The organism is Haliea sp. E17, from assembly GCF_048323675.1.
GTDB lineage: Bacteria > Pseudomonadota > Gammaproteobacteria > Pseudomonadales > Halieaceae > Mangrovimicrobium.
Window position 1 is genome coordinate 517370 of sequence record NZ_JBLWFK010000005.1, and the last position, 56639, is coordinate 574008.

53 protein-coding genes (2 of these 53 running past the window's edge) are annotated in these 56639 nt (G+C 63.2%); 29 read left to right on the plus strand and 24 right to left on the minus strand.

Features of this window, described 5'->3' with window-relative positions:
- The 3 genes in view from ACNKU3_RS15785 to ACNKU3_RS15795 are tightly spaced (at most 1 nt apart) and all read right to left on the minus strand, a layout consistent with a single transcriptional unit that may run on beyond the window.
- A protein-coding gene (locus ACNKU3_RS15785) for an ABC transporter permease (protein ID WP_418260473.1) crosses the window boundary here: on the minus strand, window positions 1–411 show its 5' portion. It extends 759 nt beyond the left edge of the window; only the first 411 of its 1170 coding nucleotides appear in the window; the start codon lies at window positions 409–411; its stop codon lies off the left edge, out of view.
- Complete coding sequence (locus ACNKU3_RS15790) at window positions 408–1151, minus strand: ATP-binding cassette domain-containing protein (protein ID WP_418260474.1); 744 nt, start codon at window positions 1149–1151, stop codon at window positions 408–410. Before ACNKU3_RS15790 ends, ACNKU3_RS15785 begins: the two co-directional genes overlap by 4 nt.
- Before the next feature lies 1 nt (window position 1152).
- Window positions 1153–2679, minus strand: a complete 1527-nt coding sequence (locus tag ACNKU3_RS15795; RefSeq protein WP_418260475.1) for an alpha/beta hydrolase — start codon at window positions 2677–2679, stop codon at window positions 1153–1155.
- A gap of 252 nt (window positions 2680–2931) precedes the next feature.
- Between ACNKU3_RS15795 and dnaB the strand changes: the two genes are divergently transcribed.
- Complete coding sequence (gene dnaB, locus ACNKU3_RS15800) at window positions 2932–4323, plus strand: replicative DNA helicase (RefSeq protein WP_418260564.1); 1392 nt, start codon at window positions 2932–2934, stop codon at window positions 4321–4323.
- 47 nt (window positions 4324–4370) lie between these two features.
- Here dnaB and ACNKU3_RS15805 read toward each other — a convergent pair whose 3' ends face one another.
- Together ACNKU3_RS15805 and ACNKU3_RS15810 are read right to left on the minus strand one after the other, a co-directional pair.
- Complete coding sequence (locus tag ACNKU3_RS15805) at window positions 4371–5039, minus strand: replication protein P (RefSeq protein ID WP_418260476.1); 669 nt, start codon at window positions 5037–5039, stop codon at window positions 4371–4373.
- On the minus strand, window positions 4951–6075 hold the full coding sequence (locus tag ACNKU3_RS15810) for a DnaT-like ssDNA-binding domain-containing protein (protein WP_418260477.1): 1125 nt from the start codon (window positions 6073–6075) through the stop codon (window positions 4951–4953). Before ACNKU3_RS15810 ends, ACNKU3_RS15805 begins: the two co-directional genes overlap by 89 nt.
- A 571-nt stretch (window positions 6076–6646) precedes the next feature.
- Between ACNKU3_RS15810 and radA the strand changes: the two genes are divergently transcribed.
- Together radA and ACNKU3_RS15820 are read left to right on the plus strand one after the other, a co-directional pair.
- Window positions 6647–8017: a DNA repair protein RadA gene (radA, locus tag ACNKU3_RS15815; protein WP_418260478.1), complete on the plus strand. Its 1371-nt coding sequence runs from the start codon at window positions 6647–6649 to the stop codon at window positions 8015–8017.
- A gap of 194 nt (window positions 8018–8211) precedes the next feature.
- The gene (locus ACNKU3_RS15820) at window positions 8212–9267 is read left to right on the plus strand and encodes a PP2C family protein-serine/threonine phosphatase (protein WP_418260479.1); all 1056 of its coding nucleotides are present in this window, start codon (window positions 8212–8214) and stop codon (window positions 9265–9267) included.
- A gap of 70 nt (window positions 9268–9337) precedes the next feature.
- Here ACNKU3_RS15820 and ACNKU3_RS15825 read toward each other — a convergent pair whose 3' ends face one another.
- Entirely contained in the window at window positions 9338–9703 is a 366-nt protein-coding gene (locus ACNKU3_RS15825; protein ID WP_418260480.1) for a PilZ domain-containing protein, read from the minus strand.
- Between the two features lie 188 nt (window positions 9704–9891).
- Between ACNKU3_RS15825 and ACNKU3_RS15830 the strand changes: the two genes are divergently transcribed.
- Window positions 9892–10485, plus strand: a complete 594-nt coding sequence (locus ACNKU3_RS15830; protein ID WP_418260481.1) for a hypothetical protein — start codon at window positions 9892–9894, stop codon at window positions 10483–10485.
- A gap of 123 nt (window positions 10486–10608) precedes the next feature.
- On the opposite strand, the gene ettA is transcribed toward ACNKU3_RS15830, so the two are convergent.
- The 5 genes from ettA to ACNKU3_RS15855 form a co-directional block, all read right to left on the minus strand.
- Complete coding sequence (gene ettA, locus ACNKU3_RS15835; protein ID WP_418260482.1) at window positions 10609–12276, minus strand: energy-dependent translational throttle protein EttA; 1668 nt, start codon at window positions 12274–12276, stop codon at window positions 10609–10611.
- 328 nt (window positions 12277–12604) lie between these two features.
- Window positions 12605–15403, minus strand: coding sequence for a xanthine dehydrogenase family protein molybdopterin-binding subunit (locus tag ACNKU3_RS15840; protein WP_418260483.1), 2799 nt, complete (start codon window positions 15401–15403; stop codon window positions 12605–12607).
- Window positions 15400–15885, minus strand: coding sequence for a (2Fe-2S)-binding protein (locus ACNKU3_RS15845; protein WP_418260484.1), 486 nt, complete (start codon window positions 15883–15885; stop codon window positions 15400–15402). Before ACNKU3_RS15845 ends, ACNKU3_RS15840 begins: the two co-directional genes overlap by 4 nt.
- Entirely contained in the window at window positions 15882–16751 is an 870-nt protein-coding gene (locus ACNKU3_RS15850; RefSeq protein ID WP_418260485.1) for an FAD binding domain-containing protein, read from the minus strand. The genes ACNKU3_RS15845 and ACNKU3_RS15850 overlap by 4 nt, the downstream gene beginning before the upstream one ends.
- A gap of 2 nt (window positions 16752–16753) precedes the next feature.
- Complete coding sequence (locus tag ACNKU3_RS15855; RefSeq protein ID WP_418260486.1) at window positions 16754–17491, minus strand: CoxG family protein; 738 nt, start codon at window positions 17489–17491, stop codon at window positions 16754–16756.
- Window positions 17492–17795: 304 nt separating this feature from the next.
- On the opposite strand from ACNKU3_RS15855, the gene ACNKU3_RS15860 reads away from it, so the two are divergent.
- Complete coding sequence (locus ACNKU3_RS15860) at window positions 17796–18551, plus strand: peptidase (RefSeq protein WP_418260487.1); 756 nt, start codon at window positions 17796–17798, stop codon at window positions 18549–18551.
- A gap of 70 nt (window positions 18552–18621) precedes the next feature.
- Here the strand turns inward: ACNKU3_RS15860 and ACNKU3_RS15865 are convergent, their stop codons facing one another.
- Both ACNKU3_RS15865 and ACNKU3_RS15870 read right to left on the minus strand, forming a co-directional pair.
- A complete protein-coding gene (locus tag ACNKU3_RS15865) occupies window positions 18622–18939 on the minus strand; it encodes a 2Fe-2S iron-sulfur cluster-binding protein (protein WP_418260488.1) in 318 nt (105 codons plus the stop codon).
- A gap of 21 nt (window positions 18940–18960) precedes the next feature.
- Window positions 18961–20235 (minus strand): cytochrome P450, encoded by a 1275-nt coding sequence (locus ACNKU3_RS15870; protein WP_418260489.1) that lies wholly within the window; start codon window positions 20233–20235, stop codon window positions 18961–18963.
- 322 nt (window positions 20236–20557) lie between these two features.
- On the opposite strand from ACNKU3_RS15870, the gene ACNKU3_RS15875 reads away from it, so the two are divergent.
- Entirely contained in the window at window positions 20558–21130 is a 573-nt protein-coding gene (locus ACNKU3_RS15875) for a TetR/AcrR family transcriptional regulator (RefSeq protein ID WP_418260490.1), read from the plus strand.
- Between the two features lie 3 nt (window positions 21131–21133).
- On the opposite strand, the gene ACNKU3_RS15880 is transcribed toward ACNKU3_RS15875, so the two are convergent.
- From ACNKU3_RS15880 to ACNKU3_RS15900, 5 genes are all read right to left on the minus strand, one after another.
- A complete protein-coding gene (locus ACNKU3_RS15880) occupies window positions 21134–22018 on the minus strand; it encodes a transglutaminase family protein (protein WP_418260491.1) in 885 nt (294 codons plus the stop codon).
- Complete coding sequence (locus ACNKU3_RS15885) at window positions 22015–24567, minus strand: circularly permuted type 2 ATP-grasp protein (protein WP_418260492.1); 2553 nt, start codon at window positions 24565–24567, stop codon at window positions 22015–22017. Before ACNKU3_RS15885 ends, ACNKU3_RS15880 begins: the two co-directional genes overlap by 4 nt.
- Window positions 24568–24678: 111 nt before the next feature.
- Window positions 24679–28029, minus strand: coding sequence for a DUF2126 domain-containing protein (locus ACNKU3_RS15890; RefSeq protein ID WP_418260493.1), 3351 nt, complete (start codon window positions 28027–28029; stop codon window positions 24679–24681).
- Between the two features lie 6 nt (window positions 28030–28035).
- Window positions 28036–28974, minus strand: a complete 939-nt coding sequence (locus ACNKU3_RS15895; protein ID WP_418260494.1) for an alpha-E domain-containing protein — start codon at window positions 28972–28974, stop codon at window positions 28036–28038.
- Complete coding sequence (locus ACNKU3_RS15900) at window positions 28971–30419, minus strand: circularly permuted type 2 ATP-grasp protein (protein ID WP_418260495.1); 1449 nt, start codon at window positions 30417–30419, stop codon at window positions 28971–28973. The genes ACNKU3_RS15895 and ACNKU3_RS15900 overlap by 4 nt, the downstream gene beginning before the upstream one ends.
- A gap of 619 nt (window positions 30420–31038) precedes the next feature.
- On the opposite strand from ACNKU3_RS15900, the gene glyA reads away from it, so the two are divergent.
- The 10 genes from glyA to ACNKU3_RS15950 all read left to right on the plus strand — a co-directional run bounded on the left by glyA (window position 31039) and on the right by ACNKU3_RS15950 (window position 39113).
- The gene (glyA, locus tag ACNKU3_RS15905; RefSeq protein ID WP_418260496.1) at window positions 31039–32301 is read left to right on the plus strand and encodes a serine hydroxymethyltransferase; all 1263 of its coding nucleotides are present in this window, start codon (window positions 31039–31041) and stop codon (window positions 32299–32301) included.
- A gap of 213 nt (window positions 32302–32514) precedes the next feature.
- Window positions 32515–32982, plus strand: a complete 468-nt coding sequence (gene nrdR, locus ACNKU3_RS15910; RefSeq protein WP_418260497.1) for a transcriptional regulator NrdR — start codon at window positions 32515–32517, stop codon at window positions 32980–32982.
- A 2-nt stretch (window positions 32983–32984) separates the two neighbouring features.
- Complete coding sequence (gene ribD, locus ACNKU3_RS15915; protein ID WP_418260498.1) at window positions 32985–34103, plus strand: bifunctional diaminohydroxyphosphoribosylaminopyrimidine deaminase/5-amino-6-(5-phosphoribosylamino)uracil reductase RibD; 1119 nt, start codon at window positions 32985–32987, stop codon at window positions 34101–34103.
- 97 nt (window positions 34104–34200) lie between these two features.
- A complete protein-coding gene (locus ACNKU3_RS15920) occupies window positions 34201–34875 on the plus strand; it encodes a riboflavin synthase (protein WP_418260499.1) in 675 nt (224 codons plus the stop codon).
- Window positions 34876–34918: 43 nt separating this feature from the next.
- Entirely contained in the window at window positions 34919–36022 is a 1104-nt protein-coding gene (gene ribB / locus ACNKU3_RS15925; RefSeq protein ID WP_418260500.1) for a 3,4-dihydroxy-2-butanone-4-phosphate synthase, read from the plus strand.
- Window positions 36023–36103: 81 nt separating this feature from the next.
- Entirely contained in the window at window positions 36104–36577 is a 474-nt protein-coding gene (gene ribE / locus ACNKU3_RS15930) for a 6,7-dimethyl-8-ribityllumazine synthase (RefSeq protein ID WP_418260501.1), read from the plus strand.
- An 11-nt stretch (window positions 36578–36588) separates the two neighbouring features.
- Complete coding sequence (nusB, locus tag ACNKU3_RS15935) at window positions 36589–37044, plus strand: transcription antitermination factor NusB (RefSeq protein WP_418260502.1); 456 nt, start codon at window positions 36589–36591, stop codon at window positions 37042–37044.
- A gap of 9 nt (window positions 37045–37053) precedes the next feature.
- On the plus strand, window positions 37054–37974 hold the full coding sequence (gene thiL, locus ACNKU3_RS15940; protein ID WP_418260503.1) for a thiamine-phosphate kinase: 921 nt from the start codon (window positions 37054–37056) through the stop codon (window positions 37972–37974).
- Window positions 37975–37983: 9 nt separating this feature from the next.
- Window positions 37984–38457 carry a phosphatidylglycerophosphatase A gene (locus tag ACNKU3_RS15945; protein ID WP_418260504.1) on the plus strand — a complete coding sequence of 158 codons (474 nt, stop codon included), beginning with the start codon at window positions 37984–37986 and terminating at the stop codon, window positions 38455–38457.
- Window positions 38457–39113: a retropepsin-like aspartic protease family protein gene (locus tag ACNKU3_RS15950; protein ID WP_418260505.1), complete on the plus strand. Its 657-nt coding sequence runs from the start codon at window positions 38457–38459 to the stop codon at window positions 39111–39113. Before ACNKU3_RS15945 ends, ACNKU3_RS15950 begins: the two co-directional genes overlap by 1 nt.
- A 69-nt stretch (window positions 39114–39182) precedes the next feature.
- Here the strand turns inward: ACNKU3_RS15950 and ACNKU3_RS15955 are convergent, their stop codons facing one another.
- On the minus strand, window positions 39183–39473 hold the full coding sequence (locus ACNKU3_RS15955; protein ID WP_418260506.1) for a hypothetical protein: 291 nt from the start codon (window positions 39471–39473) through the stop codon (window positions 39183–39185).
- Window positions 39474–39677: 204 nt separating this feature from the next.
- Between ACNKU3_RS15955 and ribA the strand changes: the two genes are divergently transcribed.
- Window positions 39678–40265 (plus strand): GTP cyclohydrolase II, encoded by a 588-nt coding sequence (gene ribA / locus ACNKU3_RS15960; protein ID WP_418260507.1) that lies wholly within the window; start codon window positions 39678–39680, stop codon window positions 40263–40265.
- 117 nt (window positions 40266–40382) lie between these two features.
- On the opposite strand, the gene ACNKU3_RS15965 is transcribed toward ribA, so the two are convergent.
- Entirely contained in the window at window positions 40383–41258 is an 876-nt protein-coding gene (locus ACNKU3_RS15965; protein WP_418260508.1) for a polyprenyl synthetase family protein, read from the minus strand.
- A gap of 2 nt (window positions 41259–41260) precedes the next feature.
- The gene (gene xseB / locus ACNKU3_RS15970; protein WP_418260509.1) at window positions 41261–41476 is read right to left on the minus strand and encodes an exodeoxyribonuclease VII small subunit; all 216 of its coding nucleotides are present in this window, start codon (window positions 41474–41476) and stop codon (window positions 41261–41263) included.
- Window positions 41477–41676: 200 nt separating this feature from the next.
- Between xseB and rfbF the strand changes: the two genes are divergently transcribed.
- The 9 genes from rfbF (at window position 41677) to ACNKU3_RS16015 (ending at window position 50469) form a co-directional block, all read left to right on the plus strand.
- Entirely contained in the window at window positions 41677–42447 is a 771-nt protein-coding gene (rfbF, locus tag ACNKU3_RS15975) for a glucose-1-phosphate cytidylyltransferase (protein ID WP_418260510.1), read from the plus strand.
- Entirely contained in the window at window positions 42444–43505 is a 1062-nt protein-coding gene (gene rfbG, locus ACNKU3_RS15980; RefSeq protein ID WP_418260511.1) for a CDP-glucose 4,6-dehydratase, read from the plus strand. The genes rfbF and rfbG overlap by 4 nt, the downstream gene beginning before the upstream one ends.
- Window positions 43502–44062, plus strand: a complete 561-nt coding sequence (locus ACNKU3_RS15985) for a dTDP-4-dehydrorhamnose 3,5-epimerase family protein (protein WP_418260512.1) — start codon at window positions 43502–43504, stop codon at window positions 44060–44062. The genes rfbG and ACNKU3_RS15985 overlap by 4 nt, the downstream gene beginning before the upstream one ends.
- Window positions 44059–45282, plus strand: coding sequence for a methyltransferase domain-containing protein (locus ACNKU3_RS15990; protein WP_418260513.1), 1224 nt, complete (start codon window positions 44059–44061; stop codon window positions 45280–45282). The genes ACNKU3_RS15985 and ACNKU3_RS15990 overlap by 4 nt, the downstream gene beginning before the upstream one ends.
- Window positions 45279–46109 carry an NAD-dependent epimerase/dehydratase family protein gene (locus ACNKU3_RS15995; RefSeq protein ID WP_418260514.1) on the plus strand — a complete coding sequence of 277 codons (831 nt, stop codon included), beginning with the start codon at window positions 45279–45281 and terminating at the stop codon, window positions 46107–46109. Before ACNKU3_RS15990 ends, ACNKU3_RS15995 begins: the two co-directional genes overlap by 4 nt.
- Window positions 46110–46119: 10 nt before the next feature.
- Window positions 46120–47184: a class I SAM-dependent methyltransferase gene (locus ACNKU3_RS16000; RefSeq protein ID WP_418260515.1), complete on the plus strand. Its 1065-nt coding sequence runs from the start codon at window positions 46120–46122 to the stop codon at window positions 47182–47184.
- 45 nt (window positions 47185–47229) lie between these two features.
- Window positions 47230–47985 carry a cephalosporin hydroxylase family protein gene (locus ACNKU3_RS16005; protein WP_418260516.1) on the plus strand — a complete coding sequence of 252 codons (756 nt, stop codon included), beginning with the start codon at window positions 47230–47232 and terminating at the stop codon, window positions 47983–47985.
- A gap of 94 nt (window positions 47986–48079) precedes the next feature.
- Window positions 48080–49573 (plus strand): lipopolysaccharide biosynthesis protein, encoded by a 1494-nt coding sequence (locus tag ACNKU3_RS16010; protein WP_418260517.1) that lies wholly within the window; start codon window positions 48080–48082, stop codon window positions 49571–49573.
- Entirely contained in the window at window positions 49570–50469 is a 900-nt protein-coding gene (locus tag ACNKU3_RS16015; RefSeq protein ID WP_418260518.1) for a glycosyltransferase family 2 protein, read from the plus strand. Before ACNKU3_RS16010 ends, ACNKU3_RS16015 begins: the two co-directional genes overlap by 4 nt.
- A 63-nt stretch (window positions 50470–50532) precedes the next feature.
- Here ACNKU3_RS16015 and ACNKU3_RS16020 read toward each other — a convergent pair whose 3' ends face one another.
- Window positions 50533–51393: a glycosyltransferase gene (locus ACNKU3_RS16020; RefSeq protein ID WP_418260519.1), complete on the minus strand. Its 861-nt coding sequence runs from the start codon at window positions 51391–51393 to the stop codon at window positions 50533–50535.
- Window positions 51394–51473: 80 nt separating this feature from the next.
- On the opposite strand from ACNKU3_RS16020, the gene ACNKU3_RS16025 reads away from it, so the two are divergent.
- The 3 genes from ACNKU3_RS16025 to ACNKU3_RS16035 all read left to right on the plus strand — a co-directional run bounded on the left by ACNKU3_RS16025 (window position 51474) and on the right by ACNKU3_RS16035 (window position 54879).
- Window positions 51474–52481: a glycosyltransferase family 2 protein gene (locus tag ACNKU3_RS16025; protein WP_418260520.1), complete on the plus strand. Its 1008-nt coding sequence runs from the start codon at window positions 51474–51476 to the stop codon at window positions 52479–52481.
- A 79-nt stretch (window positions 52482–52560) separates the two neighbouring features.
- Window positions 52561–53703, plus strand: a complete 1143-nt coding sequence (locus tag ACNKU3_RS16030; RefSeq protein WP_418260521.1) for a CDP-glycerol glycerophosphotransferase family protein — start codon at window positions 52561–52563, stop codon at window positions 53701–53703.
- A gap of 81 nt (window positions 53704–53784) precedes the next feature.
- Window positions 53785–54879 carry a glycosyltransferase gene (locus ACNKU3_RS16035; RefSeq protein WP_418260522.1) on the plus strand — a complete coding sequence of 365 codons (1095 nt, stop codon included), beginning with the start codon at window positions 53785–53787 and terminating at the stop codon, window positions 54877–54879.
- On the opposite strand, the gene ACNKU3_RS16040 is transcribed toward ACNKU3_RS16035, so the two are convergent.
- Both ACNKU3_RS16040 and ACNKU3_RS16045 read right to left on the minus strand, forming a co-directional pair.
- A complete protein-coding gene (locus ACNKU3_RS16040; protein ID WP_418260523.1) occupies window positions 54831–56039 on the minus strand; it encodes a glycosyltransferase in 1209 nt (402 codons plus the stop codon). The two genes, ACNKU3_RS16035 and ACNKU3_RS16040, sit on opposite strands and share 49 nt — an antisense overlap.
- Window positions 56040–56050: 11 nt before the next feature.
- Window positions 56051–56639 carry the 3' portion of a class I SAM-dependent methyltransferase gene (locus ACNKU3_RS16045; RefSeq protein ID WP_418260524.1) on the minus strand. It continues 149 nt past the right edge of the window, so only the last 589 of its 738 coding nucleotides appear in the window; its start codon lies off the right edge, out of view — the gene reads right to left on this strand; the stop codon is at window positions 56051–56053.

Here is a 56639-nt window from a genome sequence, read left to right on the forward strand (position 1 = left end):
GCGAACCCGCTTCAGTGGAATCTGGGCATCCTGCAGCGAACTGTCGTAGGTCAGCTCCACCGGCGCGGGCAGGCTGGCTCGCCAGCGCTCCGGGTAGCTCGGGTCGATCCGCAGGATGACCGGTGCATCCTGGTCGCGCACCGCCCGCACCGGGTCCTCGGGGGCTGCGCCGATACTGATATTGCGGCTTTCGAGAAAGGCGAGAAGATTGGGAGCCCCTGCGGCGCCGATAACCGGCAAGTCGAGGGTGGATTCGAGCTGGGTCCGGACCTTGTTCTCGACCAGTGCACCGGTGCCCAGGATGATACCGGGCATCAGCAGCGGGCCCAGCAGGAGGCCGAGCCCGACCGTCTTGCGATCGCGAAAGAGGTCGATCAGCTCCTTTCTGGCAACGGTCCAGGCAGCCCTCACGCCGCGTCTTCCTCAAGGCCGGCCAGTTGCACGAAGGCATCTTCCAGGTCCTCGCAGCCGGTCTGCGCACGCAGTTCATCGGGGGAACCGGTGGCCTGCACCTCGCCCCGGGCGATCACCACGATGCGGTCACACAGGGCTGCCACTTCCTGCATGATGTGGCTGGAAAAAACGATACAGCGTCCCTCGTCGCGCAGTCCGCGCAAAAAGCTGCGCAGCCGGCGGGTAGTCATGACGTCGAGCCCGTTGGTCGGCTCGTCCAGGATGACGTTGCGCGGATTGTGTACCAGGGCGCGGGCAATCGCGGTCTTGGTGCGCTGGCCCTGGGAGAAGCCCTCGGCCCGGCGGTCGAGGAATTCGTCCATGGCCAGGGTCTCGGACAGCACGCCGATACGGGCGTCGATGGTGGCTTCGTCCAGGCCGTGGAGGCGGCCGAAGTAGGCGATGTTTTCCCTTGCGCTCAGGCGCTTGTAGATGCCCCGGGCGTCCGGCAGCACACCGAGTTGTCGCCGCGCGCTGTCGGGGTGATGCTGCACATCCAGGCCGTCGACTTCGATGCGGCCCTGCTCGGGGGCCATCAGGGTGTACAGCATCCGCAGCGTGGTGGTCTTGCCGGCGCCGTTGGGGCCCAGCAGGCCGAGAATCTCGCCATCCTGCGCGGTAAAGCCCACGCCGCGCACTGCCTGTACGGTTCCAGTGCGGCTGCGGAACGATTTGTGCAGGTTCTCGATACGGATCATTTCAGGGCTCCCAACCGTAACGGCCTGCAAAAGGGGGTGGGGCGATGAGCTGTTCCAGGCAGCTGGCATCGAGGTCGCTGGTGCTCGCGTTTTCCAGGAACTGGGCCGCGAGGCGGGGCATGCAGCCCACCGCCAGGACGTTGTGTCCCTGGCCGGGCAGCACGAGGTGGCGCCCGTTGGGGAGTGCTTCGACCACCGCGTCGCCGTAGCGCGGCGGGGTAACCGGGTCGAACTCCCCGCTGATTGCCAGCACCGGCAGCTCGCCGTCCAGCGGCACGCGGAAGTGTTCCGGCCGCTTGCCCCGGGGCCATTCGGCGCACATGGCGCGTGTCTGGGCCACGAATCCAGGACCGAGCACCGTGCCTTCGTCATCGGGGTCTTCCCGGAGCTCGGCGGCATCCTCGCTGCAGGTCACGGAAAGACTCATCCCCATGGCGAGGCTCTCACCGAGTTCCCGCGCGAGCATGCGCGACTGGGCGAGCAGGCTCTCGTATTGCCCGGCGGCGGCCTCGTGCAGCAGCAGGGGCAGCGAGGCGGCCATGGCAGGCTGGTAGGCATAGAGGCGCAGCAACATGGCCAGGTGGTCGAATTGCGGGACCTCTTCACGCCACTCACCTGTCACCGGATCGCGAAAGCGAACCGGGGTCGGCACCCTGCTGTGCAGGTCCTCGCGCACCTGCGCCAGGTGCTGGCGCGGATCGCCCAGTGCCGCGGCGCAGGCGGGGTCCTGCCGGCAGCGTTCGAATTGCCTGTCCAGCACCCGCTCAAGATTGCCGGCGTGCTCCTGGCCCAGCACCAGCTGATTGGGCACCACGGAGTCCAGGATCAGGGCGCGGGTTTTGTCCGGGTAGGTGCCGGCGTATTGCTGGGCCACTCGTGTACCGTAGGAAACCCCCACCAGGTTGAGCTGCGCGACGCCCAGGACGGCCCGCACCCGTTCGAGGTCCCGAACGTGGTCGGTGGTCGTGTAAAAGCGCAGGTCGGCACGCTCGGACAGGGTGTCCCGGCATGCGATCGTCAGGCTGCGAATAGCCTCCAGTGTTTGCGGGCTGGACCCGGATAGCAGCATGTCGGTGTCATCGAGGTCGCAGTGCAGTGGGTTGGAAGCGCCGGTGCCGCGGGCGTCGAGCAGCAGCACATGGCGATTGCGCAGTACCTCGGCAAACGCGGCCTGCAGGTCGGGGTAGCTCTCCAGGGCAGACTGGCCCGGGCCACCGGCCAGCATGAAGACCGGGTCCGCCTCTGCCACGCCGGTGGCGGGCACCAGGGCCAGTGCCAGCTCCAGGTTGCGGGCATCGGGGGCGTCGGGGTTTTCCGCGACCTGAAGGTGGCCGCAGTGGGCCTCGACGGACTGGCCGCTGGCGCTGGTCAGGGCGCAGGGGCTGAAGGTCACCTCGCCATAGACCAGTTGGCCACTGGCATTGGCCTCCGGGCCTGGGGCGTGTTGCGCGCCCGTGTTGTCACAGCCGCTCAGTGCCAGCATAAGCGCCGGCACCAGCGCCCCCAGGCGGAATAGTACCGCTTCCAAGTCTCGTCCCCCCTGTCCTGGCATATCCTGTCAGCGGTCTGTCGTTGCCAGAAATTTCGATTGCGAATCACACTTATGCCACCATGGACACAGGCGCTTGGCAAGAGATCAAATTCAGTCGCGCCGGTTTAGCCGCGGGCAGATTCGACTTGCAATACCGCGCCGGTCCAGCAAATCACTTGGACTCGCGGGGGTAGTTCGGTACTCTGTCCTGCCCGATAAGACATCCTGTCCATGGCCGAACCCGACTACATCGACGACATCCCCGAGCAGCCTTGGCAGGGCGACAGGGACCTTGCGCGGATCAAGATGCAGCCCCACTCCGTGGAGGCCGAACAGTCCGTACTGGGCGGCCTGTTGCTGTCCTCGGACGGCTGGGATGTCGTGGCCGAGCAAGTCAGCGCCGAGGATTTCTATCGCCCCAACCACCGCCTGATCTTCCGCGAAATCGCCCGCCTCGCCAACGAGGCCGAGCCGGTGGACGTGATTACCGTCGCCGACAAACTCGAGGCCCGCGGCGAACTGGACGTGGCCGGCGGCCTGCCCTACCTGGCGGAACTGGCCCAGAACACGCCCAGCGCATCGAACATCCGCGCCTACGCCCAGGTGGTGCGCGAGCGCGCCGCGCTGCGCAAGCTGATCGAGGCGGCCCAGGAGATTGCCGAATCCGGCTTTAACCCCGACGGGCGCAACTCCACCGAGCTGATCGACGAGGCCGAGCGCCTGATCATGCAGATCTCCGAGCAGGGGCCGAAAAGCGGGGGGCCACAGGGCGTCAATCCCCTGCTGCGCAAGGCCCTGGACCGGATCGAGGAACTGTTCAATTCCGGTGGCGATATCACCGGCCTGACCACCGGCTTCGTCGACCTCGACGGGTCCACTTCCGGCCTGCAGCCCGCGGACCTGGTGATCGTCGCCGGCCGTCCCTCCATGGGCAAGACCAGTTTCGCCATGAACCTGGTGGAGAACGCCATCCTGGCCCAGGACAAGCCGGTGCTGGTGTTTTCCATGGAGATGCCCGCGGAGCAGCTGATTATCCGGATGCTGTCCTCGGTGGGCCGCATCGACCAGCGGCGTATCCGCAACGGCAAACTGGAGCAGGAGGACTGGCCCAAGCTCAGCGCGGCCATGAACAAGCTCAAGGACGCGCCGCTGTACATCGATGACACCCCGGCGCTGACCCCCACCGAACTGCGCAGCCGGGTGCGCAAGGTGGTGCGCGAGAACCGCGGCGAGATCGCCATGGTGATGATCGACTACCTGCAGCTGATGCAGGTGGCCGGCAGCTCCGAGGGCCGCACCGCGGAGATCTCCGAGATCTCCCGCAGCCTCAAGGCCATCGCCAAGGAATTCAGCGTACCGGTGGTGGCCCTGTCCCAGCTCAACCGCTCACTGGAGCAGCGCCCCAACAAGCGCCCGGTGAACTCGGACCTGCGGGAATCCGGCGCCATCGAGCAGGATGCGGACGTGATCATGTTTATCTACCGCGACGAGGTCTACCACGAGGACTCCCCGGACAAGGGCGTCGCGGAGATCATCATCGGCAAGCAGCGGAACGGCCCCATCGGCACCTGCAAACTGGCCTTCCGCGGCGAGTTCACTCGCTTCGAGAACCTGGCGCGGGGCGATTACCAGCACCAGTGACACCGGTTCCGCCAGTGCGGCGGTTTACCCGCTAAAGAAATTGCTTTTCAGAGCCCCGTATCCCTGCGCAGGGCGGCGAGGGCACTGTGCTGTTCATCCGGTGTCATCGGCGTGCCCGCCTGTTGCTCCAGTGCCTCGGGTGCCGGAACTGCCAGCTTTTCACCGCGCAGGACCGCATTGCACCAGTGCTGGTAGCGCTCGCGAAACACCGGCCAGGTGCGGTTTTCCGGTTCGCTCGACAGGAAGAACCAGTCGCTGTCCCGCCCCGCCAAATAGACCGCCGGGTGGCTCCAGGGCTGGGCGGATTTCGGCGAGGCCGCGTTGCAGGCCTCGAGGTAGGCGTCCCGCGGCGCCGGCAGGCCGAAGGCGCTGAGGCCGGCGGCGCAGCACTCGAGCATGCGGTTCAGGGTCGGCAGGTATTCGCTGTTCTCGATGGCGTGCTTGGCGCCGTGCAGGATCTGCTCCACCGGCAGGTCGGCGAGGGCGTCCAGCCACAGCTTCTTGATCTGGTTGAGCTGGGTCTGGTCCGGGTAGGCCGCATAGTACTGGTTGTGATAGTTGAGGCGAAACAGGGCGAACACCTGGTTGATCGCCTCGACGTGCCCCTCGGGCGGGGCGCTGGCCTTCTCAGTTGGCCCAGCTGGTGTCGCTGAGGTCGTCTTCGAGGCTGCGATCTCGCGTCCGACCTGTTGAATGAGATCCCTGCTGTCCGGCATTGCTATTTCCTGCTGTTTGCATCTGGTGGCGCTTGGCCCAGTGGAACTTGGCGTGCTGCAGGAACTTGCTGTTCCAGGAGGTGTGCACCTGCCCGCTGTCCTTCCAGTAGACGATGAATTCTGGCAGTAAAGACCGCGCGAAGTCGAGGTCGATGTGGGACATGTGCAGGATGTCGTAGACATCCCGGCTCGGTTGCCAGTGGTCGCTGATCGGCCGCGGCTCGCTGCCGTGCTCCACCGCCGCGGTATAGCGCGCCCACTGGATGCGGATGTGCTGGATGAATTTCGTATTCAGCTCTTTCGGCGCCGCGCCGCGCTCGCGCCAGTAGAGAATGAACTCCGGGATCGCTTCCTCGATGAATTCCCGGTCGATGCCGCCGCGCTGCATGATTTCCAGGGCGTCCGCGCTGGGACGCCACTGGTTGTCGAGCGGCGCGGGGTCGGTCACCTGGAAGCCGCCGCGCTCGTCCTGCTGCCGGCGCCGCCAGTTGTTGGTGACGTGCTGGCGAAACTTGTTCTCCCAGGCGTGGTGGCTCTCGCCGCGCTCGCGCCAGTAAAAGATGAAATCCTCCAGTTGGTCGAGGGCGAACTGCCGCGGTATGTTGTGGTTCAGGGCCAGCAGCTGCAGCAGGTCCTCGCTGGGTGCCCAGTTGGCCGGCAACAGCGCCGCACTGCGTCGCATCGGCGGCGCCTCGGGCGCCCTCTGCACCGCGCGGGCCGGCTGGCGCACCGGTTCATTGAGGGCGAACAGCAGGCGCTCGCTCGAATGCAGCGGCGGCGACTCGATCAGGATGACGCCCTGGTCGGCCAGCGAACGGCTGATCCGGTGCAGGTCCACGGCACTCCAGAAGGGCAGCGAGCCCAGCAGGTACTCCCGCGACACCGCCAGCCAGGCATGGTTGTCGCGAATCTGCGGCGGGTGGTGCTGGAACAGGCCGTGCAGGTGCTGCAGCAGGATGGCTTCCTCCAGCCCGATCGTCGCCGCCAGTCCGGGTGAAAAGACCAGTTGGCGTTCGGGGACGAGCGAGGATTCCATCGTTGCCTTTATCAGTTTTGGTGGGCGGTCTGATAGGATACCCAGCTGTGGCCAAGAACTACAGTGAATCTGGTGTTTGGTTGTTGTCTGGGTTTGCTCGGTGGACTGGGTGGCTTCGGTGGGTGGTTAGCCCGCCGAGCGCGATCCGGCACTTGCCCACTGGAACACGTCAAAAAGCGCACATCTGTGTGCAGACTCGGGTGGCGACATCCATGTCGCCACACGGTTCCAGTGGGCAAGTGCCGGCTCACACTCTACCTGCTGCGCACTGAACCGGATGAATCGCTATTCGACATTTGGATGCAGGTGAGTTTTAAAGACCTTGGCTCAGAGGTTCAGAGGCTCGAGAGTTTGAGGGTTCGTCGTGACCAGGTTGGCATTGCTACTGAGCGAGCATGTGGGGCGGATATCCCCTGCTGAAACCGTGAGGCGACAGGACGTCGCCAACCGAGCCTGCACATGGGTGTGCGCTGTTTGGCGTGTTTCAGCAGGGGATATCCGTCCCGCAGGCGTCAACCGAAGCCGCCACCCATTACAACGTGCCGCACCCTGAAGACCCAACGGATACGAAATGGCCAAACAGAAAACAGCGTACGTATGCACCGACTGCGGCTCCGACTACTCCAAGTGGCAGGGCCAGTGCGGTGACTGCGGCGCCTGGAACACCATCAGTGAGGTGCGCCTCGGCCCGGCCAGGAGCACCGGCAGGGTAGCTGGCAACCGCGCCGGATTCGCCGGCGCGCTGGCCGGCGCAAAAACCCTGGCAGAAATCGACGTCGAGGACCTGCCGCGTTTCAGCTCCGGTGCCGGGGAGTTCGACCGGGTGCTGGGCGGCGGACTGGTGCCCGGTTCCGCCGTGCTGGTGGGCGGGCATCCCGGCGCCGGCAAGAGCACGCTGCTGCTGCAGACCATGTGCCATCTCGCCGGCAGCATGGAAGCCCTGTATGTGACCGGGGAGGAATCCCTGCAGCAGGTGGCGATGCGCGCCCGGCGCCTGCAACTGCCGCTGGATCGCCTGCGGATGATGTCCGAGACCAGCGTCGAGACCATCGCCGCCGCCGCGGAGGAATTCAAGCCGCGGGTGCTGGTCGTGGACTCGATCCAGGTAGTGCACAGCGAGGACATCGCCTCGGCCCCCGGCAGCGTGTCCCAGGTGCGCGAATGCGCCGCCTACCTGACCCGCTTCGCCAAGCAAAGCGGCACCGTGCTGTTCCTGGTCGGCCACGTCACCAAGGACGGCTCGCTGGCCGGCCCCAAGGTGCTGGAGCACATGATCGACTGTTCCATCCTGCTGGAGGGCTCCCACGATTCCCGTTTCCGCACCCTGCGCGGGCAGAAGAACCGCTTCGGGGCGGTGAACGAACTGGGGGTGTTCGCCATGACCGAGCAGGGCCTGCGCGAGGTGAAGAACCCCTCGGCGATCTTCCTCGATCGCAGCCACGGCCCGGCGCCGGGAAGCGCGGTGATGGTGGTCTGGGAGGGTACCCGGCCGCTGCTGGTTGAGATCCAGGCGCTGGTGGACGACAGCCAGCTCGGCAACCCGCGCCGGGTGGCGGTGGGGCTGGAACAGAACCGGCTGGCGATGTTGCTGGCGGTCCTGCACCGCCACGGCGGCCTGCAGGTGGGCGACCAGGATGTGTTTGCCAACGTGGTCGGCGGGGTCAAGGTGCTCGAAACCAGTGCCGACCTCGCCCTGTTGCTGGCGATCGTCTCCAGCTACCGCGACCGCCTGCTGCCGCGGGATATGGTGGTGTTCGGCGAGGTGGGGCTGTCCGGCGAGATTCGCCCGGTGCCCTCGGGCCAGGAGCGTCTCTCCGAGGCCGCCAAGCACGGTTTCAAGCGGGCCATCGTGCCGAAGGCCAACGCGCCGAAAACCGCGCCGGCGGGTATGCAGGTAACGGCGGTGTCTACCCTGGCCGAGGCGCTCTCGGCGGTGGAGTGAATTCGGGCCCGGTTACACTTGCAAGTTCACCGGGCAGCGGCTTCACTGTGCTGATTGCAATAAGAACAATCCGGGCCGGTGTCCGGATTCCTGCTCTGGGCGGTGGGCGGCTGGTGGGCGAGAGCTGACCGCATGGCCCCAAACCAGAGCCGAGGTCAATTTGTCGTGGGGGCACACGAGATGCTGGATGCGCTGTGAAAGCCGGATTCAATGAGGCCGTCGGCGCGACCGACATCGGCCGTCGCAGCCACAACGAGGATTCCTGGCTGGTGCGCGCGGACCTCGGGCTGGTGCTGGTGGCGGATGGTGTCGGTGGCCACCTCGCCGGGGAGATCGCCAGCGCCATTACCTGTGAATCCATTGTCCGCGAAATCGAACTCGGCAAAAGCCTGGAAGACGCGGTACGTTGCGCCAACCGTGATGTCGTGGCGGCGGTGGCGGCGGGACGCGGCAACCACGGCATGGCATCGACCGTGGTGGCGGCGCGCTTGCAGGGTGCCGACTATGAGGTGGCCTGGGTTGGTGACAGTCGCGCCTACCTGTGGGACGGCCAGCTCAAGCTGCTGAGCCGCGACCACTCCCTGATGGCACTGATGCTGGAGCGCGGCGAGGCAACGCGGGAGGAGCTCCGCGACCACCCCCAGCGCAATGTAATCGTGCAGGCAATCGGCCTGCAGGCGGAGGACGACCTGAAAGTGGATATCAACCGCGGCAGCCTCTGTCGCGGCGAAATCCTGATGTTATGCAGTGACGGCCTGAGTGACGTCCTTGAAAACGATGACATCGCCCGGCTGCTCGGCGAAAAGGGGACCCTCCAGGAGCGCTGCCTGAAGCTTGTCAGTCGCTCCATCGAACAGGGCGGCAGTGACAATTCAACCGTGGTGCTGATGTCCGGTGTCGCCGAGGGCCCGGGGACGCTGGAGCCGACGCTGGAGTGGGTGTTTGATCCGGCGACGGGCCGCATAGAGTATCGCAACGAGGCGGCGCCGGCCGTGCCGCTGCGCGCCTCCCGGAATGCGCAGAACAAGCCCGGTACGCAACCGGGCGGCCAGGTGTCGCCCCACAGTACCCAGATGCTGTCGCGGGCCGCGCTGGAACAGGCGCTGGCAGAGGCCCAGGGTACCGGATCACGGGAGCTTGTGCGCGAAGCAGTCGCCGGCGGGAGAGGTCCGGGCCTGTGGATTGGCGGCGTGGTGGCCGTCCTGGCGCTGGCAGCCGTGCTGGCCTGGTATAGCGGCGGATTTGGCTAGTCAGCTGTCGATTGGCGGGCGCGGCCTGGCCTGGTCCCGGGCCTGCCCTTTGGCGGCGAGCGCGCCGCGATCAGGATTCGTCCAGCAGGCCCAGTTCCGCTTCCAGGGTAGCGATATCCATGTGCTGTTCCAGCAGGTTGCGCAAGGGCAGGATGTTTTCGCGGTCGACATGCTGGACGGAAAAGCCCAGGCGCTGCGCTTCCACATGCTGCAGATAGGCGTACAGCTCCAGTTCTTCCCCGCCCGGGAGCGTGATGATCAGCGTGAAGGGTTCGTTGTACTGGGCATCCCAGGTCGCCGGCTGGGTGGTGGACGCGCCACCGAGGGAGATATCGATCAGTTGCAGCTGCCAGGTGCTGCCGCCCTGGTGAACGGCGACGGGGAGTTCGAGTGCTACCCGGGTGAAATGGCGTTTCTCATTGCGGTTATCGGACATATCACTCGCCGCTGTTGCAGAAGTTTCCGTCACTATAGCGCCAGAATCGGTGCTGGCAAACACCCTGGCGCGCAGCTGCCGGCGCGGCCGCAGTTGCCGACCGGGAAATCAGCGTCTACCTTGATTGTCGACCCGACGGTTCAAGCCCGCCGCGGGACTACCCTGTCTTTGCTGCAAAGGATATTTCTATGAATAAGACCCTGACCCGCCTGCTGGGCGCCGCTGCCTGCGCGCTCGCCCTGTCCCTTGGCGTCTCGCAACCGGCCAATGCTGCGGTGACCAGCGGCCGCGCCGCCCTGGTGGAGGCGGAAGCGGTGGTCGACGCCATCGACCTCGACACTCGCCAGGTGACCCTGAAGTTCCCCGACGGGACCACCACCACGGTAACCGCGCCGGAGGTGGTGATCAAACTGGAGGATGTATCGATTGGCGACCGGCTGAAGGTGGCCTACATGACCGCGGTGGAAGGTGAGGTGCGCGAACCGACCGAAGAAGAGCTGGCCAATCCCTGGGTGGTCAGCGAGAAAGATGGCGCCGGCATGGTTGACGGCCAGCCGACCGCGGGCGTCGCCCGGGTCATCCGCGCGGTTTGCACTATCGAGGGCATGAACCGCCTGCTGCGCACCGTGACCGTGCTGGACCCCAAGGGGCGCGTGCATGTCATCGGCGATGTGGAGCCGGCCAAGATGGCAGGTGTAACCCTCGGCCAGACCGTCTTCATCGAATATCAGGAAGCGCTGGCGATGACCCTGGAGCCTGTGGGAAAGAGTAAGGCAGAATAACGCCCCGCCGGGGAGCGGGGTGGCGGGGCCGGATTGCCGGCCAGTCAGCCGCTTTCCCGGCCTCCCCGGGAGGGTTTGTCTCGCTGCGGAGCCGTTCCCGGCCCCGCCAGGGGAGCGTCGCGATCAGGTTTTCAGTTTGCGGTACTTCACCCGCTGGGGCTGGTCCGCTGCCGCGCCGAGGCGGGCCTTGCGGTCGTCCTCGTACTCCTGGAAGTTGCCCTCGTGGAATACCACGCTGCCGTCGTCCTCGTAGGCGAGGATGTGGGTGGCGATGCGGTCGAGGAACCAGCGGTCGTGCGAGATCACCAGCGCGCTGCCGGGGAAGGCCAGCAGGGCTTCTTCCAGCGCCCGCAGGGTTTCCACGTCGAGGTCGTTGGTCGGTTCGTCCAGCAGCAGCACGTTGCCGCCCTGCTTCAGCAGCTTGGCCAGGTGCAGGCGGTTGCGCTCGCCGCCGGACAGGTCCTTGACGAACTTCTGCTGGTCGCCGCCCTTGAAGTTGAAGCGGCCGCAGTAGGAGCGTGAGGGGACTTCATAGTTGCCGATGCGCATGATGTCGTGGCCGCCGGAGATTTCCTCCCACACGGTTTTCGAGCCGTCGAGGTCGTCGCGGCTCTGGTCCACGTAGGACAGCTGCACCGTCTCACCGATTTTGATCTCGCCGCCGTCGGGCTGCTCGACCCCCATCAGCAGCTTGAACAGGGTGGATTTACCCATGCCGTTGGCGCCGATGATGCCGACGATGCTGCCCTTGGGCACGGTGAAGCTGACGTTGTCGAACAGCAGCCGGTCGCCGAAGGTCTTCTTCAGGTTGCTCACTTCCACCACGTTGTCGCCGAGGCGCGGCCCCGGCGGGATGTAGATCTCGTTGGTCTCGTTGCGCTCCTGAAATTCCTGCGATTGCAGTTCCTCGAAGCGTTGCAGGCGCGCCTTGCTCTTGGCCTGGCGGCCCTTGGGGTTGGAGCGCACCCACTCCAGCTCGGCCTTGATGGCCTTCTGGTGGGAGGCCTCCTGGCGTTTCTCCTGCTCCAGGCGCTGCTCCTTGGCGTCCAGCCAGTCGGAGTAGTTGCCCTCGTAGGGGATGCCGCGGCCGCGGTCCAGCTCCAGGATCCAGCCGGCGGCGTTGTCGAGGAAGTAACGGTCGTGGGTGATGGCGACCACGGTGCCGGGGAAGTCGTGCAGGAAGCGCTCCAGCCAGCCCACCGATTCGGCGTCCAGGTGGTTGGTGGGCTCGTCCAGCAGCAGCATGTCCGGCGCCGAGAGCAGCAGGCGGCACAGCGCCACCCGGCGGCGCTCACCGCCGGAGAGCTTGGTCACATCCGCGTCCCAGGGCGGCAGGCGCAGGGCGTTGGCGGCGACTTCCAGCTTGGTCTCGATATTGTGGGCGTCGGTGGCCTGGATGATGTCCTCCAGTCGCGCCTGCTCCTTGGCCAGCGCGTCGAAGTCGGCGTCCGGCTCGGCGTAGTCGGCGTAGACCTTCTCCAGCCCCGCCAGCGCGTCGATGGCGTCCTGCAGTCCCTCTTCCACGTTGCCGCGCACGTCCTTGTCCGGGTTGAGCTGCGGCTCCTGCGGCAGGTAGCCGATCTTGATCCCGGGCTGCGGCCGTGCCTCGCCGAGGATGTCGGTATCGATGCCGGCCATGATCTTCAGCAGGGTGGATTTACCCGCGCCGTTGAGACCCAGCACGCCGATCTTGGCGCCGGGGAAGAAGGACAGGGAGATGTCCTCGAGGATCTTTTTCTTGGGCGGCACGACTTTGCCAACCCGGTTCATGGTGAAGACGTACTGGGCCATGGGGGTTCCGTGGGGGTGATTGCGATAACGCGCGAATTCTAGCAGCCGCGGGGGGTGGGCGCATCATTGGCCTCTATCACCATGCGACCCCGAAGCTCTCTCACCAGCGGGATTCGGGCTTACGGCGGAGCCACCTCCCTGAATTACGCTCAAAACGAGCACGCACCGGCGCATGTTCCGTGCGTCGAGTCAGTCGCTACCGCCATCCATGGCTCTCGCGACATACCGTACATCCTGTACATAAAACGCTTTCGAGTAAGCACGGGCCATGCGCCGGTGCGTGCGCTTACGAAGTACCACCCAATACTGCAGTAGCGAATCAAACGGATCAGCCCTGTGAACGCTGCCCGGTCACCTTCGCCTTGCCGAAGATCCCCATCTTCACCCTGCCGGAGATCGTGTCCCCCTCGACGACGAGATCGTACTTGAGGGTCAGCTTCATCGGCTTTTCCACCTTCAGGTCGAACTTCACCGAATTGCCTTCCACGGTGCCGCCGCTGAAGGGCTGCTGGCCCTCGGCGGCCTTGAGGTAGCCGCTGAGCGCGCTGCCGTCGGTTTCGAAGTGGCCGACCATCGGCTGCGGACCCACCGGGGAGGCCAGCACCATGTCCCAGTCACCGTCGACGACCACCGAGGCGCTGTCTGCGGCCTCAGGTTCCGGTTCGGGCGCGGCTGCAGGTGCGGGGTCCGCTACTACTGCGGCCGGGGCAGCAACGACCGGTGCCGGCGCCGCGTGGGCGGTGAGGTCCCGCCCCTCGATCACGCTGAGGATCTTCGGCGGGGTCAGCGGCAGGTCCACGGCGATCTCGCCGAAGGGGGAGATCGCGTCGGCAATGGCATTGACCAGGGTCGGGGTGCCGATAATCGCGCCGCCCTCGCCGACACCGCGCATGCCGCCCACCGATTGGGAGGGCGTGTTGCAGTGGACGAACTCGAACTCCGGCACGTCGGAAATCGCCGGCAGGTGGTAGTCCTTGTAGGTCGGGGTGACGATGTTGCCCTGGGTGTCGAAGTCGACTTTCTCCAGCAGCGCCATGCCGATGGCCTGGGCGAGGCCGCCGGAGACCTGGCCTTCCACCACCGCCGGGTTGATCGGGGTGCCGCAGTCCTCGGCGCTGATCCAGCGCAGGATACTGACGAAGCCGGTGTCCGGGTCCACTTCCACCACGCAGGCATTGGCGGCGCTGGCGAAGGTCATGGGCGGCGGCTGGTAGCGGTGCTGCACTTCCAGCCCGGACTCGAAGCCCGGCGGCAGGCGGTCCGGCTCGCCGTAGGCGATATTGGCCAGTTCGCCGAGGCTCATGCTCTGCTCGGAACCCGCGGCATACACCACGCCGCGTTCGATGCTGATGGTGTCCACCGCGGCGTCGAGCAGGTGGGCGGCAAGAGTTTTCACTTTCTCCGCCAGCATGTCCGAGGCGAGAATTGCGGCGCCGCCGGCGATGACGCCCTGGCGGCTGCCGGCGGCCCCCGGGGAGAAGCCGCCGCGGGAGCTGTCGCCCTCGTAGATGGCGACGTTCTCGTAGTCGACCCCCAGCCGGTCGGCGATGATCTGCGCCATGGTGGTGGCGGTGCCGTGGCCCTGGGAGTGGGTGCTGAGCGTGGCGGTCACCTGGCCGGTGGGTTCGATGCGCACCTGCGCCAGCTCCCCGGTCATGGTGGCGATAGCGCCCGCCGCGCCGGTCGGTTCGATATAGGCGGTGATGCCGAGGCCGAGGTAGCGGCCCTGTTCGCGGGCCTGGGCCTGTTCGCGGCGGAAGTCGTCGACATCGAAGTAATCGAGCAGCTTGTCCAGGCATTCCGCGGGGGTGACGTCCTCCAGCGGGATGCCCATGCAGGTGGTCAGCGGCTGGTCTTCCAGGCGCACCAGGTTGCGGCGGCGCAGCTCGACGGGGTCGATGCCCATCTTGCGCGCGGCGGCGTCGAGGGCGGTCTCGCGGACCAGGGATTCCATCGCCCAGGGGCCGCGGTAGGCGGCGTAGCCGACGGTGTTGCTGTACCAGCCGCGGGTGATGAAGCCGTACCGGGGCATTTTATAGGCGCCCCAGACAAACATGTGCACGGCGATATTGCACTCGGAAAGCTGGGGGAAGGCGCCGACATTGCAGCTGTAATCCCCGTAGGAGCCGAGCAGGCGGCCCTCGGCGTCGAAGCCGATGTCCAGGGTCATCTCCTGCTCCCGGGCCTGGTTGGCGCCGGTCAGGTTCTCGTAGCGGTCCTCGATCCATTTCACCGGGCGGCGCAGGGCCAGCGCGGCGAGGATCACCGAGACTTCTTCCTTCCACGGGTGGTTCTTCAGGCCAAAGCCGCCGCCGACGTCCTTGGCGATCACCCGCACGGCGGTCTGCGGCAGGCCGAGGGCCATGGAGACCCAGCGGGCGACCATGTGCGGACTCTGGCAGGTGATATAGAGCGTGAGCTCCTCGGCGCCCTCGGGACAGGCGACGACGCCGCGGGTTTCCATCGGCGACTGGGAGATGCGCTGGTGCACCACGCTATGCGAAATGTGGAAAGCCGCGTTTTCCAGTGCCGAAGCGAGTTCGTCCTCGATGTCCTCGTCGCCCATCTCGGCGTTGAGGTTGTCGTCCATGTCCGGGTGCACCGGCGCACCGCTGCGCGCGTCGGCGATGCTCACCACCGGGGTTTCCTCGGCGTACTCGACCTCCACCAGCGAGGCGGCATCCTCGGCGATGGCGCGGCTCTCGGCGATCACCAGGGCCACCGGCTCGCCGGCGTAGGCGACGCGGCCGTCCGCCAGTGGCGTGGTGCGCACGTCCTGTGGTGTCAGGTAAAAGCTGAGCATCCTGACATTGAAGCGCGCCAGGTCGTCCTGGGTGAGGACAGCGGCGACGCCGGGTACTTCCCGCGCGGTTTGCAGGTCCATCGCCACGATACGGCCGCGGGCCACCGGGCTGCGGGCGAAGGCGGCGTAGAGCATGCCGGGTACCGAGATGTCATCCACGTACTGGCCGTGGCCGGTGAGCAGGCGCGGGTCCTCCTTGCGGCGCACCCGCTGGCCGATGTAGCGCCCGGTGGTGATGCCGGGTTTGGCGTCCTTCTGCGCCGGCTGTTCCGCCTCGGGAATCTTTTCCAGTTCGTTAGCCGGAGGATTGCTCAGGTCGTTCATGCCTGTTCCTCCGTGGCGTCGTAGGCCAGCGCCCGCACCGCCTTGCGAATCCCCTGGTAGCCGGTGCAGCGGCAGATATTGCCGGACAGCGCCGCCACCATCTCCTCCTCGGTCGGCTTCTGTTCGCCGGCGGTTATTGCCGCCAGGGTCATCACGAAGCCCGGGGTGCAGAAGCCGCACTGCAGGCCGTGGGAGTCCATCAGCGCCTGCTGTACCGGGTGCAGGGTGCCGTCCGCCGCGGCGAGGCCTTCCACGGTGGTGACCTCGGCGCCGTCGGCCTGGACCGCCAGCATCAGGCAGCTGCGCACGGCGGTGCCGTCCACCATCACGGTGCAGGCGCCACAGACCCCGTGTTCACAGCCGAGGTGAACGCCGGTATAGCCCGCCTTGTCGCGCAGGAAGTCGGCCAGCGACATGCGGGCTTCGATGTTGCCGCGGTGCTGCTGGCCGTTGATGGTCAGTTCGATTTTATGCTCGCTCATGCGGCCTCCCGCTGTTGCAGGGTTTCGCGCAGGGCGCGGATCAGGATGCGTTTGCCGACGGTGCGGCGGTACTCGGCGGAGGCGTGGATGTCGTCGAAGGGGGCGGTGTCGCCCACGGCGGCCTCGGCCACTGCTTCGATATCCACTTCATCGAGGGTCTTGCCCAGGAGCAGTTCCTCGGCACTGCGCGCGTGGATCGGAGTCGGGCCCATCGCCAGCCAGGCCAGTCCGGCGCGGCTGATTTTGCCATTCTCCAGCGCCAGTGCGCCGACCACACCGGCAAGGGCAAAGTCGCCGGGGCGCTGGGCCAGCTCCCGGAACAGCGTCAGGTGCTGCGCGGGCCAGGCGGGGAAGCGGATTGCGGTGAGCAGCTCGTCGGGTTCCAGGGCTGTCATATAGGGGCCGATGTAAAACTCCCGTGCGGGCAGCTCGCGGCTGCCGCGCACCGAGCGCAGTTCCAGGGTGGCGTCCAGTGCCACCGCCGTCGCCGGCAGTTCGGCCGCCGGCTCGCCCAGGGATATGGAGCCGCCCACGGTGCCGCGGTTGCGGGTCTGGTAGTGGCCGACATGACTCACCGCCCGCACCATGGCGGGCAGTTCCTGTGCCAGCAGTTCGCTGCCCAGGACCTCGCACTGGCGGGTGATCGGGCCGACTTTTATGCAGTCGCCGCTGCGCTGGATACCCTTGAGCTCCCCGATATTGTTGATATCGACAAGAATGAAAGGCTGGCTCATGCGCAGGTTGAGCAGCGGCATCAGGGTCTGGCCACCGGCGAGAACGGTGGCGCCGCCGCCGGCTTCATCGAGCAGGCGGCAGGCTTCATCTATGGTGGTTGGCGCGTAATAGTCGAAGGGCGCAGGCTTCATGGTCAGTCTCCGCTGGTCAGCCGGCGCAGCAGGGCGGCATCCAGCACCATGGTCGGTTGGGCGGTGCGGCGGCCGTACTCGAAGGCGGCTGCGGCGACCACCAGCAACAGCAGGCCGATCGCCAGACCCGCCCAGGCGCTTTCCATGGAGCCGCCCTGGTGGCCGAAGAAAAAGCCGGTGGCGGCGGCGATGATGAGGGCCAGCACCCAGGCGACGGGCGAGCCGGCGGGGCGCGCAGCCGCAACAGCGGGGGCAGCCGCTGCAGCGGGTACCGCAGCCGGGGCGGCCACGGCGGGTTTGACGCCGCTGACGATTTCACCGAAGCGACTGAAGAACCTGCCGGCCAACTGCTTGGCGGTGGCATCGATGACCGGTCCGCCGAGCTGGGCCATGCGCCCGCCGACCTGGGTGTCCGCCTCGTACCTGACCAGCGTGGCGCCACTGTCTTCCTCGAGCCGCACCCGCACCAGGCCCTTTACGGAGCCTGCGATCCCGCCGTTGCCTTCGAGGTTCAGGGTGTAGCTGTCCGGCGCGTTGATGTCGGAGAGGGAGACCGCACCCTTGAAACGCGCGCCGATCGGCCCGACCTTGATTTCCACGATGGCGGAAAAGCGGTCCTCTGCTTCCTTGCTGAGTGTCTGGCAGCCGGGAATGCTGGCCTGCAGTACCGCGGGATCATTCAGCGCCTCCCAGACCTTCTGGCGGGGTGCTGCCACCCGCTGCTCGCCGAGCATCTGCATAGTTCGTCTCCGTTATCGCTTTCGTTTCAGTGCAAAGCCGGTAAGTCTATTGAAAGTAATTGCTGTCGCCAAGCTGACGTAAAATAAATTTGCCCTGGATTGCTTGCTGGCCAGGGGATGGCGCGGTCAATCCTGGTGCCTGCCGGGAGGCGTTCGCGCCGTGTTGGCGAACCGGGCCATCGAGCGGATAGCAGCGGGCAAAAGTCTGTGTATCAGGGGTGTAGCATTTCCTATAAAAGCCGATTAAGCTGTGCGGCCGCCTTCACCTCGTGATTGTGCAAAATTTAGTCAAACCGCCTCATATATGACCTATTGTATCGGTATCAAGCTGAAAGAAGGCCTGGTCTTCTGCTCCGACTCCCGCACCAATGCGGGCGCGGATCGCGTCAGCACCTATGGCAAATTACACCGCTTCTCCGAACCCGGTGACCGCCAACTCATGCTCATGACGGCAGGCAACCTGGCCACCAGCCAGGCGGTCGTGTCGCAGATCGAGCGCGACCTGCGCGAGGATGCGGAATTCAACGTCGCCAAGGCGCAGTATGTCTCCGACATCGCCGACTATATCGGCAAGCTGGGCCTGGCGGAGCAGCACAAGTACGCCAACGGTGGCCCTGGCGCGGGTTTCAACGCCGAGGCCACGTTTATCCTCGGCGGCCAGATCAAGGGCCAGCCCACCGAGCTGTACCTGGTCTACCCGGAAGGCAACCACATTACCGTGTCCGACCAGTATCCCTTCCTGCAGATCGGCGAAACCAAGTACGGCAAGCCGATCCTCGACCGGATCATCCGCCCGGACACCGATCACGAAACCGCCATGCGCTGTGCGCTGGTGTCCATGGATTCGACCATGCGCAGTAACGCCACCGTGGGGCCGCCTATCGAGCTGCTTTACTACCGGGCGGATACCCTGGCCGAGCCAGCCGAATACTGCAGGTTCGAGGAGAACGACGAGTACCTGGTCAACCTGCGGCGGTCCTGGGATGAAAACATCCGCAAGGCCTTCAACGACCTGCCCTCGCTGCAACAGGTATTCGACGCGGCCGCCGCCGAAGCCTGAAAAAAAAACGCCAGCGTGGCTGGCGTTTTCTCTCCGGGCGGGCATCCCCGCCAGCAAGTATTTCCTGCGCTCAGCCAGTTTCCACCAACTGGATGGCGATGCCCTCGTGACTGTCGTCGAGCCACACCTGGCAGGACAGGCGCGAGCTTGCCACCCGGTTATCCACGCCCTCGAGCAGGGCGTTCTCATCCTCCGACATCGGCGCCAGGCGGTCGAAGTCCGCCGGGTCGACATGCACGTGGCAGGTGGCGCAGCTCAGGCAGCCGCCGCACAGGGCGAGGAGTTCATCGCAGTTGGCGTCGCGAATGGCCTCCATCAGGGTACCCGTCGGGTCGACGTACAGTTCCCGGACCTGGCCGTCTGCCCGGGTCAATTTGACTGTTGGCATGGTTTGCCTCCGTAACAGCGTTCAGGCGCTGAGCTTGAGGTGCAGTTCGGAGAGGCCGCGAATGATAAAGCTGGCCTCGTAATCCACCTCGCGGTGCTGCTTGTCGCCGTGCCTTGCCTCGTCGAAGTCGATCAGCGAGGTGTTTCCCAGCAGGTGTTCGAGGATGATACGCACCTCCACCCGGGCCAGCGGCGCGCCGGCACAGACATGGGGGCCGCGGCTGAAGGCGAGGTGTTCGCGCAGCTTGGGACGATCCATATTGAATTCAGCGGGCGCCTCCCAGCGCTTTGCATCGCGATTGGCCGCGGCAATGGCCACCATGACCTTGGTGCCGGCGGGAATCTCCATCTCGCCGATGCGGGTGTCGCGCAGCGCAATGCGGGCGGTCATCTTGGTGGAACCCTCGATACGCAGCACCTCCTCGATGAAGTCGGGAATCCGCGACGGGTTGTCACGTAACTGGGCCTGCAACTCATGATCCTCCGCCAGGCGGCGCAGGGAGTTGCCGAGCAGCTTGGCGCTGGTGTCCTGGCCGGCGCCGAACAGGAAAATCGCCAGGCGGACGATTTCCAGCACGTCCGGCAGGGAGCCGTCGGGATAGGTGGCGGTGGACAGTTCGGTAAGAATGTCCTCCCGGGGGTTTTCCCGGCGGTCAGTGACATAGTTATAGAAATGGGCGCCCATGATGACCAGCGGGCTGTTTTCGTCCATGACCATGCCTTCGGTGGCCATGTCGCCGGGCGGGGGCGCGTTGTCGATCACTTCGCGGAAGAGTTCCCGGTCGTCCTCCGGCACCCCCAGCAGGTCGGCGATCACCAGGGTCACGAAGGGGGTGGCGACTTCGTTGATGAGTTCGCAGCCGCCCTTGGCCACCATTTCCTTCACCAGCCGTTCGGAATAGGCCTGGATGAATTCCTCGTTGGCTTTCAGCCGGGAGGGCGTGAACAGCCGGTTGAGGATGGAGCGGGAGTACTTGTGCTGCTGGCCGTCGTAGGCCACCAGCAAATCGCCGCCGACAAACTCATGGCGGTGGGCTTCGATCTGCTCGCGCAGATCGCCGCTGCCCGGCTCGAACGGCAGGGGCAGGGCCGGCCCCTGGGGCGCGATGGCGGAGGAAAAGTCCTCGGCATTGCGCAGGACTTCGACGGACTCCTCGAAACCGGTGACCATGATGACGTCGGGGCGCACGGTGGAGCGGTAGACGCCGCCGCGATCGCGCATGGACTCGAAGTACTCGTAAGGGTCCTTGAGGACGCTGAAATCGGTGAAGTAGTCCTTCTCGGCAGTGGCTTGCATGGCGATCTCCTGTTATCAGGCGAGAAGGGATCTCGCCGCAGTGTTATTTTCGGAACTAATGGTTCCATAAGTTCATGGCGAAAGAGTGCCAGTGTACTGACACCAAGTCAATTGCCGTGGGTCTCGCTTCTGCGCTTTTTGGCGTGTTCCAGCAGGCATCTGGGGGTTCACGCTCGGCGCTAGAACATCCATACCTGGCATTCAAACTGCACCACCCGGCGGCACGAGCTTTTGCATGTGTTTGGACCCAGTGAATAGTGGCGGTATTACTTAGAGTCTGGTTTCGGTACTATGAGTTCCAAAAATTAGGGAGAGGGCAGGCATGACGGCAAGAGCAGTGGTAAGCACGGGTGATCCGCGCATTGCCCGCACCCGGGAAGCCCTGCGGCTGGCAATGCTGGAGCTGCTGGAAAGGAAGCCGCTGGAGCAGGTCACCATCAGCGACATCGTCACCACTGCCGGCGTGGGCAAGACCACGTTCTTCCGCCATTTCAGTTCCAAGGAAGCCCTGCTCGACGCCATCGCGGCGGACCAGATCGAACGCCTGATCGGGCTGACCCTGCCGATATCGGAGGCATGTGACCACGGAGCGGCAGCCGTCGCCCTGTTTTCCTACGTGGACGCGCACCGGCCGCTGTGGTCGGCGCTGCTAACCGGCGGCGCGGCGGGTGCGGTTCGCGAGGCCTACCTGCAGCAGGCGCGGGCGATTGCGGCGGAAAAGGCCCGGCCCGGCGGCTGGTTGCCGGCGGATTGCGGGGTAGTGCTGGTAATCAGCGGCACCATCGAGTTGCTCACCTGGTGGCTGGCGCAGCCGGAGCCGCTGCCGGTCAAGCGGGTGGCGGGCATCTATGAAAAGGTGGTGGTAGCGCCGGTGCTGGAAGCGGGCAGCCGCTGAGGCTCAGTCCGGCAGCCGTTCAACATCCACGGCCACGGAAAGTTTCTGGTTGGCGCCGCCGCCGATGACCGAACCTTTCAGGGGGGTGACGTCCGAGTAATCCCGTCCCCAGGCGGTGGTGATGTGTTGTTCCTCCGCCATCTGGTCGTTGGTCGGGTCGAAGTCCGCCCAGCCCTCGGTGGGCGAGTACACGGCGAACCAGGCGTGGCTGGCGTCGGCGCCCTCGAGCCGCGGACTGCCCGGCGGCGGCAGGGTCTCCAGGTAGCCGCTGACATAGCGCGCCGGAAACCCGAGGGAGCGCAGGCAGCCGATGGCGAGGTGGGCGAAATCCTGGCAGACCCCCTTGCGCTGTTGCAGGACTGTCTCCAGCGGGGTGGTGACCTCGGTGGCGCGAGGATCAAATTCAAACTGGTCAAAGATCCGGCTGGTGAAGTTCCTGACGCAGGAAAAGTAGGGCAGGTCATCCCTGAAGCAGTCCCGGGCGTAATCGGCCAGCACCGCACTGCGGGTGATGCGCGGTGAATCCAGCAGGAACTCCCGTGCGGCGATGTTCTCCTCTGGCTGCAGGTTTCCCAGCAGCGCTTTTACCTCGGCACAACTTGCGCCAAAATCCAGTGCCAGGCTCTGCCGCTGGGCGAGAATTTCCACTTCGCTTTCGGCGGTAACTTCCAGCACCTGGTGGGGGATCTGCACGGAAAAGTGATAGCTGTGGTTGCCGAAGTAGTCGCTGCGCTCGGCACTGACCGCCGGCCCCGGATGCACCGAGATGCTCGCCCGAGTACAGCGCTGGAAATGGGTGTTGCGCGGCAGCAGGTGGGTCAGGCTATAACACTGGCTGACCTGCTGCGGGTAGTCGTAGCGCGTGCGGTGGCGGATACGGTACTTCACGGGTTGCCTCCGGACTGGCCGGAACCTTCGCCAGGGGTCATGGATTGCAGCGCCAGGGCGTGCTCGAAGTAGCGGTCGGTGATAATGGTGCCAATACGTGCCAGCAGCTGTTGCAGGCGGGCCAGCATCTGGTCGAGGTCGCCGCGCAGGTATTCGTTTTCCGCCGTCGCGGCAAGGGCGGGCAGGTTGGCCAGCACCAGCTTGGACCGCGCATCCAGGCACAGCTGTTGCTCCGTGCTGAGGCGTTCTCCGCTGGCACTGTCCGGCAGCGTGCCGAGGTGATGCTCCAGTTGGCTGAGCTGGAACAGCAGTGAGCGCGGGTTGGCGGGCTCCAGCAGCAGCAGGTCGAGCGCGTCGTCGACATTGACATTGCGCTGGTAGCGGCGGCGATAGGTCATCAGTGCCTCTGCGCTGATCAGTACGGCTTCCAGCAGCAGGGACTCGGCAGCCGGGTCGACCCGGGGCACCAGCAGGGAGCGAATCAGCGAAAGCGTCAACTGGCTGCGTTCGAGTCGGCGCCCCATGTCGAGGAAATGCCAGCCCAGCCCGCGCACCATGGATTCCTGTGACAGGCCGGAGAGGGCCAGCAGGATGGTAACCAGGTGGTCCAGGGCTTCCTCGGGTGCGCTACTGAAGTCGTGCTGCAGCTGGCGCGGCAGTGCGGCCATCGCGTCGCGCAGGTCGTTGAGAATGCGCTGGGTATCCGCCGACATGTAATCCTTGACCTGGTCCACCGCCTGCAGCAGGGCCTGCAGGGAGTGGGCGACACTGCCCGGCCGTCGGGCGTCGAGCACCACCGAGTGAAGTTCGGGCAGGGGGGCGTCCGGTTTCGCGTTTTTGCCGAGGAATCCCGGGTAGGTACCGGTAAGGTGGGTAACCGCCCGCAACAGCAGTGCCTGGCTGTCGGGATCGGCGTTCTGCTCGCTCTTCAGGATGGTGAACACGGTGCGCAACAGGCGCAGGGAGGCTTCCGCCCGCTCGGTGTAACGGCCGACCCAGAACAGGTTGTCGACCACGCGGCTGGGCAGTTCCATGCCGGCCCAGCCGGTGCTGGCCTCACCGAATTCCGCGAGCTCCGGTTCCGGGCGCTTCTCGGGTTCCGAGGCGAGTATCCAGGTGTCCTTGCTGATTGAGCCGAGGCGGTTGGATATCTCAAACGCCCCCTGTGGCATACCCACCCGGGTGAGGCCGCCGGGCATGACCACATAGGAAGATTCTCCCGCGACCGCGAAACTGCGCAAAACAAAGGGCAGTTCGTGTTGCTCGCCGTTGCTCCACACTGGCGAAGTCGAGGGGTCGAGGCGCTCCTGTGCAACGTAGGCGGCGGGGCGGGCGCGGACCCGTGAAATAAGGGTGTCGCGGTCGCTGGAGCTCAGCCCGCCGCCGTGGACGATATGTGAATCCAGCCCCCGGGAGGTGGTCTTGATCACCAGCGAGTCGAGGTTGTCGAGGGCGTAGGCCAGGTCGGAGGGGTCGCCGCACCACCAGGTCCGGGCGCCGGACAGGCTGAGTTCCCGGCCGAGAAAATGTTTGGCTACCGCCGGCAGGAAGCGCGCCAGGCCGCGGTTCTCCAGGATGCCGGAGCCCAGCGGGTTGGCGACCGCTACATTGCCCATGCGCACGCACTCGAGCAGGCCGGGGACGCCGAGCTGGGACTCGCTGAACAGCTCAACCGGGTCGCAGAACAAATCGTCCACCCGGCGCAGGATGACATCGATGCGCGAGAGACCATCGAGGGTTTTCAGCCAGACATAACCGTCGCGCACTGTAAGGTCGCGGCCCTGTACCAGGGGATAGCCGAGGTAGTTGGCCAGGAACACGTGCTCGAAATAGGTCTCGTTGTAGGCGCCCGGCGTGAGTACCGCCACCCTGGCTACCTCGCCATTGGGATTGAGCTGGTTGAGCTTTTGCCGCAACTGGTTGAAGTACAGCGACAGCCGGTGTACGTGGCTGTCGCGGAACAGGCTGGGGAAAACCCGGCTCATGGCCTGGCGGTTGACCAGCGAATAGCCGGTGCCGCTGGGCGTCTGGGTGCGGTCGGACATCACCCGCAGTTCGCCGTCCGGTGTGCGCACGAGGTCGGTGGCATAGAGGATGAGCTGTTGCTCGCCGGGCAGGGCCAGGCCCTGGCATTCGCGCAGGAAGGCATTGCTGCCGAAGATCAGTTCGGGCGGAATGACCCCGTGTTTCAGCAGGTTGCGGGGCCCGTAGATGTCGCGCAGGATCAGGTCGAGCAACTCCGCCCGTTCACGCACGCCGCTTTCAATCCGGTTCCACTCCTCACTGGTGAGCACCAGGGGGATGGGGTCCAGCCCCCAGGGGCGGGCGACCAGGCCGGGGCTGTAGTCGTTGTAGGTCGCACCGTTGTCGCGCAGGATGCGCTCGATACTCTGCCGGCGCAGGGTGAATTCTTCCGGGCCGAGCGCCTCGAGGCTGTTCAGCAGGTACTGCCAGTGCGGGCGAATCTCGCCCGCGCCGCTGTAGGCTTCCTGGAAAGCCTGTGGCGACGTTGCGGGGGAGGATGCCTGGTTCTGTTGCTGTGAGCCCATTACTGCCTGTGGTTACGACGTGCGGCCTTTTATTATTGCCGAAATGCCCGGGATGGGCCATTTCGGCAATGCGTTGTTTTCCGCGCGGTGCTTAGCTGTCAGCGAGCCGCCTCAGTATCGTTCCGGCGGGCGCCGCAGGTCCAGTGTGTGCGGGTATTCTCCTGGCGGTTCTTCCGGGGGTGGTGCCATCGGCCGCGGCGGCTCGTGGTTGGGGAAGAATTCGCGGATGCTGTCGAAGTCCCCCAGTGGTGGAATCACGTTCGGGGTATGGCCGAAATCCCAGAAGCGATTGACCCGCCGGGATTCCGCCTCGAAAGCATTTACCGGGAAGTTGTCGTAGCTGCGCCCGCCCGGGTGGGTGACGTGGTAGGTACAGCCGCCGATGGAGCGCCCGTTCCAGGTGTCGATCAGGTCGAAGACCAGCGGTGCGTGGATGCCGATACGCGGGTGCAGCGCTGAGGGGGGCTGCCAGGCCCGGTAGCGCACCGCGGCCACGTACTCGCCGTGGGTCTCGGTGGCGCGCAGGGGTACCCGGCGGCCGTTGCAGGCCAGCACGTAGCGCCCCGGGGTCAGCCCGCTCAGGCGCACCTGCAGGCGTTCCACCGACGAATCCACGTAGCGCGAGGTGCCGAAGCTCGACACTTCCTCGCCCAGCACGTGCCAGGGCTCGATGGCCCAGCGCAGTTCGAGGTTGATGTCGCCGAGGTTCATGTTGCCGTAGTGGGGGAAGCGGAACTCCTCGAAGGCCGCCAGCCACTCCAGCTGGAAAGGGAAACCGTGTGCATTGAGGTCTTCCACCACTTCCTTGATATCCGACCAGACGTAGTGCGGCATCATGAAACGGTCGTGCAGCAGGGTGCCCCAGCGCACGAGTTTCTGCTGGTAGGGCGCCTTCCAGAAACGCGCCACCAGGCAGCGCAGCAGCAGCACCTGCACCAGTGCCATGTGGGCGTGGGGCGGCATCTCGAAGCCGCGGAATTCCAGCAGGCCGAGGCGACCGGTGGCAGAGCCGGGTGCGTAGAGCTTGTCGATGCAGAATTCCGAGCGGTGGGTGTTGCCGGTGATGTCGATCAGCAGGTTGCGCATCACCCGGTCGACGACCCACGGCTGGGTGCTCTCTCCCGCGGGAATCTGGCTGAAAGCGATCTCCAACTCGTAGAGCATTTCATCGCGGCCCTCGTCCACCCGCGGCGCCTGGCTGGTGGGGCCGAGGAACAGGCCGGAAAACAGGTACGACAGGCCGGGGTGGTGCTGCCAGTAGGTGACCAGGCTTTGCAGCAGGTCCGGCCGGCGCAGCAGCGGGCTGTCCTCGGGGCTGGCGCCGCCGAGGGTGACATGGTTGCCGCCGCCGGTGCCGGAGTGGCGGCCGTCGAGCATGAATTTCTCGGTGCCCAGGCGCGACTGGCGGGCCTCCTCGTAGAGCACGGTGGTGTTGTCCACCAGCTCGGCCCAGCTCTTCGACGGGTGGATGTTCACCTCGATCACGCCGGGGTCCGGGGTCACCAGCAGGCGCTGCAGGCGCGGGTCCCGGGGCGGTTCGTAGCCCTCGATCAGCAGCGGCAGTTTGAGTTCCCGGGCGGTGGCCTCCAGCGCCTGCACCAGGTCGACGTAGTGCTCCAGGTACTGCAGCGGCGGCAGGAAGACATGCAGCTTGCCGTCACGGGGCTCGACGCAGAGCACGGTACGCACCACGTAACCGGGATCATCGGGCGCTGGCTGTTGCGCCGGCGTTGTCTGCGGCTGCACGGTCTGCCCCGGCGGTGCGGGCATGCTCTCCTGCGCCAGGGTGCCGCGCGGCTCGAAGGGGTCGCGATCGGGCTTGCGCAAATCCGCGGGATCGTCGGGGTAGAGCAGGCTGTCCAGCGGCAGGCGCAGGCCCATGGGCGAGTCGCCGGGGATCAGGTTGACCCGCCCGGCGCGCAGCTGCCAGGGACCGCTGCGCCAGGGCCCGTTGAAATGGCGCTCCAGCGGGACCAGGTAGCCGGTGGGCGTGTTGAGGCCGCGGCCGAGCAGCTTCGCCAGCCGGCGCCGCTCGATATCGTCCTTGAGGTCGGCCTTGGTCGGGTCGAGGTTGTCCGGGAAGCTCTCCTCTTTCCACATGTAATACAGGGCGTCCTCGTAGGCGGGCACGATGTGCTCGCCGCTCAGGCCCAGGGCGGACGTCAGCCGCTGGATAAAGGCTTCGCTGTCATCGAGGGTGTGCCCGTATTCGCCGTCGACCCGGGCCAGCAGCGACGGGTCCTGCCACAGCAGTTCGCCATCGGTGCGCCAGAAACAGCCCAGCGCCCAGCGCGGGGTCGGTTCGCCCGGATACCACTTGCCCTGGCCGTAATGCAGCAGGCCACCGGGGGCGAAGCGGTCGCGCAGGCGGATCAGCAGGTCCTTGGCCAGCTTGAGCTTGTGTGAGCCCAGGGCGGCGATATTCCACTGGGCCGAGTCCATGTCGTCAATCGAGACGAAGGTCGGTTCGCCGCCCATGGTCAGGCGTACGTCGCCAGCGCTGAGTTCGGCGTCCACCGCCTCGCCCAGTGCCTGGATCGCGATCCACTCCGCCTCGGTGTAGGGCTTGGTGACCCGCGGGTCCTCATGGATACGCTCGACCACGTTGGTGTAGCTGAACTCCACCTCGCACTTGTCGGTGGCGCCGGTGATCGGCGCGGCGGAAATCGGACTGGGGGTACAGGCCAGCGGTATGTGGCTCTCGCCGGCGAACAGGCCGGAGGTGGGGTCCAGTCCGACCCAGCCGGCGCCGGGCAGGAAGACCTCGCACCAGGCGTGCAGGTCGGTGAAGTCCGCCTCGGGACCGGAGGGGCCCTCCAGGGATTTCTGGTCCGGGGCCAGCTGCACCAGGTAGCCGGAGCAGAAACGCGCAGCCAGGCCGAGGTGGCGCAGGATCTGCACCAACAGCCAGCCGGAGTCGCGGCAGGAACCGCGGGCCAGGCCCAGGGTCTCCTCGCAGGTCTGCACCCCTGGTTCCATGCGCACGTTGTACTCGATGTCCTGTTCCAGGCGCTGGTTGATCGCGACCAGGAAGTCGATGATCGGCAATTTGTCGCGTTTGACGGAGGACAACCACTTTTTCAACAGCGGCCCATCGTCGGTGATCTCGAGGTAGGGGCCGAGTTCCTTGAGCAGCACCGCGTCGTACTCGAAGGGATAGTGCTCCGCGTATTCCTCGACAAAGAAGTCAAAGGGGTTGACCACGGTCATGTCCGTGATCAGTTCGACCTCCACGGACAGGTGATCCACCTTCTCTGGGAATACCAGCCGCGCGAGGAAATTGCCGAAGGGGTCCTGCTGCCAGTTGATGAAGTGGTTCTCCGGCTGGATTTTCAGCGAGTAACTGTAAATCCGGTTGCGGCAGTGGGGTGCCGGACGCAAACGCAGGACGTGCGGCGCCATCCCCACGTGACGGTCAAACCGGTAGTAGGTGTTGTGCCGGACGGCAACGCGGATGGCCATATACAACTACCCCTGTGGCGGCGGGAACCAGGTCTCGCAAATAGAATCGGAAAGTGTATTCAAGTTAAGTTGCAGTCGGTCGATGAACTGGTGCAGCTTTTCCGGCTGTGTTTCATCGGCATTGAAACGGGTGAGCTTGCGCCGCGAGCTCTCGAGTACCCGCAGTGCCTCCTTGTTGTTATGCAAGGGGGTGAGTTCCTTGCGAATGCCGTCCAGGCAGAACTTCACCGAGCGCGGCAGGGAGGCTTCACAGAACATGAAGTCTACCACGGCGTCTGCCTCGATCAGCGGCCCGATGGTCCGCCGGTAGGTACCCATGGCCGACAAGGAGCGCAGCAGGCTGGCCCAGACCAGCGGGGTAACCGGCGACTTGGCGTTCTCTTCACCGAGCAGGGCGCCGGCGCCAACATCGATCACCCGGGTGGTCATGTCGGCCCGTTCCAGCAGGTGCCCGAGCTTGATGAAGCGGTAGGCGTGGTCGCGGCACAGGGTGGAAATGATCAGCCCGTTGATCATCTGGCAGCGGGTGTAGACCTGTTCGAGGAAGGCGTGCCGGTTGCGTCGGCCGATCGAGCTTTCCGAGGTCTCGCGGGAATAGTGGTAGAGCTCGTTGACGTGCTCCCAGGCCTCTTCCGGCAGGACGTCGCGGGTGGTGCGCACGTTCTCCCGGGCCGCCACGATAGAGTGGTGGATACTGCTTGAATTGTCCGGGTCGGCGATCAGGAAACGCAGCACGTTTTGCTCGGAGTAGACGCGGAAGCGGCTGGTGTACATGGGTGCGGCGTCGAGAATGTTGACCAGGATGTCCCAGCCGGGCTCCGAGCCCTCGGGAATGTCCATCACCAGGTGGGTGTAGGCCTGGGTGAGGCGCGCGGTATCCTCGGCGCGCTCCAGGTAGCGGGCCATCCAGAACAGGCGTTCCGCGACGCGGGAGAGCATGGTCATGATTTGCCCTCCACGATCCAGGTATCTTTACTGCCACCGCCCTGTGAGGAGTTCACTACAAGTGAACCTTTTACCAGCGCCACCCGGGTCAGGCCGCCGGGGGTCACCCAGGTGTCCTTGCTGCTGAGGATGAAGGGGCGCAGGTCCAGGTGGCGCGGCTGCACCTGATCGTCGAGGTAGGTCGGCGCGGTGGACAGGGCCAGGGTCGGCTGGGCGATGTAGTTGCGGGGATTTTCCTCGATCAGCTTGGCGAACTTGGCCCGGGTGGCCTTGGTTGCGCGGGGCCCCACCATCAGGCCGTAGCCGCCGGATTCGTTGGCGGGCTTGACCACCAGCTTGTCGAGGTTGGCGAGTACGTAATCGCGCTCCTTTTCAACCATGCACAGGTAGGTCTTGACCGAGGCCAGCTTGGGTTCTTCCTTCAGGTAGTAGCGGATCATGTCCGGTACGAAGGCGTAGACCACCTTGTCGTCCGCCACGCCCGATCCGGGTGCATTGGCGATGGCCACGTTGCCCTTTTTCCATGCTCGCATGATGCCGGGCACGCCGAGGATGGAATCCTTGCGGAAGGCCTCCGGGTCGATGAAGTCGTCGTCGATGCGCCGGTAGACCACGTCCACCCGCTCCGGGCCATCCACGGTGCGCATGTAGAGGCAGTCGTCCTCATCCACGAACAGGTCACCGCCCTCCACCAGCTCCGCGCCCATACCGCGGGCCAGGAAGGAGTGCTCGAAGTAGGCGGAGTTATAGATGCCGGGCGTCAGGACCGCCACGCAGGGGCGCTTGCGCTCCCGCGGCGACAGGGCGGCCAGGGTTGCGTACAGCCGCGCCGGGTAATCGTCCACCGGGCGGATGCTGTAGTTCTCGAACAGTTCCGGCAGGGCGCGCTTGGTGACCTCGCGGTTCTCCAGCATGTAGGAGACGCCGGAGGGCACCCGCAGGTTGTCCTCCAGCACGTAGAACTTGCCGTCCTTGTCGCGCACCAGATCGGTGCCGCAAATATGTGCCCATGCGCCATAACGGGGCGATATGCCGGCGCATTGGGGCTTGTAGTTGCTCGAATCCAGCACAATATCCGCCGGGACGATGCCGTCCTTGAGGATTTTCTGCTTGTTATAGATGTCGTTGATAAAGGCGTTCAGGGCGCGGGTGCGCTGCGCCAGCCCCTCGCTGACCTTGTCCCACTCCCTGCCCGGAATCACCCGGGGAATGATATCGAAGGGCCAGGCCCGGTCGATATTCTTGCCTTCGGAGTAGATGGTAAAGGAGATGCCCATCTCCTTGATCGCCAGCTCTGCCGCGGCCCTGCGGGCCGCCATCTCGTCAGTGGACAGGTTTTGCAGCAGGTTGACCGCCCGCCGCGCCGCCACCCGGGGCTTGCCGGGAGAGGAGATCAATTCGTCGTAGAAGGGGCCGCTGTCGTAGGACTTCCAGCTTTGTTCCATGGGGTTCCTTAATGTACAGCCGGGGTTGCGAACCGTTGCAGCCGGCAGGACATACCGCTAGCAAACAACGCGCCACTGTTGATGGTATAGCCCAAATACGGTGCAGCGTCTATGGGTCGGAGGGCATACCGGGGTGCTTTTTCCGCGTTCTTGCGGAATCTCCCGTAACGAAGTGGCGGAGCAGGGCGGACGGCACAGGGGGAGGACTGGATGCCACACCCGGCGCCGCGAAAATGTCCGAGGCCATGGAGGGCCGAGGCCAAGCTGGCAGGACGCCGCTTTTGCGGTTTTCGGGGCGCCGGGTGTGGTGTCCAGGCCGGTAGCGGGGGCACCCCTCGGATAGATAAGTTACTGGTAGTCTGGCTGTGACGGAGGTAGGACCGCCGGGCGCGAGACGGAACCTGCCTGCGGAAACACGCCAAAAAGCGCACGTCCGTTTGCAGACTCGGGCGGCGACGTCCTGTCGCCGCACGGTTTCCGCCCCGCACCCTACCCCCGCAGCAAGATTCAGAGCCGGTAGTCAGATGGCCATATTGCAGCTTTAGCCGGAGGTGCTTTTTCTGTAAAATCCGCCGCTTTCCAAACGGGGCCCCAGGGCCCGCACTGCCGGGAGTTCACCATGTTCGACAAAAGCATGACCATCCAGGGTTTCGATGACGAGATCTTCGCCGCGATCGGCGAGGAAGAGCGCCGCCAGGAGGAGCACATCGAACTGATCGCCTCCGAGAACTATTGCAGCCCCCGGGTCATGCAGGCGCAGGGCACCGCGCTGACCAACAAGTATGCGGAAGGCTACCCGGGCAAGCGTTACTACGGCGGCTGTGAATACGTCGACAAGGCCGAGGAACTGGCCATCGAGCGCGCCAAGGCCCTGTTCGGCGCCGCTTACGCCAATGTCCAGCCGCACTCCGGCTCCCAGGCCAACAGTGCGGTCTACCTGGCCCTGCTGCAGCCCGGTGACACCGTGCTGGGCATGAGCCTGGACGCCGGTGGCCACCTGACCCACGGCGCCAAGCCGAACTTCTCCGGCAAGGTCTACAACTCCGTGCAGTACGGCCTGAACGCGGAAACCGGCGAGATCGACTACGCCCAGGTGGAAGCCCTGGCCCTGGAGCACAAGCCGAAGATGATCGTCGCCGGCTTCTCCGCCTATTCCGGCATTGTCGACTGGGCCCGCTTCCGCGAAATCGCGGACATGGTCGGCGCCTACCTCATGGTCGACATGGCCCATGTCGCAGGCCTGGTCGCTGCAGGTGTCTACCCCAACCCGGTACCCTTCGCGGACGTAGTGACCTCCACCACCCACAAGACCCTGCGCGGCCCCCGCGGCGGCATCATCCTCGCCCGTGCCAACGAGGAGCTGGAGAAGAAATTCAACTCCGCTGTATTCCCCGGCGGGCAGGGCGGCCCGCTGATGCACGTGATTGCGGCCAAGGCGGTATCCTTCAAGGAAGCCGCGGAACCGGAATTCGTCGAGTACCAGAAGCAGGTGGTAAAGAACGCCAAGGTGATGGCTGCTACCTTCATCGAGCGCGGCATCAAGATCGTCTCCGGCGGCACCGAGAACCACCTGATGCTGGTGGACCTGATCGGCAAGCCCTACACCGGCAAGGACGCGGACGCCGCCCTCGGCGACGCCTACATCACGGTCAACAAGAACGCGGTCCCCAACGACCCGCGCTCGCCCTTCGTCACTTCCGGCCTGCGCGTCGGCACCCCGGCCATTACCACCCGCGGTTTTGGCGAAGCCGAAACCATCGAGCTGACCCACTGGATGTGTGACGTGCTGGAATCGCTGGAAAACGGCAATGCCGAGCAGGTGATTCCTGCGGTGAAGGCTAAAGTGCTGGATATCTGCAAGCGCTTCCCGGTTTACGCCTGATCGCTGCCTCCGGGTGAAGTAAAAAAGGCCGCTGACGCGGCCTTTTTTGTGGCCGGGGTTTCGCTCCCCGGTAACCGCCTGCACGCGCTTGCTGCCGGGTGCCCCTGTGCGTGCATTTCGGGCGTCTGCCGATGTGTGGAAAAGGCTGATCAAATGTCCGCCTGTGTTCGGGAATTGTGTTAAAGTTCAGCCACTTAACTATAGGGGTTGGCCATGCACTGCCCATTTTGTGCCGCCGAGGATACCAAGGTGATCGACTCGCGGCTGGTTGCCGAGGGCGACCAGGTTCGCCGCCGCCGCGAGTGCCTGAGTTGCAGCGAGCGATTCACCACCTACGAAGTCGCCGAACTGGTGATGCCGCGGATCATCAAACAGAACGGCAACCGCGAGCCTTTCAACGAGGACAAGCTGCGGGCGGGCTTCCAGCGCGCGCTGGAAAAGCGGCCGGTCTCGGTGGAGGCCATCGAAGCGGTAATCCAGCAGATCAAGCACGTCCTGCGCGCCATGGGCGAGCGGGAAGTCGGCTCCCGGGTACTCGGTGAACTGGTGATGGAGAACCTCAAGAAGCTGGACAAGGTGGCCTACGTCCGCTTCGCCTCGGTGTACAAGAACTTCGAGGATGTGGATGAATTCCGTCGCGCGATTGAGTCGCTGGAAGAAGAACCCCGCGTCGAGAGTTGAGCGTGGCGGCGGAATTTGACACCCGGATGATGGCCCGCGCGCTGCAACTGGCGCGTCGCGGGCGCTACTCGGCCAAGCCCAACCCCCATGTCGGCTGTGTGCTGGTGCGCGATGGCGAGGTGATCGGCGAGGGCTATACCCAGCCCGCTGGCGGTAACCACGCGGAAATCGAGGCGCTGAACGCTGCCGGCGATGCCGCTGGCGCCACCGCTTATGTCACCCTCGAGCCCTGCTCCCACCACGGCCGGACCGGTCCCTGCGCCGACGCCCTGATCGGCGCCGGCATCCGTCGCGTGATTGCCGCGACCGAAGATCCCAACCCGCAGGTGGCGGGGGATGGCCTGCGCCGCCTGGCGGCGGCGGGGATAAGCGTGCACAGCGGGCTGATGGCGGAGGAGGCGCGGGCCGAGATTGCCGGCTTCATTGCCCGCATGCAGCGCGGCCGCGGCCGGGTGCGGGTGAAACTGGCCTCCTCCCTGGACGGGCGCACGGCGATGGCCTCCGGCGAGAGTCAGTGGATTACCGGTTCGGCCGCGCGCCGCGACGTGCAGCGGCTGCGGGCCGCCAGCAGCGCCGTGGTCACCGGCATCGGCACCGTGCTGGCCGATGATTGCTCGCTGACGGTGCGCGCCGATGAACTGGGTTTGACCCCGGCGGAGTCGCGGCTGGCTGCACAGCACCAGCCCCTGCGGGTGGTGCTGGATTCGCGCCTGCAGGTGCCGCCGACGGCAAAGGTCCTGGACGGCGCCGCGCCCACCCTGGTGTGCCACGCAGAGGAAGCATCGGTACCCGCTGCCCTGCGGGACGCCGGCGCCCGGTTGTTGCCGCTGCCACGGGGCGATCAGGGCCTCGACCTGGCGGCCCTGATGGATGCACTGGCGGCGCGGCATTGCAACGAAATTCTGGTAGAATGCGGCCCCCGTCTGGCCGGTGCCCTACTGCAGGCGGGCCTGCTCGATGAGCTGATCGTCTATATGGCGCCCGTCCTGATGGGCAGCCGTGCGCTGCCGCTGCTGGATTTGCCTATTTCGGCGATGGCGGACAAGGTGCCGCTGCGCATCGAGGACCTGCGACGGCTCGGGCAGGACTGGCGTATTACTGCGGTGCCTGTACGTTCTTAATGGGGTCAGAGCCCTTTTTTGCTGGCAAAAAAGGGCTCTGACCCCATTAAGGTGCAAGGCAAAAAAGGGCTCTGACCCCATTAAAGCGGAAATCATTATGTTCACAGGAATAGTCCAGGCCATCGGCGAGGTAGCGGCCCTGCAGCCCTCGGGCGGTGACCTGCGCCTGCGCATCCGCACCGGCAAGCTGGACCTCGGCGATGTCGCCCTCGGTGACAGCATCTGCACCAACGGCGTCTGCCTGACCGTGACCGAACTGCCCGGGGACGGCTACTGGGCTGATGTGTCGGTGGAAACGCTGAATTTCACCACGTTGGGCGCGCTGGGCCTGGGCTCGCCGGTCAACCTGGAAAAGTCCCTGACCCCCGCCAGCCGCCTCGGCGGGCACATCGTGTCCGGGCACGTCGACGGCGTGGGTGAAGTGGTCAGCCTGCACAAGGACGCCCGCTCCATCCGCTTCGTGCTGCGCGCGCCGGATGCGCTGGCGCGCTATATCGCGCACAAGGGCAGCATAACCGTGGACGGCACCAGCCTGACGGTCAACGCGGTCAACGGCGCAGAGTTCGACCTCAACATCATCCCCCAGACCATGGAGGAGACCGTGTTCAGCGAGTACCGCCCCGGCACCCGCGTGAACCTGGAGGTTGACCTGATCGCCCGCTACCTGGAGCGCCTGATGCTGGGCGACGCCGCGGCGCAGCCCGGTTCGCAGGGGCTTTCACTCGACACGCTCGCCGAGAACGGTTTTCTCGGCGGTGGCAAATTCAAGTAAGAGCCGGCTCCGCCCGCGGGCGGACCGGGACCAGGGTAAGCATATGCAAGTCAACACCGTCGATGAACTGATTTCCGACCTGCGCCAGGGGCGCATGGTGGTGCTGGTCGACGACCATACCGAAGATCTCAACCAGGGCGTGGTGATGGTGGCCGCCGAGCACTGCGATGCCGGCCACGTCAATTTCATGGCGCGCAAGGCCCGCGGCCTGGTCTGTCTGACCCTCACCGAGGAGCGCTGCCGGCAACTCGACCTGCCTCCGATGGTGGACGTGGCGATGGGCGAGAAGTCCAATTTCACCCTGTCCATCGAAGCGGCAGAGGGCATCGATACCGGGATCTCCGCGGCGGACCGCGCGCTCACCGTGCAGGCGGCGGTGGCCCCCCACGCGGTACCGGCGGACATCGTCCAGCCCGGCCACATATTCCCGCTGGCCTGCGTCCCCGGCGGTGTGCTGACCCGCGCCGGCCACACCGAGGCGGCAACCGATTACGCCCGCCTGGCCGGGCTGCTGCCGGCGGCGGTGATCGCGGATATCCTGACCCCCGAAGGCACCCTGGCCGAGGGCCAGTCGCTGGCGGACTTCGCCGCGGAGCACAGCCTGAAGATCGGCACCATCGCGGACCTCATTCACTTCCGCATGGTCAATGAGCGCACTATCGAGCGGGTCCGGGAGGGAGAGATCAACACCGCGTTCGGCCCCTTCCAGATGACCGCCTACCGCGACGCCAACGAAAAGGGCGTGCACATCGCGCTGAGCCGCGGCAGCATCAGCGCGGAGGAACCCACCCTGGTGCGGGTGCACGTGCAGTCCACACTGCGCGACCTGTGCCTGACCGAAGTGGCGGGGCGCGAGAGCTGGAACCTGAGCCGCTGCCTGCAGGCGGTGGCCGAGGCGGAGCGTGGCGTGATCGTCCTGCTGGCCCGGGACGAGAGCGACGAGCGCCTGCTGGGCAGTATCGACATGGCGCTGGGAACGGCCGACGCCGCGACCCAGAGCTCCCCGGATATCTACACTTCGGTCGGCCTGGGTTCGCAGATCCTGCGCGACCTCGGGGTGGGAAAAATCCATTTGATGGGTGCGCCCATCAAGTACAATGCCATCTCCGGCTTCGGGCTGGAGGTGCTGGAATTCGTCAACGCGTAGTACGGGGAGGGGGTCAGAGCCCTTTTTTGCTTGCAAAAAAGGGCTCTGACCCCCGTAGACCACCCCATTTAGGAGAAAGGAATGACCGACATTAAAACCATCGAAGGTGATTTCACCGGCACGAAAGGCAAGTACACCATCGTTGTCGGCCGCTGGAACAGCTTCGTCGTCGAGCACCTGCTGGAAGGGGCCATCGACTGCCTGCGCCGCCACGGCGTGAGCAAGAGCCAGCTCACGATCGTGCGCGCCCCCGGCGCCTTCGAGATTCCGCTGGTGTGCAAGAAAGTCGCCCAGCAGGGCGAGGCCGACGCCATTATCGCCCTCGGCGCGGTGATTCGCGGCGGCACCCCGCACTTCGAGTACGTGGCGGGTGAGTGCACCAAGGGCCTGTCTTCCGTGAGCATGGAATACGGTATCCCGGTGGCCTTCGGGGTTCTCACCGTGGACACCATCGAACAGGCGGTTGAGCGTTCCGGCACCAAGGCGGGTAACAAGGGCGAGGAAGCCGCCATGTCCGCGCTGGAAATGGTCAGCCTGCTGGAAAAACTGGCGTAAGCGGCGTTCCCATGGCAAAAACTGCACCCAACAACTTCGCCGCGGAGCGCCGCAAGGCCCGTCACTATGCGATGCAGGCCCTGTACCAGTGGTACATGGCCGAGGCGCCGCTGAACAATATCGAGGCCGAGTTCCGCTCCGATTATGACTTCGCCAATGTCGACCTCGACTATTTCCAGGCCCTGCTGCACGGCGTGCCCACCCAGGTCGACGAACTCGAAGCCCTGTTCGAACCCCTGCTGGACCGCAAGCTCAGCGACCTCGACCCGATCGAGCGCACCCTGCTGCGCATGGGTACCTTCGAACTGAAGGAGCGCATCGATGTGCCCTACAAGGTGGTAATCAACGAGGCGGTGGCACTGGCCAGGAAGTTTGGTGCGACCGATGGCCACAAGTACATCAACGGCGTGCTGGACAAGGCCGCACGGCAGCTGCGCGCGCTGGAAGTGGGGGCCGAACCCGGCTGACCCGGACCCATGTCCCTCGGTGAATTCGACCTCATCTACCGCTACTTCTCCGCCCTCGGCCGCGGTCCGGGGGTAGACCTCTCTGTTGGCGACGACTGCGCCATCCTGCGCCTGGAACCCGGCGAACGCCTGGCGACCTCGGTGGATACGATGGTCGAGGGCGTGCACTTTCCCGACGACATGTTCCCCGAGGACCTCGCCTTCCGGGCGGTGTCCGCCGCGGCGTCCGACCTCGCCGCCATGGGCGCGCGCCCCCTCGGGATGACCATCGCCCTGACCCTGCCGGAAGCTGACGAACTGTTCCTGCACTCCTTCAGCGAGGGCGTCGCCCAGGCTGTAAGTGAATACCAACTACCGCTGGTGGGCGGTGATACCACGAAGGGGCCGCTTGCCATCTGTGTGCAGGTGCTGGGGGCGCTACCGCTGGAGCAGGCCCTGCTGCGCGAGGGCGCCCGGGTTGGCGACCGGCTGTGTGTCTCCGGCCCGCTGGGCGACGCCGCCGCCGCGCTGCATATAATGGAGGGCGAATGGCGGCCCGACCCCGCCATCGCCGAGGATATCCTGGAGCGCTACAACCGCCCCCGGGCGCGTCTGGCGCTCGGCCGGGAGCTGCTGGGCAGGGCCTCGGCTTGCATCGATATCTCCGATGGCCTGCTGGCGGATGCGGGGCATATTGCCGCCGCCAGCGGTGTGGGGCTGCGCATCGACCCGCAGGCCGTGCCGTTGTCCAATGCATTGCGCCAGCACCCGGATCAGCAACAGGCCCTGCGCTGGGCGCTGACTGGCGGGGATGACTACGAGCTCTGCTTTGCCTTGCCGTCCGCTGAAACCCTGCCCGAGGGTTGCTTCCAGGTGGGTGAAGTGGTCAGCGGCAGCGGTGTGGAAACCGGGCTGGATGCGGTATTCGCGCGTGGCTACGAGCATTTCTGAGCGACTGATATGACTCGACAACCCACCCCGTTCACATCCCCGGTCCAGTTCCTGGCTTTCGGCTTCGGCAGCGGGCTCAGTCCGAAGGCGCCCGGCACTGCTGGCACGGTCGCCGCGTTGCCCCTGTACTGGTTGCTCGCCAAGTTGGGCCTGCCCGGCTACACGGTGGCTGTACTGGTGGCGTTGCTGGCGGGTGTCTGGATATGCCAGCGCGCCAGCGATGAGCTCGGTGTGCACGACCACGGCGGCATTGTCTGGGATGAGTTTGTCGGGCTCTGGATCGCCCTCTGGGGACTGCCCGTGGCCTGGCCCTGGGTGCTTGCCGGTTTCGTGCTGTTCCGCCTGTTTGATATCGTCAAGCCGTGGCCCATCGGTTACCTTGATAGACGTGTGCACGGAGGGTTGGGAATTATGCTGGATGATGTCGTTGCAGGCGTATTTGCCGGAATTTGCCTGCACGCCGCACACTGGTGGTTGCTGTGATGCGGCGCCAGCTGGCACGTTTCGGCCGCCTGGTGAGTGCGATGGCGTTGTCGATGCTGGCGGCCCAGGCCCTCGCCGCGCCACGAATTACGGTTGAAGGCCTGATGCCCGGCGCCGCTGTCATCATGATTGACGGCCAGCGCAAGATGCTCAAGGAGGGCGACAGCTTCGGCGGGGTCAAGCTGATCTCCGCCCGATCGCAGATCGCCACCCTGGAAGTGGATGGCCAGCGGCAGGTGCTCGGCTTGTCCAGCCGTGTGGTGTCCAACTACGTCGAAGCCGAAACGCTGAGCGTGGATATCCCGCGCAACGCGCGACTGCAATACCACACCACGGCCCAGATCAACGGCCGGCAAATTCCCGTGCTGGTGGATACCGGCGCCAACCTGGTGGCGATGAACAAGGGCCACGCCAAACGCCTCGGCATCAACCTGAAAGACGCCATACCGCAAAAGGTGGAGACCGCCTCCGGGGTTGCGGATGCCTGGCGAGTCAATCTGCGGGCAGTGAATATTGGCGGTATTGTCGTCAATAATGTCGAGGCGGCGGTTCTCGCGGGCAGTTTTCCCACCGATATCCTCCTTGGTATGACTTACCTGCGGCATGTAAAAATCGAGGAAAATCAAGGGATTATGACGCTTTCGCAGCAGCGCTAAGGGGGCAGGTTTGCTCCAGGAAAGCGATGCATTGCGGCGAAGCTGGTTGCCCAAGCGGTGGGGCGGGCTTCAGGGTACGAGGAAATCCCGGATGGTGGGCAGGACGATTGCTGCGGTGAGGACGGCAAAGATCCAGTTGTGCATGCGCAACTGGGCGCGTAACTCGGCAAAATGGGTGTCCTGCCTGGCTTCGAGTTTGGCAAGCTGCATATCCAGGTAATCCCGGGTTACCAGCTCGCCGGTGATGTATGCGAATGCCTTACCCATCAGTTCCGCGTGAACCTCTGCCTGCTGCTCCGGTACGCCCGCTGCCTTGAGGCTGCGTGCGTGATGCAGCGTATCGAATGCGTACTCAGCCATGATACTCCCCTTTCACCTTTGGGCAAGATAGTGGCGAAGTGGTCAATTTGGAACGTCAGAACCGACCGTTCCTGCCCAATCCTGGTTGCCATCTCCACCCTTTTTGTCACCCGGTTTGGCCTGGCTGGACGCTTCGTTTCCCCGGCTCGCCCCAGGCGCGTATAAGCTGTTAGAATACGCGCCCCCTGTACGGATGAACTTCCATTGACGGTACGCTACGTAGAATCTTCACGACTTCCCACTGCCTGGGGTGATTTCGTGATGCACGGCTTTGAGGACGCCGAGGCCAACAAGGAGCACGTGGTCCTGACCATGGGCGATGTCGGCAATGGCGAGCCCGTGCTGGCGCGCATCCACTCCGAGTGCCTGACCGGCGACGCCCTGTTCAGCATGCGCTGCGACTGCGGCAACCAGTTGCAGGCCGCCATGGAAGCCATATCAAAGGAAGGCCGCGGCGCCATCTTCTACCTGCGCCAGGAAGGCCGCGGCATTGGCCTGCTCAACAAGATTCGCGCCTACAAACTGCAGGACGCCGGCGCGGATACCGTGGAAGCCAACGAACAGCTGGGTTTCGGCGCCGATATGCGCGATTACAGCATCCTCAAGCCGATGATCGAGCACCTGGGTACCCACCGGCTGCGGATCATGACCAATAACCCGCGCAAAGTGCAGGCGCTAAAGGAATTGGGAGTGGATGTGGTGGAGCGGATTCCGTTGCATACCCACAGCAATCCGCACAATGAGAAGTATTTGCAGACCAAGGGTGCCAAGTTGGGGCATTTGTTCGAGTAACAAATACCCGGAAGCCGCCCTCTAAGGCTAAGAGCGTGGTCCAGTGTTGATTATCCTGGTGCCGGGCCTAAGCGATAAAGCCGATAGCGGATCGCACTTTGCGGGAGTGCCAGTAAGCTAGCGATCCCGCTCCACGATATAGCGCGCCAACTCCCGCAAGTGGTCCGCGGAATCCCCGAAACCTTCCAGCGCCGCCAGCGCCTGTTCGAGCAGGTTCCGGGCCTCCGCCTTGGCCCCTTCCAGTCCCAACAACCTCACATAGGTGGGCTTGTTGGCCTCGTGGTCCTTGCCGGCAGTCTTGCCGAGGGTGGCCGAATCCCCTTCCACATCGAGAATGTCGTCGACCACCTGGAAGGCCAGGCCAATGTGCCGGCCATAGCTGTCCAGTGCCGCGAGTTGCTCCTCCGAGGCGTTGGCGGCAATGCCTCCCAGCGCCAGGGAGGCGCGAATCAGGGCCCCGGTTTTCATCTCGTGCATGGCCTTGAGGTCCTCGAGGCTCATGTCCGAGTTGGTCGCCTGGATATCGATATACTGCCCGCCGACCATGCCCGCAAAACCCGAAGCCTCCGCTAACACCTTGATCATACGGACTTTTTGTTCGGCAGAGAGGTCCGGCGCATCGGCGATCAACTCGAAGGCCCGGGCCTGCAGACCGTCGCCGACGAGGATGGCGGTGGCTTCGTCGAAGGCCTTGTGGAGGGAGGGACGGCCCCTGCGCATGTCGTCGTCGTCCATGGCGGGGAGGTCGTCGTGGATTAGGGAGTAGGTGTGGATAAGCTCGAGAGCCGCGGCGGGCTGCGATACGCTGGCGGCATTGTCCGACACCGCCGCAGCGGCAGTGATCGCCAGTACCGGCCTTATCCGCTTACCGGTGTCACCCAGGGCGAATGCGCAAATGTCTTCCAAGGCATTCGGGTATGCGGGGCCGACCTCCAGGTGGCTGGCGACCCGGCGCCGGCATTCCTGCAGAAATGTAGCGAGAGCGTCGTTCATGCTCAGCTGGCGCTATCATCGGTTGTGCCGGTTTCGGTCAGCATCTGTACCCGTTGCTCGGCCTTCGCCAGGTCTTCCTGGGCGGCCCTTATCAGTTTTATCCCCTCTTCGAAACTGACCAGGGACTCTTCCAGCGACTGGTCCTGGGACTCCAGCCCGGCAACCAGTTTCTCGATTTGCTGGATCTTGGCGGCGAGACTGTCTGCTGGAGTTTTCATGCGGATGACCCTGGATATGGCGGTGGCAGTTCAGTGGACGGCAAGTATACCAGCGCCCGGATGAACGTGCCCGATATGGGGTTTGCGCAATCGCGAATACCGGTATTCTCGCCTTTCCAGTAGATTTTCTGCCGTACATGTGTTGTGAGCTGTTATCATCCCGGCAGTCTGAGACCATTTCCATAAAGCAAGAATCGTCTATGAAGGCAGTAATCCTGGCGGGGGGGCTGGGCACTCGATTGAGTGAGGAAACGCACCTCCGGCCAAAGCCCATGATCGAGATCGGCGGCAAGCCGATTCTCTGGCACATCATGAAAATGTACTCGGCCCACGGCGTAAACGACTTCGTGGTCTGTTGCGGGTACAAGGGCTATGTCATCAAGGAGTACTTCGCCAACTATTTCCTGCACATGTCCGATGTCACGTTCGACATGGTCAACAATGAGATGCAGGTGCACCAGCAGAATGTCGAGCCCTGGCGCGTCACGCTGGTGGATACCGGCGAGGACACCCTGACCGGCGGGCGCCTGAAGCGCGTCCAGCAGTACATCCTCGACGAGGAAGCGTTTTGCTTCACCTATGGAGACGGCGTCAGCGACGTCGACATAGGCGCACTGCTGAAATTTCACGCGGACCACGGCCGGCTTGCGTCGGTGACTGCAGTGTCCCCCCCGGGGCGGTATGGGGCCCTGGAATTGGACGGCGACACAGTGGCCGGCTTTACCGAAAAACCCAGGGGGGATGGCGGCCTCATCAACGGCGGCTTTTTTGTGCTCTCCCCGAAGTGCCTCGACTTTATAGACGGCGACAAGTCCAGCTGGGAAGGGCAGCCCCTGCGGGAACTCTCCTCCAATGGCCAATTGATGGCCTACGAGCACCGCGGCTTCTGGCAGCCAATGGACACACTGCGGGATAAAAATATGCTGGAGGATCTCTGGCTCTCCAATAAAGCGCCGTGGAAGACCTGGTGAGTATCCCCGATCCCGTGTTCTGGCGGGACAAGCGCGTCCTGCTGACAGGACACACGGGTTTCAAGGGTTCCTGGCTGACGTTGTGGCTCAGTGAATTGGGAGCAAAAGTCAGCGGAATAAGCCTCGCACCGGTTGGCGAGCCAAACCTGTTCTCCCTGGCACAGCTTGAGAGCGCCTGTACCAGCCATATCGCAGACATTCGCGATTCGCATCGATTGCAAGAGCTCGCAGCCGCCTGCCAGCCCGAGATAGTCATCCACATGGCGGCCCAGCCACTGGTGCGGGCCAGCTACGAACTTGCCGCAGAAACCTTCGCCGTCAACGTGATGGGCACAGTAAACCTGCTGGAAAGCCTCAAGCCATTGGATAGTTTGAGATCGGTAGTCATTGTGACTACCGACAAGGTCTATCGAAACCTGTCTGCAGCGCAGCCGTTTCGGGAGGACGACCCGCTGGGTGGCCATGACCCTTACAGTGCCAGCAAGGCAGCATGCGAACTGGTGGCCGCGAGCTATCGGGATTCCTTTTTCCGGAAGAGAGGAGTTGACGTCGTAACCGCCAGGGCGGGGAATGTCATCGGCGGTGGCGATTGGGCCGAGGACAGGCTGGTACCGGACATGGTTCGCGCCTGGCAGGCTGGACAGGCCCTGTCGATACGATACCCCCGGGCAGTGCGACCCTGGCAGCACGTTCTCGAGCCCTTGTCAGCATACCTGCGACTGGCTGAAGCGACGTGGCAGGGAGCGGCGCAACACCATGCCTACAATTTTGGCCCGGAAACTGCGTCGGCAGTCAGTGTTTCCGAGTTTGTTGAAATGGGTCGCGGCCTGTGGCCGGGAGCGGAGGCAGTCTACAGCGCCGGAGAGGATAAGCTGGCTGAGGCATCCTGGCTGCAGCTGGACAGCTCCAGGGCGGCGCAGGACCTGGGTGTCACGCCTGCCTGGTCACTGCCCCAGGCGCTGGAAAAGACGCTCTCCTGGTACAGGAAGCAGCACGACGGTTTGCAGGCGCGCGAGTTGTGCATGCACGATATCCACTCCTACACGATGCAAGCATGAGTCGTTTCGTTTCAAGGGAACTGCCGCTGAGTGGGCTGATGGAGCTCACCCGGCAAAAAATAGGTGATGAGCGGGGGTATTTGCAAAGGGTGTTCTGTTCGGATGAGCTGGCAGGCTTCGGCTGGCCCGGGCCGGTCGCCCAGGTGAACCATACCTATACCGCGAGGCTCGGCACCGTGCGTGGAATGCATTTCCAGCGAGAGCCGTATGCAGACGCCAAACTCGTCAGTGTACTGCGTGGCCAGGTGTGGGATGTCGCAGTGGATTTGCGGCAGGACTCCGCTACCTACCTTGACTGGTATGGTGTGCTGCTCTGCGCCGAGCGAAACAATGCCCTTCTGCTCCCGGCTGGTTTCGCCCACGGTTTCCAGACACTGACAGACGATGTCGAGTTGATCTACTGTCACTCGAAAGCCTACGCCCCGGAATTCGAGGACGGACTGAACCCCCTCGACAGGCGGCTATCAATAAACTGGCCGGTCGACATCACCGTGATGTCAGAGCGCGACTCCAGCCACCCGGAAATCGGCGCGCCCGCAGAAGGTGATAATTCATGAAGTGCCGGGCCTGTTCAGCCGAATTGACACTCAAGTTTCTCGATCTCGGGTTTGCGCCTCCATCCAATGCCTACCTGTCTGCAAGCGACCTGAATCGCCCGGAGAAATACTACCCGCTCAGGGTCTGGACGTGTACGCACTGCTGGCTGGTGCAGACCGAGGATTACGCTGATGCAGAGGAGCTGTTCAGCAGTGACTACGCCTACTTTTCCAGCACTTCCTCGACCTGGCTGGAGCATGCCCAGCGCTATTGCCGGCAGATCATTCCCGCGCTGGGACTGACCTCCGACAGTTTTGTCGTCGAGGTGGCGTCGAACGACGGTTATCTTCTCAGGAACATGGTGGCGGCGGGGATTCCATGTCTTGGCATTGAACCGACGCAGAGTACTGCAGAAGCCGCGCAGGCCCTGGGCATCCCCGTATTACGGGAGTTTTTCGGTGAGAGACTTGCCGCAAGACTGAGGGAAGAGGGCAGGGCTGCGGACCTGGTCATTGCAAACAATGTCCTGGCGCACGTACCTGATATCGTGGATTTCTGTCGCGGGCTGAAGGTTGTGCTGGCCGCCGAGGGCTGCGTAACGATCGAGTTCCCGCATTTGTCCAACCTGATCGAGCATACCCAGTTCGATACCGTCTACCATGAGCATTTCTCCTATCTCTCGCTGACTGCCGTCTCCCGGATATTTGCAGGGGTCGGCTTGCGCATCTACGACGTCGAGCAGGTGAGCTCCCACGGTGGGAGCCTTCGCGTCTTTGCCTGTCACCAGGAGAGCTCGCGCCGGCAAGAGGCTGCTGTAGCTTCCCTGCTGGCTGCCGAGACCGCTGCCGGGTTGGAAGAGGAGGCAACATACCGGTCATTCCAGCCTCGCGTCGATCGTATCAAGAACTCGCTGCTGGAGTTTCTCATCCGGTCCGCACGCGAAGGGAAAAAAGTCGCCGCCTATGGTGCCGCCGCCAAGGGTAATACCTTGCTGAACTATGCCGGGGTGAGGCCCGATCTGCTCGAGTTTGTATGTGATGCCGCCCCGCCCAAACAGGGGAAATTCCTTCCCGGCAGCCACATTCCCATTTTTCCACCGGATAAACTGCTGCAGGAGAAGCCCGACTACGTGATGGTCATGCCCTGGAACATCTCCGACGAAATCGTGCAGCAGAACGCTGGCCTGGTTGAGCAGGACGTGCAGTTTTTCACGGCTGTGCCGGAGTTGAAGTTCCTGTGAACGGTCCGGTTCTGCTGACTGGCGCGACGGGATTTGTCGGCCGACAACTCTATCGTCTGGCACTTCAGCGGAACATGGAGGTCAGGCTGGTCCTGCGCAGGAATGACGGACCTGGGGCGGATGTTGTCGGAGACGCTGCGGTATCGGTAGTGTACACCGACGACCTGTTCCAGGAATCCGGGCAGTGGTGGCGGGAAGCCTGTGACGGGGTGGATACTGTCATACACCCGGCCTGGTTTGCCGCGCCGGGTGAATACCTCCATTCGCCCCTGAATGTCGAATGCCTCGAGGGAACACTGCGATTCGCAAAAGGTGCCCAGGCGGCGGGAGTCCGCCGGTTCGTCGGTATCGGCTCCTGCCTAGAGTACGATGTCTCTTGCGGTGAACTGGGCAGTGATACGCCGCTGCTTCCCGCGAGCGTGTACGCCGGTTGCAAGGCAGCGACCTATCTGGCTCTGTCGACATTTTTCGACCAGATGGGCGTGGAGTTCCTCTGGTGCAGGCTGTTTTACCTCTATGGTGAAGGCGAGGATGAGCGCCGTCTGGTTCCCTATTTACGCAAGCAGTTTTCCCTAGGCAAGTCGGCAGTGATCCGCAATTCCGGACTGGTAAGAGACTATCTGGACGTGGCTGTTGCAGGGGAAATGATCATGGATGCCGCCGATAGTGATTTGACTGGTGCGATCAATGTCTGCTCGGGAAAGGCTACCTCAATCGGGGAGCTGGCTGAATCCATCGCCAGCGAATATCAATGCCGTGAACTGCTGCAATTTGCCCCGCCATTGCCCGACTCCGTAGAGCCTCCAGTCATCGTAGGGAAGAGATAGGATAATCTGCATGGGCACGCGTGCTTACAGGGAAGTGTACAGGGAGGAGTCCTTGCCGCTGTTCCAAAATCGTGTCTATGCATCCCCCGAGGATGCGGTCTCATGTCCTAGGGGGGATGTGGTTCTAGTTGAGTGCCAGGAGACCGGGCTGGTTTTCAACGCCGCTTTTCAGCCCGAGGCGATGGTCTATGACGCGGAGTACCAGAACGAGCAGGCGCTGAGTCCTGCGTTTCGCGCTCACCTGGAATTCGTGAAAGATCTTACCAAGCGGAAGATGGGGAAGAGCAGCCTGGTCGAGATCGGCTGCGGGAAAGCCTATTTCTTGGAAATGCTCCAGCAGGTCGGGTTTGGGGTGCGGGGATATGATCCGACGTACGAGGGCGATAATCCGCTTGTCAGCAAGCGAAATTTCACTGCAGCGGACGGCGCCGGTGCCTCCGGGTTCATCCTGCGGCATGTACTCGAACACATTGCATCTCCCTATCAATTCCTGCGCGAGTTGAGGGATTCCGTCAGTAAGCCAACGCGTATCTATATCGAAGTGCCGTGTTTCGACTGGATCATTCGCCACGGGGCCTGGTTCGATATTTTCTACGAGCACGTCAACTACTTTCGCCTGTCGGATTTTCATCGCATGTTTGGCACGGTAATCGATTCCGGCGTGAGCTTCGGTGGCCAGTACCTTTATGTCGTCGCCGACCTGACATCGTTGCGGCCACCGGTCTTCGATGTCGCCGATTCGGTCGAGATTCCAGCTTCGTTTTCCAGTTGGAAGAGTCGCCCGGAATTTGATGCGAGCGGGTCGGCTATCGTCTGGGGCGGTTCCTCCAAGGGGGTAATATTCTCTCTGCTGATGCAGCGACTGGGTAGAAAAATCCAGTTTGTGGTCGACATAAATCCTGAAAAGCAGGGAAAATATCTGCCGGCATCGGGCCTTCCCGTGGTGTCGCCGGAGACGATGTTGATGTCAGTTGAAAAGGGTTCGACGGTGTTTGTCATGAACACCAACTACCTTGAAGAGATTAAAATGATGTCATCCGGGGCCTTTCGGTACGTGGGAGTGGACTGCGGATAATTCAGTTCTGATCGGCGATCCGGCCAGACTAATCAGGAGAAACCAGTGATCGAGCCAGAAGCCCTGGAAAGTATGGTAAAGGACCAGTTGCTGGCAGTTGAGGCGAGCAGGCTGTTCAATCATCTGTCCAGTTACAAGTACTCATATCACTTCACCAGCCTGGGCCGACCGATAATCCAGTTCCCGCAGGACATGGTCGCCATGCAGGAAATCATCTGGGAAGTGCGGCCGGACCTGATCATCGAGACGGGGATCGCTCACGGTGGCTCGCTGGTGATGAACGCGTCGATGCTGGCGCTGCTCGACCTGTGTGATGCACTGGAAGAAGGCCGGGTGCTCGACCCGGCAAACTCGGGGCGAAAAGTCCTTGGGATCGATATCGATATACGCTCCCATAACAGGACGGCTATCGAAAGCCACCCGATGTCCTCGCGTATCGAGATGATCGAGGGGTCGAGTATCGATGAAGCGGTGGCGGTGAAGGTGCGGGAGTTTGCTGCGCCGTACAAGCGAATCCTGGTTTGCCTGGACTCCAATCACACCCACGAGCATGTCGCGGCGGAGTTGGAAATCTACTCTCCCCTGACCACGGTGGGAAGTTACTGTGTCGTTTTTGATACGGTTGTCGAGGACATGCCCAAGTCGCTGTTTCCCGACCGTCCGTGGGGGCCCGGTGATAACCCGAAGACAGCGGTTTACGAATTCCTCGAAAATAATACTGATTTTGAAATCGACAAGACCATTCACCAGAAACTGATGCTGAGCGTGGCGCCTGACGGCTACCTGAAGCGAGTGCGGTAGTACGCATCGCTCCGGGAAAATCCCGCGCGATGCGAGGAAGCCCTGTGATGCCTGTCAGCTGTCATCATGGTTGCTACAGCCCGTATGAAGACAAATGCTGAAACATAACCTGACAGCCAACTTCATCGGGCGCGGATGGTCCATCCTGATGGGTATCGCGTTCGTACCCATCTACATCAAGTACCTGGGAATCGAGTCGTACGGGCTTATCGGCCTGTATGCGGTTCTGCAGGCCTGGCTGGCTCTGCTGGACCTCGGGATATCGCCGACGATGATCCGGGAAATGGGCCGACTGAAGGGCGGCGGTATTGCCGGTAGCTACATAAGGGACTTGCTGCGCAGTTTCGAGGCCATCGTCCTGCTGATCGCGGTGCTCATCTCCACGGCGATATTTTGTGTGTCGGACTGGCTGGCCATCGATTGGGTGACGACCGTCGAGCTGGAGCAGGATGTCGTCGCCCAGTCTTTTGCGATCATGGGATGTATCACATCCCTGCAGTTCATCAATGCGTTTTATCGCGGTTGCCTGACGGGAATGCAGCGACAGGTCTTGTTGAACACCGTGGACATCGTGTCGTCCACGCTTCGCGGTGTTGGCTCGGTTTGTGTGCTGGTATTCCTGTCGCCGACGCTGCATGCATTTTTTATATGGCAGGCGTTGGTCGTGCTCGCCAACCTGTTGGTCATGTCGCGCCTGACCTATGCAAATTTGCCGCAGGCGGAGCGGGCCGGACGATTCTCCCTCGAAGCGCTGCACAGCGTCAGGAAATACGCGGCCGGTATGTTCGGTATTACTTTCCTGAGTCTCCTGCTGACCCAGATGGACAAGCTGATTCTTTCCAAAATGCTTCCCCTTTCCGAATACGGTTATTACACGCTGGCGTTTATCGTCGCCAGCGGTCTCCGGTCATTCGTGTCGCCGATTGCAAACGCGTGGTACCCAAGGCTGGTCGAGTTGTACCAGGCTGAAAATTCAGAGGGATTCGTACGCGCATACCACGAAGGCGCCCAACTGGTCAGCGTACTGGTTGGAAGCTTCGGGCTGGTTATGGTGATCTGTGCAAGGCCGATACTCGAGCTCTGGACACAGGATGACGTGCTGACCGAGCGCTCTTACCTACTGGTATGCCTGCTGGTCATCGGGAATGTCCTGAACGGGCTGATGACCATTCCCTATTACGCCCAACTGGCCTACGGCTGGACCGGATATGCGTTGCGAGTCAACTTGGTGTCTGTGCTTGTGCTGGTTCCTGCGCTTGTCCTGGTTGTTCCCCATTTCGGTGCGAGCGGGGCGGCCAGTATCTGGATCTTGCTGAACACGGGCTACCTGCTGGTTTCGGTGCAATACATGTATGCGAGGATGCTGAAGGCCGAGAGATGGACATGGTACCGGGATGACATCCTGCGGCCGCTACTGCCCGGGGCCCTGGCCGCCCTAGTCTTGTATTTCTGGTTTCCCGCGGGCGACTCGATGTGGTGGGAGATAGCGTACATCGTTACTGCGATCGTAGTGGTGACCACGGCTAGTCTTTCCGGGGCCACGCGAATCCGCGCACGCGTCTTAGCGGCGATCAGGTCCGGCGGATGAGCGGCGAAGGGGCCAGTGCAATGCCGTTAGTCACGGTAGCAATACCCGTCTTCAACGAGCAGGAGTTTTTGCGCGAGGCCCTGGGCTCCCTGCTGGCACAACGCCTGTCAGACCTGCAAATCATGGTCTGCGACAACTGCTCGACCGACCAGACGTACAGTATCGCCCAGGAGTGCCAGGCCAGGGACGCGCGGGTGAAGGTGATACGGCACGCACAAAACATCGGTGCCGTAGAGAACTTCAAATTTTGTCTGGGCATGATCGAGACGAAGTATTTTGTCTGGATGGGTGGGCACGACGTTTTTTCCGAGGATTACCTGGCAGCGGCAGTCGACTGCCTGGAGCGAAATCCCGCTGCAGTAATGGCCTATCCGCGCGATGCGGTATTTATCGGCAGGGATGGCGAAGTTATTGGCCGCGATGCATGTTCCGCCATCGACTCGGCCGGTGTGGCGTCTCCCGTGGAGCGCCTGGCGATTGTCGTGCGCGGCCTGAAATATTGCACGAATATCCATGGCGTCTTCCGAACCCCCATCGCCAGGCGCCTTCCCTTCGAGAGGGTCATAGGCCCGGACAACCTCCAACTGGCCGCAACAGCGCTGTACGGGGAGATCCGTGCGCTCGATATCGTGGGCATATACCGCAGGGAAGCCAGGTGGGAGTCCAGTGAGGAGATTCATAACCGTCGGGTCGAGGGCGGAATCTACAACGAGGCGTGGTACGACCCGCTGTTGCTGCTGATATGGAAGCACATAGCGCTCGTGCTCAGGTCCGAAGAATTGAAGTTATCGGACAAACTCAGGTTCTGCCTGTTGGCGCCGCGGCTGTTCCGCTGGTATCGACCGATGAAAAGGACCTTGCGTTCAGCGGTTAAGCGGCTGGGTGGTCGGCGATAGCGGCTGGGGTTTCGCGCCCGGCCCGCAAACCGGGCCAACCGGCTTTCTACTGTCGGAGTTTATTCAGGCCGGGAGTATTCGCCGCGCCATCCTTACAAGGTTGGACCTCGCGGCAATGAAGTCCCCTCGCGCCGCGAGTTGGCAGATTACTGCGAATACCTGTCCCTCGGACAGGCACCCATACGCCTGCAACTGGGCCTTCAGCCTCAGGCCCTGGGTTTTTGTCAGCTCCCCGGATGCGAGAATAATCTCATAGGCCCTTTCGATCGCCCCGGCTTTGCTGGTGGAGATGCGTTCCGACTCGTGGCTTGTGTCTATGATGTAGCTCTCGTTGTCCAGTGACGCCACGTTTCCCTTTTTCAGCAATCGCAGGAACAATTCCAGATCCTGCCATGCGGGCATTTTTTCGTCGAACAGCCCGGCGTCGAGTAAATCCGCCTTCCGGCAAAATACCTGCGAGCCGATAAAGTTCCTGATAAACAGCATATCCCGGGTAATGGTCGGGCCGGAGTCGATCCTGATGAACCTTGTCTCTGACACTTTTTGCAGCCTGCTGGTAGTCAGGCCGACGATGCCAGTGCTAAGGAGATGGCGGTTTTTAACAAAATCCTCGATTCGGCACTTGGTGAAATAGTCGTCGTCATCCAGCCCTGTTATGTACTGGCCTGAAGCGGCCCGGATCGCACGGTTCCTGCAGGCCGGAGCCCCGCTGCTGGTCTCGTTGCGCAGAAGATTTATCCTATCGTCGCTTTGCGAGAGACACTCCAACACCGCTTGTGTATTATCGGTCGAGCCGTCGTTTACTACAAAGATTTCCAGGTTTTGGTATGTTTGATCCAGTACGGACAGCACCGCTCTGCGCGCAAGCTCGGCCCGGTTTCGGGTGGGAATGTATATGCTCACCTTTGGAGAGTCTTCTTCCACTGTCGTTGCTCCGACTGTATTCCGGGCGCAGATAATCCAGTCGCCAGTGTATTCCTTGCCGATCGAATTGGAATAGCAGAGTGAACTTTGTCGAGAAAAATGAGGAGCCCCGGGAGCAGGAACTGATCAGCGTGGTGCTCGCGGCCTATAACTGCGAAAGCTATGTGGGCGAAGCGATCGATTCGATACTCGGCCAAAGCTATTCCAGCATAGAGCTCCTGGTTGCCGACGATGCGTCGACAGATAGAACCCGGGCCGTCATCGACGCCTATTCCGATCCCAGGATTCGTCGCTGCCACAACGACCAGAACCTGGGGTATTTGCGGACGGCCAACAAGCTCATGGCTCAGGCGACAGGCGACTTTATCTGCTTCCAGGATGCGGACGACTGGTCCTCCGCGGACCGGCTCGAAGCGCAGTTGGCTTTTATTCGGGAGCACCACCTCGATGCCTGTGGCACCGGCATCAGCTTTGTCGACCCGGAAGGTAATGTCCAGGAAGAAAAAATCTATCCACGGGACCAGGCGGTAATACTCGAAAACGAGCTGCGGATTGACCAGAGTATTTCCTACGGCAGTATCATGTTCTCCCGGGCTGTATACGAGGCTGTCGGCGGTTACCGTGAGTTTTTTGCATTCGGTGTAGAAGACTACGACTGGGGTATGAGGGTGATCCAGAAGTTCAGGTTCATGAACCTCCAGAAAATCTGCTACTTCTATCGGTATTTGCCTGGTTCCATAACGTCGTCCGTCAACATACTCAAACAAAAGTCAAGCTTGCGCCTGGCCAACGAGTTGGCGAAGGAGAGATCAGGCGGGAACCTGGATCAGCTGGAATTGGGCATGTCGGACAGCGTCAAAAAGCGATGGGACGACATATTCGCTGAATTAAATCGACATCCGTTGGCAGAAGACATCAACAGGATAAATCGGCTGCTGCGTCGCCACGCAAGGAAAGAGGGCATCGACGTTTGCCTCCAGGCCATGAAAAAGGATGTGGGCTTTTCCCCGAAGTTGACGATCGTCGCTTTGACCCTCTTGAAGTTGACAATTGGCATGAAAAACTACGAGCGCATCAAGTGGAAATAGTCCAGCGAACCAAAGAGCTCATTGGGTTTCTGCTGAGTGTTGTGGGCGAGGGCACTTCACGGTGAGTGGGTTTGGCAGCATGGCCAGAGAATTGTATGGTCGCGTTCTGGCAGCGATTTTCCTGCCGTTCCTCATTATGTCACGGCAACGCAGGGGGGGAGCAGCCTGCTGGTTGATAGGTGAAAACCAGGGCGAATGCCTCGATGACAATGGCTATGCATTTTATCGCTACTGCCGAGACCGCCACCCGGAAGAGCCGGTCTATTTCCTGGTGAAGCGCTCCTCGGCGAACTTCGAGCGGCTATTCCGCGACGACCCCAACGCCGTGCTGTATGGTTCCTGGCGGCATATGCGTCTGTTTTTACAGGCCAGCCTCATGTTCTATACCCATACTTACCGTGACCTGATGTATCGCAGGTTTTTTGAGATTTACGGCCGGCGGCGGGGCCTGGTGTATCTGCACCACGGGACTCTCGCCTTCAAGAAGTTCGATGCCTTTTATCAGCGTAACAGGAATATCATGCGCCTGTTTACTGTGGGCAGTGAGCTTGAGCGGCGGATGCTCGTCGAGCAGGCCGGTGTGGACGAATTCCGCGTCAGGGTTACCGGTTACGCCCGTACAGACTTGCTGAAGTTGAAGGCGACAAATACTGCGCGGCAGATTTTGTTCGTCCCCACACACAGGCGACACCTTGCCGGTAGTGAGCTCCGTGAATTTCGCGCCGAGCTGCAGTCCCTGCTCGATGACCCGGATCTGCTCTGCCTGCTGGAAAAGCACGATGTGGTGCTGAAGGTGTATCTGCATGCCCACTCGCAAAAAGTGATGGCGCTTCCCCGGTCGCCAGCCGCGAAGATCCATGTTGTAAAGCAAGGGGAGGAGAGCCTCAGGGACCTTATCTGTGAGAGCATGCTCATGGTGACCGACTATTCGAGTGTGTGCTGGGACTTTATGTCCCTGGGCAAACCAGTCCTGTTCTACCGGTTCGACCTTGCGAGCTATCAATCCGCCCGTGATGCTTATATCGATTTACGCGATTCCACTTATGGTGAGATTGCCTACGAGCGCGGTGAACTTCTCCGTCTTATCGAAGGGCGGCTGGAGTCGGGCGTTCAGGGAGTGCAACTGCCGGCCACGGCTATACCGCGATCTTCAACCGAACGGTTCGGGAACTGCGCGCGAATTTACAAGCTGGCAAGGGAGCTTCACGAATGTCCTGTTTGATTCTGCTAGCTGCAGTGTCCACCGACGGGGAGGTGCGTGGTGAAGACCGCTAGGGTCCTCTGGCTGTGCAAGGCACGTTACATGAATCATGATGTGATTCAGGATCGCTATGCGCGGCTATTTGAGCTTCCCCAGGGCCTCTCCGTCCGCTGTGAGACACATGGACTTTGCCTGGATTATCGCCTGACCAGTCCGGCGCCCACGCCGGCGGATCTCGCCGGCCACTGGCGGCGTATCAATATTCCGCGAACACTTTTCTTCGGCTGGTTGGTTCAGGCTATTGTGCTCCTCCGGAGACTTCGGCCGGAGGTTCTTGTCGCCAGTTCCGATTGTCTTTGCGTAGTTCTGGGTTATGGTTTCTCGCGGCTGGTGGGGGCTCGCTTTTTCGCCGACCTTTACGATGAGTACGATACCTTTGGGCTGTCGAAGATACCGGGGCTACGCAGCCTGTACCGCAGGGCACTGGTACGGGCCGACGGTCTGGTCGCGGTGAGTGAAACCCTGGGGGAAGACCTGCGCCAGCAGTACCCGGGCAAGCCTGTGATGGTGCTCGAAAGCACCATAGACGCCGCTCTCTTCTACCCGCGAGACAAGGCCGCCAGCAGGCACGAGTTGGGGCTGGACAAATTCCAGGGCAAGAAGCTGGTGGGTGCGTGTGGCGGCCTCAACCAATTTCACGGTGCGGATATCGTCTTTGAGGCATTTCGCCAGATAACGAGAGATGACCCCGGAATTGTCTGCGTAGTCGCGGGAAAGCTTTACGACGACTGCCCCCTGCCGGAGAGTGAAAATATCATCTATCTCGGCATGCTACCCCACACGCAGATGCCGAGCTTTTACAGTGCGATGGACGTGGTCGTTGTGCCGCTTTCAAACACCCGCTTCGGGTATTACGCCTTCCCGCAGAAGGCCTATGAGGTGCTGGCCTGCCGTGCTCCGGCAGCCGCTGCGGATGTGGGGGCCCTGGGAAAGCTGTTCGAGGCCGTACCGCGGATCAAATACGACCCCGAATCATCCAGCGACCTGGCACGTGTGATCGTGGCCCAGGCAGATGAACACGTTTTGCTCGAAGTCGACATTCCGACCTGGGCGGACCAGGCGGTGCGCCTGGGCGCTTTCATCGGGATTCAGGCATCGGCAGATCGTGGTGAGGCGTATTCGTCAAATACCGCCTGAAAACGCGCGCTGACCACTCGCCAATCGAAATCCTGCTGGACGGTTTTCCGGCCTTCCTGGCCCAGGGCAAGGCACGTGTCGGCGTCGGCCAGCAGCGAGTTGATCGCCAGGGCCAACGATTGTGGGTCACGTTGCGGCACCAGCCGGCCATTGCAGCCGTCCTCGATGAGGTCGCGCGCCCCCGGGTAATCGGACACGATCGTCGTGCACTCGCAGGCCATCACTTCCATGACCGCGACCGGTGCGCCCTCCTGGTCTCCATTGTCCGTAACCACTGACGGAACTACCGCGATACGGGCTTCTTGCAGCTTTGCCGGTATGGCGGTGTTTGGGATCGATCCCAGGAAATGCACTGTTGCCTGAAGGCCAAGCCGGTGCACCAACTGCTCGAGCTCCCCGCGCAAAGGGCCATCGCCAATAATGTCGAGTCTGGCATCGGAGTGTTGTTGCCGCACCGCGGGCATGGCCTGCAAGAGGTACTCGACACCTTTCTTGTCCACCAGTCGCCCGACGAAAATCAAACCCTCCCGCCGTGCGCCCCTGGGTGGGGGCACGAAGGTGTTCTGCGCATCAACCCCCATAGGAATGACACTGACCTTGCCCGCAGGCACGCCAAGCCCAATAGCCTTGTCACGCATTGCGCTACTCACCACGGTCAGGTGCTGCGCATGCCGCACAATCAAGTGCTTCAGGCGGGAAAACACCGGCCCTTTCAGCGCAAACAGGTCGCCGCCGTGGGAGGTAACCACCAGCGGCGTTTTTCTGCGAACCAATGCGCGTGCCAGCAAGGCAACGAATGCCTGGGGAATCACCCAGTGGGCATGAATCACATCATAGTCATTCCGCCGCAGCAGCCTGCACACCAACCAGAGCTGGCTGGCCAGGAAAAAGGGAATCAGCAGGGCAAGTAAAGGTTGCCGGCGAAGGTTGGGCAAAATGCCACCTTCATAAGCCAGCCGCTCCCATTGCTGCGGGAAATAACGGTAGCGATACACCTCCAGGGGGCCCATCTGCTCGCGGACTTTGGCCCCGGCAAAATGGGGCGTGACGACGTCGATGGTGTTGTTTTCCGCCAGGTAGTTGCACAGGTTCTGGACGAAGGCCGGCTCGGTATCGTCCGGCCAGCGGGGGAACGTGGAAGTGAGTACCAGCAGGCGCATTCCGGAAACGCCTAGCGCCCGGCCAGTGTGGCGTGGGCAATAATGCCGTCTCCCCAGTCCCTGCTGTAGAAACTGCGCTGCAGGGACTTGAAGGGCAGGAAGGGCGCCTCTCCGCTCGCGCGTATCAGCTTGCGTGCTGTGCTCCCGCGGGAATAGCTGCTGCGCTGGCTGCGTTCGGCGGCGCTCTCCTCGTTCGAGGCGGCTTCATTACGGACGATCCGGTCGCCGAGCTTGCGGGTCATTTCGGTGATGGGGAAGCCGTAATTGATCATCTGGATATCGGTAAAGCCGGTGCTCTCCAGCAGGCGCCTGAGCTGTTGGCGCTCGTAGCGCCGCAGGTGCCCGACGACGGTGTCCGAGGGGCCGAACTTGCGTTGGTGGGCGGGTACTGAAAGCAGGATCTTGCCGCCGGGGCGCAGGTATTGCGCCCACTGCTGCAGTGCCGCCCGATCGTCTTCAATATGTTCGAGAACCTCGAAAGTAAGCAGGTAGTCGAACGTTGTAGTGCCAAGTTCTTGAAGGGAATCAAGAACCTGGATGCGCTCCGGGTAGCTGGCAAGGTTGCGCCTGATGCCCTCGCGGGCGGTCTGGCTGAGTTCG

Coding starts and splice junctions, on each gene's coding strand:
- ACNKU3_RS15790 (WP_418260474.1), bottom strand. CDS start 1,151: ATGATCCGTATCGAGAACCTGCACAAATCGTTCCGCAGCCGCACTGGA.
- ACNKU3_RS15805 (WP_418260476.1), bottom strand. CDS start 5,039: ATGCCGGACAGCAGGGATCTCATTCAACAGGTCGGACGCGAGATCGCA.
- ACNKU3_RS15810 (WP_418260477.1), bottom strand. CDS start 6,075: ATGGAATCCTCGCTCGTCCCCGAACGCCAACTGGTCTTTTCACCCGGA.
- radA (WP_418260478.1), top strand. CDS start 6,647: ATGGCCAAACAGAAAACAGCGTACGTATGCACCGACTGCGGCTCCGAC.
- ACNKU3_RS15825 (WP_418260480.1), bottom strand. CDS start 9,703: ATGTCCGATAACCGCAATGAGAAACGCCATTTCACCCGGGTAGCACTC.
- ACNKU3_RS15830 (WP_418260481.1), top strand. CDS start 9,892: ATGAATAAGACCCTGACCCGCCTGCTGGGCGCCGCTGCCTGCGCGCTC.
- ettA (WP_418260482.1), bottom strand. CDS start 12,276: ATGGCCCAGTACGTCTTCACCATGAACCGGGTTGGCAAAGTCGTGCCG.
- ACNKU3_RS15840 (WP_418260483.1), bottom strand. CDS start 15,403: ATGAACGACCTGAGCAATCCTCCGGCTAACGAACTGGAAAAGATTCCC.
- ACNKU3_RS15845 (WP_418260484.1), bottom strand. CDS start 15,885: ATGAGCGAGCATAAAATCGAACTGACCATCAACGGCCAGCAGCACCGC.
- ACNKU3_RS15850 (WP_418260485.1), bottom strand. CDS start 16,751: ATGAAGCCTGCGCCCTTCGACTATTACGCGCCAACCACCATAGATGAA.
- ACNKU3_RS15855 (WP_418260486.1), bottom strand. CDS start 17,491: ATGCAGATGCTCGGCGAGCAGCGGGTGGCAGCACCCCGCCAGAAGGTC.
- ACNKU3_RS15860 (WP_418260487.1), top strand. CDS start 17,796: ATGACCTATTGTATCGGTATCAAGCTGAAAGAAGGCCTGGTCTTCTGC.
- ACNKU3_RS15865 (WP_418260488.1), bottom strand. CDS start 18,939: ATGCCAACAGTCAAATTGACCCGGGCAGACGGCCAGGTCCGGGAACTG.
- ACNKU3_RS15870 (WP_418260489.1), bottom strand. CDS start 20,235: ATGCAAGCCACTGCCGAGAAGGACTACTTCACCGATTTCAGCGTCCTC.
- ACNKU3_RS15875 (WP_418260490.1), top strand. CDS start 20,558: ATGACGGCAAGAGCAGTGGTAAGCACGGGTGATCCGCGCATTGCCCGC.
- ACNKU3_RS15885 (WP_418260492.1), bottom strand. CDS start 24,567: ATGGGCTCACAGCAACAGAACCAGGCATCCTCCCCCGCAACGTCGCCA.
- ACNKU3_RS15890 (WP_418260493.1), bottom strand. CDS start 28,029: ATGGCCATCCGCGTTGCCGTCCGGCACAACACCTACTACCGGTTTGAC.
- ACNKU3_RS15895 (WP_418260494.1), bottom strand. CDS start 28,974: ATGACCATGCTCTCCCGCGTCGCGGAACGCCTGTTCTGGATGGCCCGC.
- ACNKU3_RS15900 (WP_418260495.1), bottom strand. CDS start 30,419: ATGGAACAAAGCTGGAAGTCCTACGACAGCGGCCCCTTCTACGACGAA.
- glyA (WP_418260496.1), top strand. CDS start 31,039: ATGTTCGACAAAAGCATGACCATCCAGGGTTTCGATGACGAGATCTTC.
- nrdR (WP_418260497.1), top strand. CDS start 32,515: ATGCACTGCCCATTTTGTGCCGCCGAGGATACCAAGGTGATCGACTCG.
- ACNKU3_RS15920 (WP_418260499.1), top strand. CDS start 34,201: ATGTTCACAGGAATAGTCCAGGCCATCGGCGAGGTAGCGGCCCTGCAG.
- ribB (WP_418260500.1), top strand. CDS start 34,919: ATGCAAGTCAACACCGTCGATGAACTGATTTCCGACCTGCGCCAGGGG.
- ribE (WP_418260501.1), top strand. CDS start 36,104: ATGACCGACATTAAAACCATCGAAGGTGATTTCACCGGCACGAAAGGC.
- nusB (WP_418260502.1), top strand. CDS start 36,589: ATGGCAAAAACTGCACCCAACAACTTCGCCGCGGAGCGCCGCAAGGCC.
- thiL (WP_418260503.1), top strand. CDS start 37,054: ATGTCCCTCGGTGAATTCGACCTCATCTACCGCTACTTCTCCGCCCTC.
- ACNKU3_RS15945 (WP_418260504.1), top strand. CDS start 37,984: ATGACTCGACAACCCACCCCGTTCACATCCCCGGTCCAGTTCCTGGCT.
- ACNKU3_RS15950 (WP_418260505.1), top strand. CDS start 38,457: ATGCGGCGCCAGCTGGCACGTTTCGGCCGCCTGGTGAGTGCGATGGCG.
- ACNKU3_RS15955 (WP_418260506.1), bottom strand. CDS start 39,473: ATGGCTGAGTACGCATTCGATACGCTGCATCACGCACGCAGCCTCAAG.
- ACNKU3_RS15965 (WP_418260508.1), bottom strand. CDS start 41,258: ATGAACGACGCTCTCGCTACATTTCTGCAGGAATGCCGGCGCCGGGTC.
- xseB (WP_418260509.1), bottom strand. CDS start 41,476: ATGAAAACTCCAGCAGACAGTCTCGCCGCCAAGATCCAGCAAATCGAG.
- rfbF (WP_418260510.1), top strand. CDS start 41,677: ATGAAGGCAGTAATCCTGGCGGGGGGGCTGGGCACTCGATTGAGTGAG.
- ACNKU3_RS15985 (WP_418260512.1), top strand. CDS start 43,502: ATGAGTCGTTTCGTTTCAAGGGAACTGCCGCTGAGTGGGCTGATGGAG.
- ACNKU3_RS15990 (WP_418260513.1), top strand. CDS start 44,059: ATGAAGTGCCGGGCCTGTTCAGCCGAATTGACACTCAAGTTTCTCGAT.
- ACNKU3_RS16000 (WP_418260515.1), top strand. CDS start 46,120: ATGGGCACGCGTGCTTACAGGGAAGTGTACAGGGAGGAGTCCTTGCCG.
- ACNKU3_RS16010 (WP_418260517.1), top strand. CDS start 48,080: ATGCTGAAACATAACCTGACAGCCAACTTCATCGGGCGCGGATGGTCC.
- ACNKU3_RS16015 (WP_418260518.1), top strand. CDS start 49,570: ATGAGCGGCGAAGGGGCCAGTGCAATGCCGTTAGTCACGGTAGCAATA.
- ACNKU3_RS16030 (WP_418260521.1), top strand. CDS start 52,561: ATGGCCAGAGAATTGTATGGTCGCGTTCTGGCAGCGATTTTCCTGCCG.
- ACNKU3_RS16035 (WP_418260522.1), top strand. CDS start 53,785: ATGAATCATGATGTGATTCAGGATCGCTATGCGCGGCTATTTGAGCTT.
- ACNKU3_RS16040 (WP_418260523.1), bottom strand. CDS start 56,039: ATGCGCCTGCTGGTACTCACTTCCACGTTCCCCCGCTGGCCGGACGAT.